Here is a 52,187-nt window from a genome sequence, read left to right as displayed (position 1 = left end):
TTTTCAGAAGTTTTCAAGGAAACCTTAACAACTTCAACCACTTGCGCTTCAGATCTCTCATCAGCGGGAGGCGAATTCTACAGCGTTACACGCTGCTGTCAACACCTCTTTTTCAACTCCTTGGCGCCTCGATAAACTGAAGCAACCTGCTGCCGAAAACTTCGTAACTCATTGTTTACCAAGGAGTTTTCCGTTTCGACCGCGTCGGAAGTGGGGCGAATTATAGGCTTCCAGAATCTGCCGTCAAGCATTGATTTGGTTTCCTGGCAAAAAGGTACTTGATACAGAAGTAGTCGCCCTTTCCTCTATATAGAAGAGCCCAAACCGGAAAGGATGGCCGGGTCCTGCCACATACATGAAAAAAGCCCTGCCAGATACGCGCCTGAGCAGGGCCTTTTTATGCCGGAAGCAGCCCATGTGCACCCGCCCGCACCCATAAAGGCCTGGAGCGAAATTCATGAACTGCTGAAGACTTGATTGAATGGTGTCCCAGGGCAGGTTCGAACTGCCAACCTTCCCCTTAGGAGGGGGATGCTCTATCCAATTGAGCTACTGAGACACAAGATGCCCGCGAAGAGACGCGTAGCGATAGACGGCGAGCATGTTAACGGGCGAACCTGCCTTTGTCATGTCATGCGTAGGCTTTTTAAGTGTAGGCAGATGTCACGCGAACGCTCGAAGGTTTGACGAGCGATCAGAAGCGAACCAGCGCCTGCGCCTCCAACGAAGCCCACCCCACGGAAAATCGACCTGCCACCCATCCCAAATGAGCCTCGTCATACGACAGACACTAGTAAATCGGCCATTTGCCACTATCCTGTACAGATAAGGAACAGTGATCGAATTCGCATGGGATGCCCCTCGGCTTTTTCAAGAGTTCTGCGGGCAAAGGACGCGGCCAGAGACACGGACCCGGTGCTGTTTTGAAAACCAGTCCGCATTTCTGACAATTGGTGCTGGCATAACGCCTTTAGTCAGCTCAATATTTGTCACAGAATTGACGCCAATGAACTGGCGAGTTTGAGGCATGATGCGTGCCTCTACCAATTCAGGTTGAACATTTGGCCAGAGCGCTTGTCCTATCTGACATCCTGCGGCCAATCCCGAGAACCGCTCCCCTGAACTAACCGGTTAAATATATGCGCCCATTGAAACAGGCAATTTATTCCAGCCGTACGGCTGACAAGTTCGTCGTACGTCTGCCAGACGGAATGCGTGAACGCATTGCCGAGGTGGCTCGCAATCATCATCGCAGCATGAACTCCGAGATCATTGCGCGTCTGGAGCAGAGTCTCATTCAGGAAGGCGCACTGGGCGAAGAGCTGAGCATGCGCCTGGACAGCCCGGAGCTGTCATTGCACGAGCGCGAACTGCTTCAGCGCTTCCGCCAACTCTCTCACCGCCAGCAAAATGCGCTTGTTTCACTGATCGCCCATGATGCCGAAATGACTGCAGACGCCTCCTGATTCATCCCCGCAAGTTCAAGCCAGCCTGATCGCTGGCTTTTTTTTGCCTGAAATTTGGCAAAAAAAAGCCCGCCGTAGGGCGGGCTTTGGAACAAGTACTTCAGAGCAGGAAAATCGTTGCCAACCCCAGGAAGATAAAGAAGCCACCACTATCGGTCATGGCGGTAATCATCACACTGGCCCCCATGGCAGGATCTCGCCCGAGTCGCGCCAGCGTCATCGGGATCAAGACCCCCATCAATGCAGCAAGCAACAGATTGAGGGTCATGGCAGCGGTCATCACCACCCCAAGCGACCAGCTGCCATACAACAGGTAGGCAACGACGCCAATGACCCCACCCCAGATCACGCCGTTGATCAAGGCAACCGCCAGCTCCTTGCGCATCAACCGCGACGTATTACCCGTACTCACCTGATCCAGCGCCATGGCGCGAACGATCATGGTGATGGTCTGGTTGCCGGAGTTACCTCCGATACCCGCAACGATCGGCATCAATGCAGCCAGCGCCACCAGCTTCTCAATGGAACCTTCGAACAAACCAATCACCCGGGAAGCAACAAATGCGGTGATCAGGTTTACTGCCAGCCAGGCCCAACGGTTGCGCAGGGACTTCCAGACCGACGCAAAAATATCCTCTTCTTCTCGCAGACCTGCCATGTTGAGAACTTCGTTTTCGCTCTCCTCACGAATCAGGTCGACCATTTCATCGATGGTCAGACGGCCGATCAGCTTGCCGTTCTTGTCGACGACGGGGGCCGAAATCAAGTCGTAACGCTCAAACGCCTGGGCAGCATCGTAGGCTTCTTCATCCGGATGGAAACTCACCGGATCGCTGGCCATGACCTCGGAAACCTGCTTATCCGGATCGTTGACCAGCAGGCGCTTGATCGGCAGCACGCCCTTGAGCACGCCGTCGTAGTCAACCACGAACAATTTGTCGGTATGACCTGGCAGCTCCTTGAGACGCCGCAGGTAGCGCAGGACCACTTCGAGACTGACATCCTCACGGATGGTGACCATCTCGAAGTCCATCAGCGCGCCGACCTGATCCTCATCATAGGACAACGCCGAGCGCACACGCTCGCGCTGCTGAGCATCGAGGGTCTCCATCAGCTCATGGACGACATCTCGTGGCAGCTCGGAAGCCAGGTCGGCCAGCTCGTCGGCATCCATGTCCTTGGCTGCAGCCAGGAGCTCGTGATCGTCCATGTCGGCGATCAGGGTTTCACGAACCGAATCGGATACTTCGAGCAGGATGTCGCCGTCGCGATCAGCCTTGACCAACTGCCAGAGCGTCAGGCGGTCATCCAGTGGCAGGGCTTCAAGAATATAGGCGACGTCGGCGGAGTGCAGGTCATCGAGCTTGCGTTGCAGCTCAACGAGATTTTGCCGATGAACCAGGTTTTCGACTCGATCCTGATTCGGACCTTCCTGGCGATGAGTCAGGTCTTCAACCACTCGCTGGCGCTGCAGCAGCTCAACAACTTGAGCCAGGCGGTCCTGCAAGCTTTCCTGCGTTTTCTTTACTTCTACTTCAGACATAGGCGAACTCCACTCCCAGCAGCGGGGTGCGCCGGAAGGATCAATCAGTCAATTCATGATTGGAAAATCGGGGTATTGAGTAACTACTGGGTAAGTCCATGGAGGTAATCCAAAAGCCCCGGCGGGGCTGACGGGCGCAATCATACACCGACTGACGGCTTAAAACGTTAAAAAATCGCGGCTGAAACAAGCGCTTGCGAAACAATCCTGAGTGCGCGCCTGATACATGAAAGTGCGACGACTCATCTCGAAAAAAAAACACACTGGCGATGAAACATGCAGGCGCTAGTCTTGATCGGTAGCCGTCACGGAGGACGCGCAATGCCATCGAGATTACCCCGCCTGGGGCTCGCCACCCTGCTCTACCTGCCGCTGGACGCACCCGGCGCAACGGTTAACCGCTGCGAAGCGCCTGACGGGCGCATCACCTTTACCACGACAAACTGCGCCATCGACGAAAGCCTTTCCTACCAGAGGGTGAGCCCCTACCGGCCCGGCACGATTATCCCACTTGCGCCGCAACAGCAGCGGCAAACATCGAACCTGAAAATCGATCACCGCGATCCATTGGTTGTCGGCCAGGCAGTAGACAAATGTGCAAACTTGATCAGCGCCAGCGAGCGCCGCGCAGCAATCATCAATCAGCGCGTGATCGCCGGCATGACCCAACAGGATGTTGAAAGCGCTCTGGGCAAGCCAGACAAGATCAGCATTCGAAACTCAAGCAGCCACTACCACTACCAGACCAAGCGAGGTCGAAGCGCCAGCATCGAGTTTGACGAAAGAGGATGTACGAAGGGAAAAGCCAAATCCCAGACGGCAAAAAGCCCGCTTTAAAGGCGGGCTTTTTGTTTGTATGGTGCACTCGACAGGATTCGAACCTGTGACCGCTCGGTTCGTAGCCGAGTACTCTATCCAGCTGAGCTACGAGTGCATTTGTGTTTTTAGACCAGATCACAACTGGTTGGAGCCAAGTTATTCACATCACTGCAAACAACTCTTAAATGGTGCACTCGACAGGATTCGAACCTGTGACCGCTCGGTTCGTAGCCGAGTACTCTATCCAGCTGAGCTACGAGTGCATTTGTTGCCGCGCATTATAGGCCGTCTAATCTCTATGTCAAGCACTTTTTCTAGTAATTTCAACAACTTACCGAAGAAGCCAGATTACAACGTACTACGCAAATAATGGCGGAGAACGGGGGATTCGAACCCCCGACACCCTTTTGAGGTGTACTCCCTTAGCAGGGGAGCGCCTTCGGCCACTCGGCCAGCTCTCCGCAACACGGGGCGTATCTTAACCAACCTTTTCCCCGTTTGCAAACATAAAAAACGATAAAAATTAATGGCTTGGTTCTTCGTCCTTCTCTTTCTTTATACGCAGGTAAATTTCCTCACGATGGACCGCAACCTCTTTCGGGGCGTTGACACCGATGCGCACTTGATTTCCTTTGACGCCGAGCACGGTCACGGTGATTTCGCCATCACCAATAATCAGGCTTTCTGCGCACCGACGAGTCAGAATCAGCATACCTTTCTCCTCACGCATTACATTTTCAGGGACAACAGTCTGCAAAAAAAAGGCACTCGACCTACAACCAAAGTGGTCGAAGGCCTACATGCCTGAGTATTGACCAGCGCGAGCAAAAGAACAGCCTTGGGGTCGCGCCTTGCAAAAAAACAAAGGGCGCGGTCAAACCGCGCCCTTTGGCAAACGCATCACTCGCCCTGGCGGACCGGTGCGTCCAGTTCGAAAGCCGTGTGCAAGGCGCGCACAGCCAGTTCCAGGTACTTCTCTTCGATCACCACGGAGACTTTGATCTCCGACGTCGAGATCATCTGGATGTTGATGGTTTCCTTGGCCAGCGCTTCGAACATGCGGCTTGCAACGCCTGCGTGGGAGCGCATGCCAACGCCGACGATCGACACCTTGGCGATCTTGGTGTCGCCGATGACTTCACGGGCACCCAGCTCGCCAGCGGTTTTCTCCAGCACGGTTTGCGCCGCCTGGTAGTCGTTGCGGTGCACGGTGAAGGTGAAGTCGGTGGTGTTATCGTGCGCGACGTTCTGCACGATCATGTCGACTTCAATGTTCGCGGCGCTGATAGGGCCGAGAATCTTGAAGGCAACGCCTGGGATGTCTGGCACGCCACGGATGGTCAGCTTGGCTTCATCGCGGTTGAAAGCGATACCGGAAATGATCGGCTGTTCCATGGTTTCCTCTTCATCAATAGTAATGAGGGTGCCCGGACCCTCCTTGAAGCTGTGCAATACGCGCAGCGGGACGTTGTACTTGCCGGCGAATTCCACCGCACGGATCTGCAGCACCTTGGAACCGAGGCTGGCCATTTCCAGCATCTCCTCGAAGGTGATCTTGTCCAGGCGCTGAGCCACGGACACCACGCGCGGGTCTGTGGTGTAGACGCCATCGACGTCGGTGTAGATCTGGCATTCGTCAGCCTTCAGGGCCGCTGCCAGGGCCACGCCGGTGGTGTCGGAACCACCACGACCGAGGGTGGTGATATTGCCGTGCTCGTCGACGCCCTGGAAACCGGCGACAACCACCACGCGACCGGCCTTAAGGTCACCACGAATCTTCTGGTCGTCAATCTGCAGGATACGCGCTTTATTGTGTGCGCTATCCGTCAGGATCCGTACCTGGTTGCCGGTGTAGGACACCGCCGGCACACCGCGCTTGATCAGCGCCATGGCCAACAGGGCAATCGTCACCTGCTCACCGGTGGAGACGATCACGTCCAGCTCGCGTGGAACCGGTTGATCGCCGCCACTGATTTGCTTGGCCAGATCGATCAGACGGTTGGTTTCGCCGCTCATTGCAGACAGCACAACCACCAGGTCATCGCCGGCATCGCGGAATTTCTTAACCTTGTCGGCAACCTGCTCGATTCTCTCGACGGTGCCGACCGAGGTGCCTCCAAATTTCTGTACGATCAAAGCCATTTCAAAGCCGCCTCTGCCCATGAAGGGCGCCCAAATAAACACTCAAACAGCGTTGCGGCCCGCCACTAGACTGCGGACCGCAGGCACTGCCTTATAAACCCTGCTCTACAAACGGTACGGTCAGCGCCAGTGCCGCATCCAGGGCGCCAGCGTCGGTACCGCCGCCTTGCGCCATGTCTGGACGACCACCGCCCTTCCCGCCCACTGCCGCAGCGGCCTGTTTCATCAAATCACCGGCTTTGAGTTGGCCAGTCAGGTCTTTGGTTACGCCTGCAACCAGAACGACCTTTTCCTCATGGACACTGCCGAGCAGGATCACTGCGCGGCCGAGTTTGTTTTTCAGTTGATCGACCAGCGCCAGCAGCGCCTTGCCATCTTGCCCGTCCAGACGCACGGCCAGCACTTTCACGCCCTTGACGTCCAAGGCTTGCGCCGACAGGTCGTCACCCGCCGCACTGGCGGCCTTGGCCTGCAACTGCTCGAGTTGCTTCTCCAGCAGACGGTTGCGCTCCAGCACAGCCGACAGTTTGTCGATCAGGTTATCGCGGCTGCCCTTGACCAGGCTGGCCGCTTCCTTGAGTTGCTCTTCCGCAGCGTTCAGGTAAGCCAGTGCTGCAGCGCCTGTCACTGCTTCGATACGGCGCACGCCAGCAGCCACACCGCCTTCGCTGATGATTTTCAGCAGGCCGATGTCGCCGGTACGGTTGGCGTGGATACCACCGCACAGCTCGACGGAGAAATTGCCCATGCTCAGCACGCGCACGTTGTCGCCGTATTTCTCGCCGAACAGCGCCATGGCGCCTTTCTGCTTGGCGGTTTCGATATCGGTTTCTTCGGTTTCAACTTCGGAGTTCTTGCGAATCTCGGCGTTGACGATGTCTTCCAGCGCTTTGAGCTGCTCAGGCTTGATGGCTTCGAAGTGGCTGAAGTCGAAGCGCAGGCGCTGACTGTCGACCAACGAGCCTTTCTGCTGAACATGATCACCCAGCACCTGACGCAATGCAGCGTGCAGCAAGTGAGTTGCCGAGTGGTTCAGCGAAGTGGCGTGACGCACTTCGGCATCGACATGAGCCTCGACCGGAGCACCGACGATCAGGCTACCCGAGTCCAGCACACCGTGGTGCAGGAACGCGCCGCCGGTCTTGGTGGTGTCGCGCACGTCGAAACGTGCAGCGCCCGCCTGGAGGAAGCCGCAATCACCGATCTGCCCGCCGGATTCGGCATAGAACGGCGTCTGGTTCAGAACCACCACGCCCTCGTCGCCTTCATTCAACACGTCGACCGATTGCCCGTCTTTATAGAGAGCAACGATTTTTGCCGAACCGCTGTGGGCGGTGTAGCCGGTGAACTCGGTGTCCACATCGACCTTGACCAGGCTGTTGTAGTCCATGCCGAAGGAGCTGGCCGAACGGGCACGGACGCGCTGGGCTTCCATCTCGCGCTCGAAGCCTGCTTCGTCGATGGTCAGGTTGCGCTCGCGAGCGATGTCGCCAGTCAGGTCCATCGGGAAACCGTAGGTGTCGTAGAGTTTGAACACTACGTCGCCTGGCACCACGTCGCCCTTCAATTCGGCCAGGTCCTGCTCGAGGATCTTCAGGCCCTGTTCCAGGGTCTTGGCGAATTGTTCTTCTTCGGCCTTGAGCACGCGCTCGATATGCGACTGCTGGGATTTCAATTCCGGGAAGGCTTCGCCCATCTCGGCGACCAGGGCCGCGACGATCTGGTAGAAGAAGCTGCCCTTGGCGCCCAGTTTGTTGCCGTGACGGCAAGCACGACGAATGATGCGCCGCAGCACATAACCGCGGCCTTCGTTGGACGGCAGCACGCCGTCGGCGATCAGGAAGCCGCAGGAACGAATGTGGTCAGCCACGACTTTCAGCGAAGCCTGGGCATCGTTGGTGCAACCGATGGCCTTGGCCGAAGCGCTCAACAGGCTCTGGAACAGGTCGATTTCATAGTTCGAGTGAACGTGCTGCAGCACGGCACTGATACGCTCCAGGCCCATGCCGGTGTCCACCGACGGCGCTGGCAGCGGGTGCAACACGCCATCGGCGGTGCGGTTGAACTGCATGAACACGTTGTTCCAGATTTCGATGTAGCGGTCGCCGTCTTCTTCCGGCGAGCCCGGTGGGCCACCCCAGATGTCGGCGCCGTGATCGTAGAAAATCTCGGTGCAAGGGCCGCACGGGCCGGTATCGCCCATGGTCCAGAAGTTGTCGGAGGCGTAAGGCGCGCCCTTGTTGTCGCCGATGCGAACCATGCGCTCGGCCGGAACCCCGATTTCCTTGGTCCAGATGTCATACGCCTCGTCATCGCTGGCGTAGACGGTGACCCAGAGCTTTTCCTTCGGCAGGTTCAGCCATTTGTCGGAGGTCAGGAAGTTCCAGGCGTAAGTGATGGCGTCACGCTTGAAGTAGTCACCGAAGCTGAAGTTACCCAGCATTTCGAAGAAGGTGTGGTGACGAGCGGTATAACCGACGTTTTCCAGGTCGTTGTGCTTGCCGCCGGCGCGCACGCATTTCTGGCTGCTGACGGCGCGGGTGTACGCGCGCTTTTCCTGGCCCAGGAAGCAGTCCTTGAACTGGTTCATCCCCGCGTTGGTGAACAGCAGGGTTGGGTCGTTGCCCGGAATCAAAGAGCTGGAGGCTACACGGGTGTGGCCTTGCTCTTCGAAGAAGCGAAGGAAGGCTTCACGGATTTCTGCGCTTTTCATTAGGTTCTTCCACGGAGGCTGCGGCCAAAGGCCTGTTCGAAACGTCAACAGACGAAGCGACGGCAAAGGGCCGCATTATATCGGCCCTGCGCGCGGGGTACAGCGTGTTTATACGATAGAAACGGTCAATTGGAGCGCTAACGCTATCACTTACTGGAAAAGTCGACGAATGTCGCGACGACCTGCTCGATTTGAGTAGCGCTGACATCCATGTGCGTGACCATGCGCAGACGAGCGGCAGCACTGAGCCTGATCCCGCGTTCGGCGGCGAATGACTTGAGTGCTTCGGCCCTGTCGCCCATGGCGACGTAAACCATGTTGGTCTGCACCGGCTCGACCTCAAAACCTGCTGCACGCAGGCCTTGTGCCAGCAATTGGGCGTTGGCGTGGTCGTCGGCCAGGCGCTGGACGTTGTGGTCCAGCGCGTACAGGCCCGCCGCTGCCAGGATCCCGGCCTGGCGCATGCCGCCACCGACCATCTTGCGCAGGCGCCGTGCCTTGTCGATCAGCGCTGCCGAACCGCACAACACCGAACCCACCGGTGCGCCCAGGCCTTTTGACAGGCACACCGAGACGGAATCGAAATGCCGGGTGATTTCCCGCGCATCGACACCCAGCTTGACCGCCGCGTTGTAGAGCCGCGCACCGTCCAGATGCAGTTGCAACCCGTGTTCGCCGGTAAAGTTGCGCGCCCGTGCCAGGTATTCGAGGGGCAGGACCTTGCCTTGCATGGTGTTTTCCAGCGCCAGCAAACGGGTGCGGGCAAAGTGGAAGTCGTCCGGCTTGATCGCCGCCGCGACCTGCGCAAGGTCCAGCGAGCCATCGGCCTGCACTTCCAGCGGTTGTGGCTGGATCGAGCCGAGTACCGCCGCCCCGCCACCTTCGTACTTATAAGTGTGAGCCTGCTGGCCGACGATGTATTCGTCACCGCGTTCGCAATGGGCCATCAAGCCCAGCAGGTTGCTCATGGTGCCCGTGGGGACGAACAGTGCCGCGGCAAAACCCAGGCGATTTGCCAGCTCGGCTTCCAGTCGATTGACCGTCGGATCCTCGCCATACACGTCGTCACCGGTGACGGCGGTGGCCATCGCGTCGAGCATGCCTGGGGTGGGTTGGGTGACGGTGTCGCTGCGAAGATCGATAACGCTCATGAATCTGGCCTCGGTTAGCAGGGGGAAATCCCTTTCAGACGGCAAGTTCTGCGGTCATGCCCTCGAATATTCAACCCTTGGGCGGCAAACGACTTGCTGGTTCGACGAAAAAGTCGATAGCAATCATCAAATAGCAGCCATGCACAGATGAGAAATATGTGATAAAAAAGCTGCGCCGCCAAACAATCTGGCGGCAAAACGTTCTCAGGGCGGGGTGCAACTCCCCACCGGCGGTAATTGCGTGCAACACGCATAGCCCGCGAGCGCTTGGTGACAGACACGGCCTTTGCCGTGCATGGCGACAAGGTCAGCAGACCCGGTGTGATTCCGGGGCCGACGGTCATAGTCCGGATGAAGAGAGAACGGGATTGGCGCCAAAGGGCCGTCCGCACTCATGCGAGTGTGCGTACCCTTAAATCCCATTCGATTCATAAGCCCTGTTTTTCACACAAACAGGAATCAGAACATGCAACCCACCGCAATCGACAGCAAAAGCAAACACCACCATGGCGAACGCGTTGCGTTCATCCAGGCCTGCTGGCACAAGGACATTGTCGACCAGAGCCGTAAAGGCTTCGTCGCTGAAATGATTGCCCAGGGTTATCAGGAGTCCGACATCGATTTCTTCGAAGTCGGCGGCGCCTTTGAAATGCCCCTGCACGCCAAGCTGCTGGCCAAGACCGGCCGTTATGCCGGCATCGTCGCGGCCGCCCTGGTGGTGGACGGCGGGATCTACCGTCACGAGTTCGTCGCCCAGTCGGTTGTCAGTGGCCTGATGCAGGTGCAACTGGAAACGGAAGTGCCTGTGTTCTCGGTATCGCTGACCCCGCACCACTTTCATGCGGGTGAAGAACTGCATCATAAGTTCTTCTTCGAGCATTTCGTGCATAAGGGTCAGGAAGCAGCGAAGACCTGCGCGGATACGCTGATGAAGATCCGTAGCCTGCGTCGCACTGAACCGCGCGCCGTAGCTGTCTAAACACTGAACCTTGTAGGAGCGAGCATGCTCGCGATGAAGCCTGGAACACCGCGGGGAGCCAGGCTTTGCGCGTTATCGTTGGCGACCATCGCGAGCATGCTCGCTCCTACAGAGGTTACATGCCGATGTCAGGCGAGGTTTTCGTCGGTGGTCGGCACGATCAGGATGCCGGCACGCAGGCCATTCTTCACCTTGGGGTTCGGGAAGATGATCCGGGCGCCCTCCTCCTCGATGATCCAGCGGGTATTGGCGATGTCTTCCGCCAGCAGGTAACCCACTTCCAACTCCGAAAAGTTCTCGATATCCACTGGCAGGTTCAGGCGGAAGTTGTCGCTGTGCTTGATAATTTCCCGTGCCACGCTGAACAGCTGCAAACCGTCCAACGCCTCTTCCGCCAACTCCGGCTCGGTGCCTTCGATGATCTGTTTGAGACGGTTTTCCAGCAAGGAAACGTTCACCCCGTCGTTCTGCCCGAACGGCCGCGCCTTGCCCAGCTCGAGGGTGAAGGACTCGGCTCCGAGCTTGTCGTAGGTATAGGAACTGAAGACGATGGACGGTTTGTTCTGCAACAGCACCGCCTCCATGCCGGCGGCGCGAAGCCGGGCCAGTTCCTGGCGTGAATGCTGGCGATCTTCCTTCCAGGGGTACAAGGCGAACTGTTCGATTTTCGAGCCGCGAATCGCCGTGTGCAAATCGTAGTGCAGTCGCTGACGATCCGGCAGGCTGAAGAAACTGGCCGCCAGACGCTCCAGCTCACAGGCGCGCAGCGCTTCGGAGCCACTGCTTTGTTCGTGACGGCCATTGAACAGCCGATTGACGTCCTGCTCGACGAAACGCTCGCCCTTGCGAATGGCTTCAGGATTACCGAACAGGAACAGAATGCGGGCGCGCGGCTTCAGGTCGCCGCGGGCGATGTCATGCAACAGGCGATCGAGCAGTTCGATCGGCGCTGTCTCGTTGCCGTGGATACCGGCCGATAAAAGCAGGTCCAGGCCATTATCACGGGCTTGCGGCGGTCGCACTTCCAGCGCACCTTCGCTCAACCAGCGCATGCGCACGCCTTCGACAGTCAGTTGAGTCTTCTCCGCCGGTTCGCGGCCGGCGAGGGTCAGTTCAAGCAGTTTGCCGAGGGCGAGCATAGAGCGGTTTCCTTAATGGTCGTGATTGCAATCCGGGCCGTGAACGTGTTCCTCGTCGTCGCCGAGGTCAGCCGGTTCCATTTCCAGTTGCAGACTTACCAGATTAGTCGCCAATGGGCGCAACAGCAGGTTGGCGTATTCGGCATCGCCTTCTTCGACGTCCACGCCGATCAGCAATTGGCCACGACCATCGTGCTGGATCCACAGCTCTTTGCCTTGCCACATGATCGCGACGCGGGTGCAGGACGTTTCCAGTTGCGTGCCGTCGGTGTCTTCAAGGATCAGCTGCAGTTTGTCGCTCATGTCTTTTACGCTCTCAGTGGAGATGAAGCGGCGCGCCGTCGTGCATGACAACGCACCGTCGATCAATTGATCTGGAATGGATAAACCGCGCCCAGTTTAAGGATTTGCGTCAGTTCATCCAGTGCCGTCCGGCACTCGAGCAGCAATTGCGGGTCCGCCAGATCGTTTTCGGTCATGCGGTCGCGGTAGTGCTTCTCGACCCATTCGGTCAGGGTGCCGTACAACGGTGCCGTCATGATAACCCCTGGGTTGACGGCCGCCAGCTCGGTTTCGTTGAGCGCAACACGCAACCTCAGGCAGGCAGGGCCTCCGCCGTTCTGCATGCTCTGCTTGAGATCGAAGACCTTCACTTCGCTGATCTGGCCGCCGGAGCTGGTCAGACCCTGCAGGTATTGCCATACGCGTTCGTTGCCACGGCATTCTTCCGGCACGATCAACAGCATGGAGCCGTCAGGACGCGACAGCAGTTGGCTATTGAACAGGTAGGACCGCACCGCGTCTTCGACGGTTACCGCGGAACGCGGAACACAGATCGATTGAAATTTCCCACCGACCTTGGCGAGTTTGCTCTGCAGTTCGGCGAGCATTTTCTCGGTCTCGAGGAAAGCGTCCTCGTGATAGAACAGCACTTCACCGTTACCGACCGCGATCACGTCATTGTGGAACACGCCCTGGTCGATCACCGACGGGTTCTGCTGCGCGTAGACCACGCCGTCATCGCTCAGGCCGTGCAGGCGAGCGACTGCCTGCGACGCTTCGAGAGTCTGGCGCGCCGGGTATTTCTGCGGTGCCGGGTAGCGGGTGTCGAAAGCACTGCGACCGAACACGAAGAATTCGACACCGGCTTCGCCGTATTCACGGCAGAAACGCGTGTGGTTGGCCGCGCCTTCGTCACCGAACTGCGCCACGGCCGGCAGCGCGGCGTGGTGGGCGAAGTGCTTCTGGTCGGCGAACATGGCACCCAACACGCGACTGGTGGTCGGGTGCTCGATGCTGCGATGGTACTTGCAGTTGAGGTTGGCGGCGGTGAAATGCACGCGGCCATCCGCGGTGTCGGCGCTCGGGCTCACTGTGGCAGCGTTGGCCACCCACATGCTCGATGCCGAGCAGCTGGCGACCAGCAATGGCATGGCTTCCTTGGCGGCGCGCTCGATGACTTGAGCGTCGGTGCCGCTGAAACCGAGGCGACGCAGGGCAGCCACGTCCGGGCGCTCCTGCGGGGCCAATACGCCTTGCTGGAAACCCATTTCCATCAGCGCTTTCATCTTCGCCAGGCCTTGCAGCGCGGCTTCCTTGGGGTTGGAAGACTGCTGGCTGTTGCTCTGGGACGCGACGTTACCGTAGGACAGGCCGCCGTAGTTATGGGTCGGCCCCACTAGACCGTCAAAATTGACTTCATAGGATTTCATCAGCGAGGCTCCACGAGAATCTGTTGTTATGGCTTCAAGTAACAAATCTTTTAGACCGAGTCGCGGCCTTCGCGAGCAGGCTCGCTCCCACATTGGAATGCATTTCCCTGTGGGAGCGAGCCTGCTCGCGAACGGCCGTCACACCATCTTCACGCCGGGCGTCAAAGCGGCGGGCAACACCAGGCTCGGGGTTTCCAGCGAGGCCACCGGGTATGCACAGTAATCCGCTGCGTAGTAGGCGCTGGCGCGGTGGTTGCCCGAGGCGCCGACGCCACCGAATGGCGCGCTGCTGGCCGCGCCGGTCAATTGCTTGTTCCAGTTGACGATACCGGCGCGGCTTTCCAGCCAGAACTGCTGGTAGCGCGCTTCGGAATCCGACAGCAGGCCGGCTGCCAGACCATATTCGGTGTCGTTGGCTTGCGCGATCGCCGCTTCAAAATCAGCGTAGCGGATCACTTGCAGCAACGGACCGAACAGCTCTTCGTCCGGGCGATCAGCTACCCCAGTGACGTCCAGAATGCCTGGGGTCAGCAAGGCGGCCTGCGCTTGCGGCTGAGTCATTTCCAGCAGCGCCACGGCGCCGTTGGCCAGCAAATGCTCCTGGGCATCCATCAACGCTTTAGCCGCGCCGAGGGAAATCACCGAGCCCATGAAAGGCGCCGGTTGCTGATCGAACGCGCCAACTTCAATCGTCGAGCTGACTGCCACCAGGCGCGCCAGCAATGTGTCGCCCCAGGCGCCCTGCGGTACCAGCAAGCGGCGGGCACAGGTGCAGCGCTGGCCGGCGGAGATGAACGCCGACTGGATAATGGTGTAGACAGCGGCATCGAGATCGGCGACCTGATCCACCACCAGCGGATTGTTACCCCCCATCTCCAGGGCAAGGATCTTGTCCGGACGACCGGCAAATTGCTGGTGCAGGTGATTGCCGGTACGGCTGGAACCCGTGAAGAACAGGCCGTCGATGCCCGGGTTCGCCGCCAGGGCAATACCGGTTTCGCGAGCGCCCTGCAGCAGGTTCAGCACGCCCGCCGGCAAACCGGCTTCGATCCAGCACTTGACCGTCAGTTCGGCGACTTTCGGCGTCAGCTCACTTGGCTTGAACAGCACACAGTTACCGGCCAGCAAGGCCGGCACGATGTGCCCGTTCGGCAAGTGCCCAGGGAAATTGTAGGGCCCGAACACCGCCACCACACCGTGCGGTTTGTGGCGCAGCACGGCGGTGGCGTCGCCCAGTGGGCCGCTCTTCTCGCCAGTACGCTCACGGTAGCTCTGCACCGAGATCGCAATCTTGTTGACCATGCTGGTGACTTCGGTGGCCGATTCCCACAAAGGTTTGCCGGTTTCTTCACCGATGGCATGCGCCAGTTCGTCCGCGTGATTTTTCAGCGCTGCGGCAAAGGCTTCCAATACCGAAATACGTTCTTGCAGGGTGCGACGGGCCCAGCCCGGGAACGCCTGACGCGCAGCCTGTACCGCCGATTCGACCTGATCCGCAGTGGCACCGTTGCCAGACCAAAGGACTTGCTGGGTCACCGGGTTCAGCGACTCAAAGGCTTCGCCCTGACCTGCCAGCCATTCACCTGCGATGTATAGCGATTTCATTATTTCGACTCCCGAGCAGCAGACAACGCCACGGCGCGCACTTGATCGCCTGCGTTGAGTTGAAGACGTTTGGCGGTCAGCGGATCGACCACTAGCGTGCCGGCGGCCAGACGTGCCGGAGCGGCAGTGATGCGGCAGTCTTCGCGCTTGCGGTTGTGAATGATGAACGGCGTGGCGTCGTCACCCGGCGTGCCGATAGCCAGCACCAGCGCCTGGCTGTCGCGCACGGCGCGGATCTTGCCGGTTTCGCACTCGATGGCCGGGCCCGCGTCGAAAATGTCGACGTAGCCCTGGTAGCTGAAACCTTCGCTCTTGAGCATGGCCAGCGCCGGTTCGGTGTCCGGGTGCACCTGGCCAATCACGTTGCGCGCATCGGGCGACAGGAAGCAGGTGTACAGCGGGAACTTCGGCATCAGCTCGGCAATAAAGGCCTTGTTGCCCACGCCGGTCAGATAGTCAGCCTGGCTGAATTCCATCTTGAAGAAGTGCCGCCCCAGGCTTTCCCAGAACGGTGAACGACCGGCTTCATCGGAAACCCCGCGCATCTCGGCAATAATCTTGTTGCCAAACAGTTGCGGGAACTCGGCGATGAACAGCATCCGCGCCTTGGACAGCATGCGGCCATTGAGGCCACTGCGGTAATCGGCATGCAGGAACAGCGAGCACAGCTCGGAATTGCCGGTCAGGTCGTTGGCCAGGAACAGCGTCGGGATTTCACGGTAGATGTTCAGCTCTTGCGAAGCACTGACCGTCAGGCCGACCCGGAAGTTGTACCAGGGCTCACGCAGGCCCACGGCGCCAGCGATGGCGGAAATGCCCACCACGCGGCCATTGTCGTCTTCGAGCACGAACAGGTAGTCCGCATCGGCTCGCCCGGCTTCGCCACGGAAGGTCTTCTCGGCCCAGCCGACCCGGTGGGCCAGACGCTCTTCGTTGGCCGGCAAGGTGGTCAGGCCGGTGCCGGTGCTGCGGGCCAGGTCGATCAGAGCGGGTAAATCGCTGCTGCGTACGGGACGAACGATCATGCTATCTCCTCAAACGGGCCGCTTGCGCCACCCGTGAAACTCGCTGCTTTTCAGGCATTTTTTTCAAGCAGGCGTTAAACCGCCACCAGGCGCACGCTCGCACCTTCACCGACACCCAGGGTCTCGGCCGCTTCCAGATCCAGGGTCACGGGCTTGCCCGGCGCGTAATCGAGCTCGAGCATGATTGCGCGGTAATCCTGTAACTGGGCATTGGCCACCAGGTATTGACGACCGGCACCCTTGACTGGCTCACCGATTTTCACCGGCACCACGCGGCTCTGGGCGATCGAACGGATCCCCGAAACACGCGCATGCAGGGTCGGGCCGCCATCGAAGATGTCGATGTAGTGATCGGTTTCGAAGCCTTCGCGCATCAAAATGTCGAAGGTGATCTGCGCCCGCGGGTGCACCTGGCCCATGGCTTCCTGAGCGGAGTCCGGCAGCAGCGGGACGTAGATCGGGTAGTGCGGCATCAGCTCGGCGAGGAAGGTCCGGCTCTTCAGACCGCACAGACGCTCGGCTTCGGCGTAGTTGAGATCGAAGAAGTTGCGGCCGATGGCATCCCAGAACGGCGAATCGCCATTTTCGTCGCTGTAGCCGACGATCTCGGTCACCACTGAATCGGCGAAGCGCTCCGGGTGGCTGGCCACGAACAGCAAGCGGCCACGTGAATTGAGCTCCGCCCACGGTGAACCCACCAGCTCACGTTGCACGTAGAAACTGGTCAACAGGCTATTGCCCGTGAGGTCGTGGCACTGCGAGAGCACGTGAATCTTGTTATGAATCTTCAGCTCGCGGGAGGCGTGCACGAAGGTTTCATTACGGAAACTGTAGAACGGCTCGGAATAACCCGCCGAGGCGACGATCGCCGAACAGCCCACCAACTTGCCGGTGGCCGTGTCTTCAAGTACGAAGAAATAGCTCTCTTCACCGTTGAAGCTGACTTCGGCAGCGAACGAGGCTTCGCTCGCGGCGATCTTGTCGCTCAGGCGTTCAACGTCATCCGGCAAGGAAGTGACACCAATCGGGCTGTCCGCAGCCAGACGCTGTACCTCGCCCAGATCAGCCATTTGCGCGGGGCGCATCACCAGCATGGTGTCACTCCTTTCTCATACTCTTGAGGAAAATAAGCCGGACCCTTGTGGGAGCGAGCCTGCTCGCGAAGGTATGTCAGCAACATCGATGTCGGCTGACACACCTTCGCGAGCAGGCTCGCTCCCACATAAAAAACGGGCCCGGCATAAAAATTGGGTTCGACGCCTGACTTGCAGGCGTCGAAGGATCTATCAGGCTTGCGTCAGTTTTGCCGCGGCACGTTCGAAACGGTCCAGACCTTCGTCGATGTCCGCGTCTTCGACCACCAGGCTTGGCGCGAAACGCACCACGTCCGGGCCGGCTTGCAGCACCATCAGGCCTTCTTTTTCAGCGGCGTTGAAGATGTCCTTGGCCTTGCCTTTCCAGGCATCGCTCAGTACGCAACCGATCAACAGGCCCAGGCCACGAACCTGGGTGAACAGACCGTACTTCTCGCCGATCTGCTCCAGGCGCGCCTTGAACTTGTCGTGCTTGGCGTTGACACCGGCCAGCACTTGGGGTGTGTTGATCACATCGATCACGGCTTCAGCGACTGCGCACGCCAGCGGGTTGCCGCCGTAGGTGGTGCCGTGGGTGCCGACGACCAGATGCTTGGCCAGGTCTTCGGTGGTCAGCATGGCCGCGATCGGGAAACCGCCGCCCAGGCTCTTGGCGCTGGTCAGAATGTCTGGAATCACGCCGTAATGCTGGTAGGCAAACAGATGACCGGTACGGCCCATGCCGGTTTGCACTTCGTCGAAGATCAACAGCGCGTTGTGCGCGGTGCAGAGTTCGCGGGCACCTTGCAGGTATTCGAGTTCCGCCGGGATCACGCCGCTCTCACCCTGGATCGGCTCCAGTACCACGGCGCAGGTCTTGTCGGAAATGGCAGCTTTCAGCGCGGCCAGGTCGTTGTACGGCACATGGGTGATACCGGTGATCTTCGGACCGAAGCCATCGGAGTACTTCGACTGGCCACCGACGTTCACGGTGAACAGGGTACGGCCGTGGAAGCTGTTGAGCGCGGCAATGATCTCGTACTTCTCGCTGCCGAAGCGGTCGAAACCGACACGACGGGCCAGCTTGAAGGCCGCTTCGTTGGCTTCGGCGCCAGAGTTGCAGAAGAAAGCACGCTCGGCAAAGGTGGCATCGACCAGCTTATGGGCCAGGCGCAGGGCCGGCTCATTGGTGAACACGTTGGACACGTGCCACAGCTTGTTGGCCTGCTCGGTCAAGGCACCGACCAGCGCCGGATGTGCGTGGCCCAATACGTTGACGGCGATCCCGCCGGCGAAGTCGACCAGTTCGCGACCGGACTGGTCCCAAACGCGGGAACCGGCGCCACGCACGGGAATGAAGGCGGCTGGCGCATAGTTGGGAACCATTACCTGGTCGAAATCGGCGCGTTCTACCGCAGCGTGCTCAACGGACATCGGAGTCTCCTGAAGAGAAAACACTCGCCTGAAACTGGCGAGCTTGGTGAGGATTGTAAGGACAGTTTTCAGCCCGGCCTTGCCGCCAAGCGACAACTTCTTATAGCGCCAAACCCGGTTTTGCCCGGGTTTATGGCAATGCGACAAATAGCGTCGCAAAGGCGCAGTTTAAACTGCTGGAGGGGTTAGAGGCAGCGTCGTCGGGATTTCAATTCAGACACTTGCGCCCCCCTTAATTATGTACCGCATCCTGAGGGAGGCTTTCTGTTTTGCTCGGCGCTCTCTTAACGCTAAAGGATTGGCAGGATGCACCCAACCGACGAACAACCCGTGACCGTTCCGGTTCAAGCGATACTTGCGCAACACCCGGACACCCACTATCTACCTCTTGGCGCCGCCATACCGCATTGGTTGGGCCAGGCTTCGTCCGCCAAGCGCCAGGCGTTGAAAAACACCCGACCTCGGCTCCCCGAACGACTCAAGGCAGCGCCAGCCAGGGATCACGAAACACTCAAGGCGCTCAACGCGGCCCACTGGACGGCGCAAAATGAAGTCGATCGAATGCTGGAACACTTGCGAGACGCGAGCGCCTTTGCCGAGCCCTTGCTCAAAGCGGCGCTGAAATCACGATTCGGCCTCGATCTGGACGTCAGGAAAACCTTCTTGCGCCTGTACATCCCCGCGACGATCCCGTGGTTCCCGATCAGGACCGGCGCGGCCCGCACCTGGACCATTTCGCTGCTGGACGCGGCCTTGCACAACTTTGAAGACAGGGAAACCGAAGACGGCGCCTATGAGCCTGACTCGACTTTCATAACCGAGCCCTCTGCGTCCGGACAATTCGATACCCTGCCCGATATCAAGCGCACCCTCTCCATCGCGGCGTTCACCAGTTTGTGCCGGGAGCTGGATATCGGCAGCCAATACACCACCCACCTCAAGGATGCCCTGGGCCTGTCCAACCCTGAGGTCGCGGCCACCCTGCAACCCAAAGTGGCGATCAGTCAAAAAGCGGCGCTCAAAGCGGCGCTGCAATTTGCCCGGATGAACGGAGACATCCAGGCGGATTACTTTCACCTGATTCAGGGCTTGCTCGATGGCCTGCAAGGCATGCGACTGGATGGACTGGCCTTGCGGTGTCACGACTTGACGATGATGTCCAGCAAACTCACCGGCATCGTGATTTTCGCCCCGGACCTTGAACAGGATCGAAAAGTGGTGCGGGTAGTGGCTTATGTCCCGGAAGACCCGGAGCACCCGATCAAGGAGTACAGCTCGCTCGCCGAAATGATCAAGGAACTGACCCGGCAGTTGCGCTCAAGCGATTACCAGCGCTTTTTCAGTCGGTTCGTGGCCCATGAGCAAAGAGGTTACTTCTTCGGCGACCTGAGTCATCGCCTGGCCAAAGTGACATGGCATCAACCCGTCAAAGGCAGCTCCCTGCCCACCTGGCGGGAGACGCCCATCGACGATCCCAATCTGCAATTCGCTGCCACCCCGTTGGACGACAATTTGTGGCAACACCTCTATCGGGAAAAACTGAACAAGATCCTCAATGACGCACGGGTCATTGCCGTTTCAACCGCCACCGCCGACCAGAACGCCCGCTGGGCATTGTGGGACTCCTTCTCAAAGGTGGCTTCCAGGATCCTTGAAATGGCAGCGTTCATTGTTGCGCCGCTCATCCCTTACCTGGGGGAGCTGATGATGGCCTATATGGCCTATCAACTGCTCGACGAAGCGTTCGAAGGCATCATCGATTGGGCACAGGATCGGACCACCGAAGCGTTCGAGCACCTCATGGGCGTGGCCGAATCGCTGGTCCAGCTGGGTGCCTTTGCAATTGGGGGCACCATCGTCGCTGGTGAGTACCGTGCCGTGCTTCCCGGCGAAATCGTGAAATTCATCGACCAGTTCAAACCGGTCAAGGCCCGCAACGGTAAAACCCTTTACTGGAAACCGGATCTGAGCCCCTACGAACAAAAAATGACTCTGGCGCAAGATTCCAGGCCCAACGACCTTGGCCTGCACCGGCACGAGGGTAAAAACATAGTGCCCATCGAGGGTGCGCACTACGCCGTGAGCGAGCACCCTGACAGCGGCCGGTACCACATCGAGCATCCGAGCCGACCCGACGCCTACAAGCCAATCGTGCGGCACAACGGTGATGGTGCGTGGTACACGGAACTGGAGCAACCACTGGAGTGGGACACAGCCACTGCATTGCGCCGTATCGGCCACCCTGTCGAATCGTTTTCTCCTGCCCGGCGCGCGCAGATCCTCAAGGTCAGCGGTTACTCGGAAAACGCCCTGCGCAAAATGCACGTCAACCAGGAGCCGTTACCGCCACTGCTGGCCGACACGATCGAGCGCTTCAAAATAGATGAGCAGTTGCAACTCTTTGCTGATCAGATCGCCAGCGACCTGCCTGAACAATACCTCGACGCCGATCCAAAATTTCAGCTGCAGACGCTTGAGGATGCCGGTTTATGGCCCGACAGCCAACGACTGTGCCTGCTCGATGAACAAGGACAGATCGCCTGGGCGTCTTCAACCAACGAGAACCTGCCCCTGACAGTGATTCGCCAAGGCAGGCTGAGCGACGGCGATGTGCTCAAGACACTCCTTCAAACTCTTGATGACACTGAAGTGAGAACGCTGCTGGGCCAAGAATTCAGCGGCCCGATCGTCACCCTCGAGACCCGCACCACCGCCCTGAGGACGAAATTGGCGCAGATTGCCAAGGAGCAAAGAGCGTCGCGCTTTGACGCCCTCTACAGTTCTCGCGGGCAAAACGAAGATCCACTGCTACAAACCATTGTCCAGGCTGAACCAGAGCTGCCTTCAAGCGTCGCGCGCGAACTGCTGAACGTTGCCACCGGCTCGGAACTGCAACACATCGGCCAGGGACAATTGCCTGAGCGACTGGTGACACTGGCCAACGCGGCCAAGCAGGAAGTGCGTGTCACTCACGCCTATGGAGGACTGGAACTGGCGTCCGTTGAAAGTCCGGATACCGACGTACTCGCCTTGCACACCCTGGAAACCCTGCCCGGCTGGTCCGCCGACGTGCGCATCGAGGTGCGCAATGACTCCTTCGCCGCAGAACTGCAGGACAGTATCGGCCGCGAGGATGCAGCCATACGCAAAGTCCTGGTCCGCCTGGAAAATGGTAGGTACCAGGCTTACGACAGCGAGGGACAGCAGCTCCATGGAGCGGCGGACTTCTACACCAGCATCCTGCAGGCATTGCCAGACGCCGAGCGCATCGCACTGGACACGCACATCGGCCAAGGGGAGAAGCTCAAACAGATGGTTCGCGACAAGCCTCTAGAGAGAAACGAGCTTCGCACGGCGCTGTCGCTCCAGCCCATCCATGAACCGGTCATCGACACACTGCGCCTGCTGGGCATGCAAGGGTATCCGCGCATGATGGGTGAGACTCCACGCACACTGGAAGAAAGGGTACGGGAGGTTTACCCCAGCCTTTCTGGCGAAGAGATCCAGTCCATGGTTCAGACGCTGCAAAGCCATCCTGCTGGCCCGCGCGCAGAACTCTCACGCTTGCGTAACGAATACTTTGAGTTGGTGAATGATCTGCATATCTGGGCAAACGATCCGCCGCGCTTGCACCCGCAAACCGGCGCCAGGCTCAGCGCGCAGGAGTCGACAGCCGCCAGACGAAATCGAAGACTGTTCAGGGAAGAAATACTGCGCTGCTGGCGCAGGGAAAGTGATCATTTTGATGATTCGGGCGCCAGCAGCGGCTATATCTTGCGCTTCTCCAACCCGATTCTCGGCGAGCTCCCCGCCCTGAGCGCCGACTTCAGCCATGTCACCGCCTTGTCGCTCAACAACAGCACCCATGCCAGCGGCGTTGATTCCTTTCTTGAGGGTTTCGCACAACTGCGTCGCCTGGAAATGCGTGACTTCGCCCTGGAAAACCTGCCGCAGGCCATCAGTGCCCTGGCAGATCTCGAAGAACTGGTGTTGAGTGACTGCAACCTGGTACTCAATCCGCAAAGCCAGGCCACGATTTCCTCGCTGAACAAGCTCTTGACCCTGGACCTGTACAACAACCCCCTGGGCCTGATCCCCGACCTGACAAACCTGGCGCAACTGACTTACCTCGACCTCTCCAATACGCATATTTCCAGGCTGCCCGCCGGACTCGAGAATCATCCGGCAATCAAAACGGCCATCCTCAGTGACAATCAGATCACCGAACTGCCGGCCTCCCTCTTCGAGATGCACGACAACATCGGCGAAGAATTCGATTTCGGCAATAACCCACTGTCCCCGGCTACCCGAGAACGCGTGAAGGCCTACTTCAACCAGACCGGGTATGACCTGGGGGTGTATGCCGAACAGGCTGATCTGGATCGCGCAAAAGCGCTCTATCCTGCGCTGGACGATGAAGAAGCGAGTGAATTCATCTATCGCTTGCCCGGCACGCTGGAGCAAGGACGAACCGTACTGTCACGCAAGGAGGCCGAACTCAGCGCCTTGATCAGCGACCTTGGCGTATGGATGACCGATATTCCCCAAGACCACCCCATCACCGGCAACCCACTCAATGCCGAGCAACTGCTTCAGGAGCAATACAAAAGAAGGGAATTTACGCAGAGCCTGGAACGGTGCTGGCGCCAGATACCGACAGAAAGCGTGACCATGAGCGAGTACGGGTTCGCGTCGACCTTGCCGATCATGGGAGAGTTACCGGTGCTGACAGCCGACTTCAGCCACGTGTCCGAAATGTTACTGACGAGTGCTGGCGAGATTGCCCCGAGGGCAAGCCGGTTCCTGGAGTACTTCCCGAATCTGGAAAGCCTTACCGTTCGCAACTATCAACTGGAAAACATCCCCGAAGCCATCTTCAGGATGGCAAGGTTGACGGCATTGAGCCTGCCTGAATGCCGTATCACCCTGACCCAGCAGACCCTGGATGGATTGGCAGGCATTGAGCACCTTGACCATCTGAATCTCAGGAACAATCCCCTTGGTCCAAGCCCTGACCTCAGCAATATGAGGGGTATTTCCACCCTGAACCTGAGTCATACCGGCATCACTGAACTGCCGGCAGGTTTGCTCAACATTGATACCTTGACCGACGTCGACCTGAGCCATAACGCAATCACCGAAATGCCAGCCGAGCTCATGGAAGTCCATCCGGATCGCAGTGACGGTTTTGATTTCAGTGGCAATCCATTCTCTGAAGAAAGCCTGCAACGCATTGCCGCTTACTTTCGCAAGACGGGCAACGATCTGAATATTGACGGGATAGCCAACAGGCCCGCGGCGCCGGATGAGGCTCCGGATATCGACATGGAAGACTGAGCGCCGCTCAGGTGCCAAGGGCGCGGGTGAGTCATCACTGCCCTTGGCCTGCGCCGAATAGCCCGACCTGCCTAGCCTCGCTCCGAAGGCACCGAGGACAATTCGAACGGGCTGCTGCTGCGCCGCTGGTTGCGATCTTCCCGCGGCGTGGCGCCGAAGAAATTGCGGTAGGCGCTGGAGAAATGCGGGCCCGAAGAGAAACCACAGGACAGGCCGATCTGGATGATCGACTTGCTGGTTTGCATCAACATCTGCCGCGCCTTGTTCAGGCGCAGCTCCAGGTAGTACTGGCTCGGCACGCGATTGAGGTATTGCTTGAAGATCCGTTCCAGTTGTCGACGGGACACGCACACATGCTGGGCGATTTCGTCTGTGGTCAGCGGCTCTTCGATGTTCGCTTCCATCAGCAGCACCGCCTGGGTGAGCTTTGGATGGCTGGAACCCAGACGGTTCTGCAATGGGATGCGTTGGCGCTCACCGCCCTCGCGAATACGCTCGACCACCAATTCTTCCGACACTGCGCCGGCCAGTTCGGCGCCGTGATCGCGAGCCAGTACCGCCAACAGCAGGTCGAGCACCGACATGCCGCCACAGGCGGTCAGGCGATCACGATCCCAATCAAACAGATGACTGGTGGCGATGACTTTCGGAAAACGTTCGGCGAAATCGTCCTGCCAGCGCCAGTGCACCGCGGCGCGGTAGCCGTCGAGCAAGCCCAGTTGCGCCAACGGATAAACACCGGCCGACAGCCCGCCGATCACACAACCGGCACGCACCAACTGCTTGAGCGCACTGCTCAGGGCCGGCGCGAGACTGGTCGGTGGCTCATCGGCGAGCAGGAACAGTTTCTGGAAGTTTTCGAGCTTGCCGGCCCAGGGTTCACCGGGCAATTGCCACTGACCTTCGCCCTGCGGTTCGGCTTGCAGGAACGACAGCTCATAAACCACGTCGGGATGCACACGCTGGGCAACCCGCAAGGCCTCCTCAGCCAGCGCCAGCGTCAGTGCTTTTGTGCTGGGCCATATCAGGAAACCTATTCGATGGGCAGTCATGGGCGAGCGATCCGAAGCGAAGAACAGTGATGAAGGCATGGGCCAATGCTAGCCCGTAAATGAACACAAATCTCAAAACCGACGGGTATCAATTGTAGGAGCCGGCTTGCTGGCGATGGGGTTGTGTCTGTGCCAGATGTTTAAACTGACTCACCGCTATCGCCAGCAAGCCGGCTCCTACAGGAGATCGGGAGCCAGCCTTGAGACTGCGAAGCATGCACTATAGCGGTGCACAACGGCAGCCTTGATTACTTCAGGCTGCCCGAAAGGAATTGCTGCAAACGTTCGGACTGTGGATTGACCAGCACCTCACGCGGGTTGCCGCTTTCTTCAACAACGCCTTTGTGCAGGAACACCAGCTGGTTCGATACTTCACGGGCGAAGCCCATTTCGTGGGTCACCACGACCATGGTCCGGCCTTCCTGGGCCAGGGCCTGCATGACCTTCAGCACGTCACCGACCAGTTCCGGGTCGAGGGCCGAAGTCGGTTCGTCGAACAGCATCACCTCTGGCTCCATCGCCAGCGCGCGGGCGATCGCCACACGCTGCTGTTCGCCACCGGACATATGGCCCGGGTAAGCATCTTTACGATGCGCTACACCGACCTTGTTCAGGTAGTGCTCGGCCTTTTCACGGGCCTCGGCCTTGGAAACACCGAGCACGTGAACCGGCGCTTCCATGATGTTTTCCAGTGCGGTCATGTGCGACCACAGGTTGAAATGCTGGAACACCATCGACAGGCGCGAACGCATGCGTTGCAGCTGTTTCGGGTCGGCGGCCTTCAGCGCGCCGTCCTTGTTCGCCACCAGCTTCAACTCTTCGTTGTTGAGCAGGATCTTGCCGGCATGCGGCTGCTCCAGCAGGTTGATGCAGCGCAGGAAGGTACTCTTGCCGGAGCCACTGGAGCCGATGATGCTGATCACATCGCCAGCCGCCGCTTTCAGGGACACGCCCTTGAGCACTTCGTGACTGCCATAGCGTTTATGCAGGTCTTGGACTTCAAGCTTGTACATGCGGTCGGTTCTCACAAAAACAGTCAGTCAGTCGTTGAGCAAGCGCCCGTGACGCAGCGCTTCGCGCCCCGCCACCTTGGCCAGCCAGAAACCGGGTTGGGCGTAACGCAGCCGTTCAATGGCAAACAGCACCCCGGACGTACCAGCACACACCGTGCTGACCCGATCCGCCAGCGGATCGATCACTTCGAAAATTTCATCGCCCGCCTCAACCCATTCACCGGGTTTGCGCAGGAAACTCACCACACCCGGATGCGGGGCGAACAGCAGTTCGGTGCCTTCGAACGGCAGGCCTTCGCAAGGTTCGTGCGCCGCGTTCGGCCACTCGCCACTGATCAGGCCTTGCTCGGCGAGGAACGCCAGGATGCCTTCGGCGTGAGCCTCGGATTGCGCGCGACCGGTGTCGGCCTGCCCCCCCAATTCAATCGTAGTCGCCAGGCACGCCAGCGGAATCTGCGCGTCCGGGAACAGACGCGACAGGCGCAGCCACGGCAGCGAACAGGCTTCATCGAAGGAGCTGCCGCCGGAATCTTCCGCCAGCAGGCCGACCTTCACATTCAGGTGCGCCGCCAGCGAACGCCACTGCGGCCAATGCTGTGGCAAGGCGTACATGTGCAGCGCCGCTTCGGCGTCGCAATGCAGGTCCAGCACCACATCGGCGGTGCAGGCGTGGCTGAGCAGAACACGCTGCATGCCTTGCAACTGACTGCTCGCCTCAGGCAATGCCGCCAGATGATCACTCATGGCCTGGCGGATCAAACGAATATTGGCGTGCGGATCATCACCCAGGTGCCCATCGAGTTGCGCAGCCACTGGCGCGCTCAACTCGACGAAATCCCGATTGAAATTCTTGCCGCTACCGGCCTCGAAACGCCCTTGATGATTGCCCTGAAGCAACTGACCGAGGCCCAGTGGATTGGCCACCGGCACCAGTTCGATCACACCGTTCAACAGACCTTGGGCTTCGAGTTCGGCCAGGCGCTTTTTCAGGGCCCAGGCCGTGCGCATGCCCGGCAATTCATCGGCGTGCAGGCTGGCCTGGATGTAGGCCTTGCGCTCGCCACCGCCGAAGCGGAACACCGAAATCCAGCGCTCACTGCCCAGGTGGCTCCACGGCAAAGCATGATCGATGCGTTCCATATCAGTGCTTCCGCGGGGCCAGGTAGCCCAGCCAGCGGCGCTCGGCCATCTTGAACAACTTCACCAGGATGAAGGTCAGGCACAGGTAGAACACGCCGGCGGTGATGTACGCCTCGAACGGCAGGTAGAACTGGGCGTTGACCGTGCGCGCGGCACCGGTGATGTCAATCAGGGTCACGATGGAGGCCAGGCTGGTGGTCTGCAGCATCATGATCACTTCGTTGCTGTACTGCGGCAGCGCTCGGCGCAGGGCCGACGGCAGCAGGATGCGCTTGTACATCTTGACCCGCGACATGCCCATGGCCTTGGCGGCTTCGATCTCGCCGTTCGGCGTAGCGCGCAGGCTGCCGGCGATGATTTCGGCGGTGTAGGCGCTGGTGTTGATGGCGAACGCCAGGCACGCGCAGAACGTTGCGCTGGACAGCCACGGCCACAAGAAGCTTTCGCGAACGGCTTCGAACTGTGCCAGGCCGTAGTAGATCAAGAACAGCTGCACCAGCATCGGCGTGCCGCGGATCACGTAGGTGTAGAGCCACGCCGTCATGTTGACTGCAGCGTTTTTCGAGACGCGCATCAAGCCCAGCGGCAATGCACAGAGCAGGCCGAAGAACAGCGACAGCGCGAGCAACTTGAGGGTGGTCACCAGGCCGCCGAAGTACAGCGGCAAGGCCTCCCAAATGACGTTGTAGTCGAAGATCATAGCTCAGCCGCCCTTACGCCTACCGAGTAGCGCTTCTCGAGGTGACGCAATGCCAGCAACGAGACACTGGTGATCACCAGGTACATCGCCGCCACTGCGAGGAAGAAGGTGAAAGGCTCACGGGTAGCGTCTGCCGCCTGCTTGGCCTTGAACATCATGTCTTGCAGGCCCACCACCGAAATCAGCGCGGTGGCCTTGGTCAGCACCAGCCAGTTGTTGGTGAAACCGGGAATCGCCAGGCGAATCATCTGCGGTACCAGCACCCGGAAGAACACCTGGAAACTGCTCATGCCGTAGGCCATGCCCGCTTCGGCCTGCCCCTTGGGGATCGCCATGAACGCGCCACGGAAGGTTTCCGACAGGTATGCACCAAAGATGAAGCCCAAGGTGCCGATACCGGCGGCCAAGGGGTTCAGGTCAATGTATTCGTCATAACCCAGCATCGGCGCGACGCGGTTGAGCAGGTCCTGGCCGCCGTAGAAAATCAGCAGGATCAGCACCAGGTCTGGAATGCCGCGAATCACCGTGGAATACAGGTCGCCCAGCCAGGCCAGCCAGCGCACTGGCGACAGGCGCAGCGCCACGCCAATCAGGCCCAGGACAATGGCCAGGGCCATGGACGACAAGGCGAGCTGAAGCGTCAGCCAAACGCCATCGAGGATGACAGCCCCGTAGCCTTTCAACATGATTCAGGTCCTCGAAAGTTGGGATGAAAAAATGGCGCAAACCTCAGAGATCCTGTTGCTTGCGCCATTTCGGACTTGTCGTTGCGACGTACTTACTTACCGTAAATGTCGAAATCGAAGTACTTGTCCTGGATTTGCTTGTACTTGCCGTTCTCGCGAATGGCAGCGATCGCGGTGTTGATCTTGTCTTTGAGCGCGTCGCCCTTGCGAACGGCGATACCCACGCCGTCGCCGAAGTATTTGACGTCAGTGAAGGCAGGCCCCACGAAGGCGAAACCCTTACCTGCGTCGGTTTTCAGGAAGCCGTCATTCAACAGGGTAGCGTCTGCCACGGTGCCGTCGAGGCGGCCGGCGGCCACGTCGAGATAAATTTCGTTCTGCGAACCGTAAGGCTTGATTTCGGCACCCAGCGGGGCCAGCACTTCACGGGCGAAACGCTCGTGGATCGAACCACGTTGCACGCCGATGTTCTTGCCCTTGAGCTCAGCCAGGTTGTCACCCACCTGAGTGCCGGCCTTCATGACCAGGCGCGCCGGGGTGTTGTAGTACTTGTTGGTGAAGTCCACGGACTTCTTGCGGTCTTCAGTGATCGACATGGACGACAGGATCGCGTCGATCTTGCGCACCTTCAGCGCAGGGATCAGACCGTCGAACTCTTGTTCGACCCACACGCACTTGACCTTCATCTCTTCACACAGGGCATTACCGATGTCGTAGTCGAAACCCACGATGCTGCCGTCCGGCGCTTTGGAAGCGAACGGAGGGTAAGCCGCTTCGATACCGATCTTCAGAGGTTTTTCATCGGCGAAGGATGGCAGGGACAGCAAGGCGGACATAGCCAGGGCGCCAAGCAGCACGAGTTTCTTCATCTTGGGACTCCATCGGTAAAGGGCTAAAACGGCAGAGTGAGCGATAGCCCAATATGCGAATGAGTGGAACCGGAAAGCGTTGCTGCGTTCTGGGATGCGGGTGTTGAAATTCAACACAGGCAACGACGAGCAAGTGATCGGCATTCTAACGACAGGCCCGAAGCCGATATTTCTTCAATGCGACAACTAATTACAGAAGCACCGAGAAAGCCGCCCGGGCACGTTGACAGCCTTGCAGAATCATGCAAGAGCAAAAGACAGTGAACCGATCAATATTGCAAGTTGCGGGCCTATTATTGGCAAACCCTTCTAATCCGGCAAGCGCAGCGTGGATTCTTATTGCTTGTGGAGGCCCCCAACAGGGCGTGGCGTTTCCCAACGCCCCGAATCGGCGCAGCGCGGTTACACATTCAGTTACTTGAAAGCTCGCGGGTAACAGTAGGAAACCTCCCACAGGGGAAGCCGATAATTATTGGCTGTTGTTTATGCGGTGACTGTTCTGTCCCCTTCGCGGGCAAGCCCGCTCCCACAGGATTGCGTGCACGCCGAAAATCCCTGTGGGAGCGGGCCTGCCCGCGAAGAGGCCAGCCCACACAACACAAAACCCTCAGTCAATAAAAAAGCCCCACCAGGCTCACACCTGGCAGGGCTTCGATGGACGCTGAAGGCTACTTACGCCACATTCATCGTCTTGTGCGTATCAATCAAATGCTGCACCACCCCCGGATCGGCCAGGGTGGAGATATCGCCCAGGCCATCGTATTCAGCGGTCGCAATCTTGCGCAGGATGCGCCGCATGATCTTGCCCGAGCGGGTCTTCGGCAGCCCCGGCGCCCACTGGATCACATCCGGCGAAGCAATCGGGCCGATCTCCTTGCGCACCCAGTTCTTCAGTTCCAGGCGCAATTGCTCGCTGGTCTCTTCACCAGCGTTCAGGGTGACGTAGACATAAATGCCCTGGCCCTTGATGTCGTGCGGCACACCGACCACCGCCGCTTCGGCGACTTTCGGGTGGGCGACCATCGCGCTTTCGATCTCGGCGGTGCCCATGCGGTGGCCGGACACGTTGAGCACGTCGTCGACGCGACCGGTGATCCAGTAGTAACCATCGGCATCGCGACGGGCGCCGTCACCGGTGAAGTACATGCCACGGAAGGTCTTGAAGTAAGTGTCGACGAAACGGTCGTGATCGCCATACAGCGTACGCGCCTGGCCTGGCCACGAATCGAGAATCACCAGGTTGCCTTCGGCCTCGCCCTCGATGATGTTGCCCAGGTTGTCCACCAAAGCCGGCACCACACCGAAGAACGGACGCGCCGCGGAACCCGGCTTCAAGCCGTGGGCGCCGGGCAGCGGGCTCATCAGGGTGGCGCCGGTCTCGGTCTGCCACCAGGTGTCGACGATCGGGCAACGGGATTGGCCGACGTTCTTGTAATACCAGTCCCAGGCCTCGGGGTTGATCGGCTCACCCACCGAACCCAACAGGCGCAGGCTGCTGCCATCGGCGCCTTCGACGGCGGCCGTGCCCGCCGCCATCATCGCGCGGATCGCGGTCGGCGCGGTGTAGAGGATGTTGACCTTATGCTTGTCGACGATCTTCGCCACCCGGGTGATGTCCGGGTAGTTCGGCACGCCTTCGAACAGCAGTGTGGTTGCGCCGTTGGCCAGCGGGCCGTAGACAATGTAGGTGTGGCCGGTGACCCAGCCGACGTCGGCGGTGCACCAGTAGATTTCACCCGGGCGGTAGTCGAACACGCGCTCGTGGGTCATGGCCGCGTACAACAGGTAGCCGCCGGTGGTGTGCTGCACGCCCTTGGGCTTGCCGGTGGAGCCGGAGGTGTAGAGGATGAACAGCGCTTCCTCGGCGCCCATCTCTTTCGGCGCGCACACGGTGCCCGCCACTTTCATCAGGTCTTCGTACCAGATGTCGCGGTGCTGGTTCCACTTGATGTCGCCACCGGTGCGCTGGCACACGATGACTTTCTGGATGCTGCTGGTTTCCGGGTTGGTCAGGGCGTCGTCGACGTTGGCCTTGAGCGGGATCTTCTTGCCGGCACGGATGCCTTCGTCGGCGGTGATCACCACCTTGGATTTGCAGTCGATGATGCGACCGGCCAGGGCCTCCGGCGAGAAACCGCCGAACACCACCGAGTGAATCGCGCCGATCCGGGTACAAGCCAGCATGGCGACCACGGCTTCGGGGATCATCGGCATGTAGATAGTCACCACGTCGCCGCGGTGCACGTCCTGGCCACGCAGGGCGTTGGCGAACTTGCAGACTTGTTCGTGCAGTTCGCGGTAGGTGATGTTGCGGCTTTCGGAAGGGTCATCGCCTTCCCAGATGATCGCGACCTGGTCACCGCGTTCGGCCAGGTGACGATCGAGGCAGTTGTAGGAAACGTTGAGGGTGCCGTCGGCGAACCACTTGATGTCGACATGGTGATCGTCGAAGGACGTCTGCTTCACCGTGGTGAAAGGCTTGATCCAGTCGAGGCGCTTGGCTTGCTCGCGCCAGAAGCCGTCCGGGTTGACGACTGACTGCTGGTACATGGCCTTGTAGGTCGCCTCGTCGGTCAGGGTGTTGGCCAGAACCTCGGGACGAACGGGATACAGGGAAGCCGCACTCATCTTTCTTACCTCGGTGGAATAGTTGTTTTTGTATGACCCTGTTTTATCCGGGCGGCGCCTATAGAACCATTCGACGATGGTAGTAACAAGCCCACACAAAACGTCATGATAACCAAACAAACATCCGAAATTTCACGCTCCCCCCCCCAGTAGGAGCGAGCATGCTCGCGAAAAGCCTGAGAACACCCCGGGGAGTCAGGCATGGTGCGTTATCGTTAAAGCTCATCGCGAGCATGCTCGCTCCTACAGGGGATTGTTACAAAATCCGTCAAAGGTGTTTATCAAAACCACGCCTATATGAATGCCACCCTCGCGCCTAAAATTCGCTCCGCCAACCCGGCAAACTGAGTTAACCAAGTTACAGCCCCCACGAAGGCAGTTAACCCAAATCCAAGTAGTGCAGTTCCACACGCAACCTCAAAAAGGTTGCGTGACCCCCTTCGCCCTTAGAAAGGTAAATATTAAATGAAAGCTTTATTGGTACTGGCCCTCAGCAGTCTGTGCGCAACCGCCATGGCAGACGAGGTCCAGACTGATGTCGCGCAGCAACAACCCGCAATTGAGGACTACACCTACTCAATGGACCTGGACATCGCCAAAGTTATTTCAATGAGCGAAGTCCCCAATGTGTGTGAAGTTGTCCCGATGAAAATGGAATATGACGACTCCAAAGGCCAGCGCCATATCCTGCGTTACAGCATCATGGGTAACGGCTGCTCCAGCGGCTGATCTGACTGCGCCGAATCCGGCCTGCCCAGCCACTGGCTGAAGGTCGATTCCAGCCCGGCTAACGTCGGGCTCAGTTGTGTCTGGACTGGTCAAAAAACGCCCACAAACACAAGATGTAGTAAAAAAGGCCACTTTCTGCTTACTTTTTGAACAAAACCGATACCTCGCCATTTTTACGAAAAAAAATCTTCACCCGCCAAAGCCCTGTAAACCCTCGCTCCGACCGAAAAACCCGCCCTCTCGACCGTGCCATGCGCGGATTCGCCCCACCACGACCGTGAAAATTTCCATATAATGCGGCCTTAAACGGGCCTGCAATATCCCCTTACAGGGATGAATAGCCAGTCTGAAGCCCCGCAACGGCATTCGATGCTGATTTGCGCCCATCAGTGGCTCTCGGAACCCCGTACAAAATTATGTTTATTTGCCTGCGTAGCACCGCTGCAAAAAACGATATCCAACGCGGCCAGCACCGCCGTGTGAAAAAACCAACCCTTCAATTTTCACACGGGCACACTGGCCCTCACGCAGGAGACGACACGTCATGCTGAGCTGGGACGAATTCGACAAAGAAGACACGGAAGTAGTAGCCAAGAGCGCCAACGCCGGCCACGCCACCGAAGCCAACATGGACCGTCTCGACAGCGCCGGCGGTGCCGCCGCCCTGGAAGCTCGCGCCGTGACCGCGTCTGACTCCGCCGCCGTTGCCCGCGCCAAGGCTGCCCTGGATTCCCTCGACGTCGCCGAAGGCCTCGCCGAACTCGAAGGCGCCTCCGCCCGTGTCGCTGTCGATGAAAAGCGCATGATCAACTGCCGTGCCGACCTCAACCAGCTCGTACCCTTCAAGTACGACTGGGCCTGGCAGAAGTACCTGGACGGCTGCGCAAACCACTGGATGCCGCAAGAAGTCAACATGACCGCCGACATCGCCCTCTGGAAAAACCCGGAAGGCCTGACCGACGACGAGCGCCGCATCGTGATGCGCAACCTCGGCTTCTTCTCCACCGCCGACTCCCTGGTTGCCAACAACCTGGTCCTGGCCGTGTACCGCCTGATCACCAACCCGGAATGCCGCCAGTACATCCTGCGCCAGGCCTTCGAAGAGGCGATCCACACCCACGCCTACCAATACTGCATCGAATCGCTGGCCATGGATGAAGGCGAAATCTTCAACATGTACCACGAGATCCCATCGGTCGCGAAAAAAGCCACCTGGGGCCTGAAATACACCCGTTCGATCTCCGATCCGAAGTTCGAAACCGGCACCGTCGAAACCGACAAAGAGCTGCTGCGCAACCTGATCGCCTACTACTGCGTCCTGGAAGGCATCTTCTTCTACTGCGGCTTCACCCAGATCCTCTCCATGGGCCGCCGCAACAAAATGACCGGCGTCGCCGAGCAGTTCCAATACATCCTGCGCGACGAATCCATGCACCTGAACTTCGGCATCGACGTGATCAACCAGATCAAAATCGAAAACCCACACCTGTGGGACGCCGAAATGAAGGAAGAAGCTTCGCAGATGATCCTGCAAGGCACCCAACTGGAAATCGAATACGCCCGCGACACCATGCCTCGCGGCGTGCTGGGCATGAACGCGGCGATGATGGAGGACTACCTCAAGTTCATCGCTAACCGTCGCCTGTCGCAGATCGGTCTGAAGGAAGAGTACCCAGGGACGACCAACCCGTTCCCTTGGATGAGCGAGATCATGGACTTGAAGAAGGAGAAGAACTTCTTTGAGACTCGCGTAATCGAGTACCAAACTGGTGGGGCGCTTAGCTGGGATTGATTCCAGAGCTAGCCGCGATTTGACGACTTGAATCGGCAAATCGAACATCTGAAAGCCCCCGACTTGTTCGGGGGCTTTTTTATGGGTTAGGAAAACTCCATTCGATGGGCTAGATAATGCGCCGGTAGGATCTTCTGTAAGAAGCGCCGTTAATTCCTGTAGGAAAATTCGTAGACAGCCGTAGCGGCCACTCAGTATCGTCCGAGGGTTTTCAACTCTCGGCGATTCTATGAGCGAAACGATAAAAGACAGCGACTGGAGCGTTTCAGAGATCAGGGCCGCAGTGGATGCCTATCTAAAAATGCTCGCGCTAGAGCTAAGCGGCCAAAAATTCGTGAAGACTGTAGAAAATCTTGCTCTACGCGAAGCGGCCTTACCCACCCGCACCAAAGGCTCCGTCGAATTCCGGATGCAGAACATCTCTACGGTACTGATGAAGATGGATCGAGAATTCATCAAGGGGTATAAGCCTGCCAAGAACGTTGGCTCGAATGTTGAGCAGTTAATTCGAGCAGCGCTCACCGAACGAGGCGTTCAGCCCGGCGACCCCACCGCTCCGACAGCTGATGAACAAACGCTAGAGCGTCGTGCTGCTGCGCTTCAAAAGCAAAAGATCAAGGAGCCGCCAAAAGGTATTAAAAAACCGAAACGGGCGGCAAGCTCTGGCACAGTGTATGTGCGTGATCCCGAAGTGCGAGCGTGGGTGCGAAATGAAGCCGAAGGTCATTGCGATGGCTGTGGCGAACCTGCTCCGTTTCAAAAACTTGGGTTGCCTTATCTGGAAGTCCACCACGTTAAGCCCCTCGCCGACAAAGGCTCGGATCAAGTCACCAACGCCGTAGCACTGTGCCCGAACTGCCATCGTCGTTGTCATCATTCGAGCGACAGTGAGGAATTCACCGCTTCGCTTTACAAGAAGGTCGCACGGTTGATTCCCGAGTAATCGACCTCTGTAGCAAGGTAACTTGCTGCCTCGCTATGTTGAGAGGTGTTGCTGCAGTGTCGATGCAAGGATCAACCCTCAGTCCGTGTCTGCATTACTGCAACGGCTCAAGCTCTTGCCGAAGTCGATCCTCCAGCGCCCATATCTCCCGCTTCACTTCCATGCGCCGCTCACGGGCGGCTTGAATGCGAGACTCATCGATTCCTCCGTAACGACGTAACCAGTGAACGATCATTTCCTCATCCGGGTAGTAATAGTCCTTGTGGCCTTTACTACTTCTCGGAGTGTCATTCATATCACAGTCAAAGCGGCCAGCCGCGAATTCATCCGGGGGCAACGTGCCCCATTCGGCGGCGCAATCCTCGAATACCCAGGAAATCTCATTGAGGTGTCTTTGCGCACCGCGATGCCCGCGTTTGTAAAACACCTGCTCGCGGCAACTCTCCAGGAAACGCTCCATCATCGGCTCGTCATCGACCCATTGAAGGATGTCGTGCTGGCCCGCATGGCGGACCAGGCCGTTTATCCAACGCTCGGCAAAACGATCGACAAAGCCTTCCACATCCGCTTTTTTCGCGTGCGTGAAAATCATGCAGTACCGGGTTTGCACATGGATGACGAACAGCACGTGCTTGCGTTGAACGGTAATCGCGTGGACCAGCCACTGTTCGGCTGACGCATCAGGCGCATCGTCCTCAATAATGGGCGATGGTGGTTTACCCACCGGGGAGATTTTCTTGCCCTTGTGCACACGACTGAAAAAGTTGCTGGCGGCTTCGGTGCAATTGAAGATCAACATCCTGGTTCTCTGGTAGAAGGCGGGTGATAGCGGTTGTCAGTCCCGCTGCACGATCTCATCAGCCCATTCAATCTCATAGGGCTGGCGAACCACGTCAGCAATCTCTTCCCGCGCCGCTTCGCTGAGGATCGACAGCTCTGCATCGGTCAGCAAGTCGTGCCTGACCATCATTCTCAAAGCCATCAGTGCGCTATAGCGACTGTAAGGATCGAAAGTCCGGACGATGTCATTATCCCGGTCGCGCATCAGCCGATAAAGCATCCCATACCTGGCTTGAGCCGAAAGCGCGTCATGTTGAGTGATGGTCTGAGCATCGGACAAAACACCCTGGCAGAAACGATCGAGCGCCAGCTTGTGCAGTTCCTTGAATTTCTTCCAGTCGCTTTCGATGATGGACATGAGCATTACCCGTGCGAAGGATCATTGACGAAGTAAAACTCATTCTTGCTGAAAAATCCTGTCGCATTCAGATCAACACTCTCCATCCCGGAGAACACCATGGCCTCTCGAGTGATGAAAATCACCTTGAAGCGTATCGCCCTTTTCCAATTCTCCCCGGCTCACTGCGCCCAAGCCGAGCGATTGGGGCAGAAAGTGGCATCCAACATGACACTCAGATAGAGCTGAACCCTGAGCAGCTTCAGACGCTGGCGATCGGGCTTCCCTGGCAGTGCCTTTGGTCTGACAGAGCGATCCGTATGCATATAGAGAAATGGATGACATACATCGATCAGCAGATCGGGCAGAGTCATCGCCATGATTCCTACTCCCCCTGAAAGACGTCCTCACTCGCCTGCCCACACTGCGGGCGGGTGAAATTTAGGGGCTGCTACCACACCTTTGGCAACAGGCTTATTTATGCAAGACCAGATGCCTGGCCGCTTAGGGAGTCATAGCATTCTGGCTTAGACAAACTTGAGGGTTACCTTTGATCGCATCCCATCTTGAGTTCATTTACTACATATCATGGACAGTTGTATTTATCCTCGCATTACTCAGTGAGGCAGTGTTTTTATTTGTTGCCTATTTTCGGCTTGATCAGATGGAGAATCACTTCATTGTTTCGCATCTTGTAGGTATCAATCGAAAAACAGTGGGAAATACTCCACGGGGAAGGATGAAAAGGGTAAAGCTGATAGGAGAATTAACTGGCCATTACGCACTTTTCACGATGCTGGACCCGTATGCATTCATGGAGGCTGAAATTTTACCGGAACACTTGAAGAAATGGTTGAAAGTACCGGGATACATCATGCGGATCGCGCTGACTGGAGCAGTCCTACTCCTACTTTGGTACGGATTCGAGTGGCTGCGCGCTACCGCTTCGAAACCGATGACCGACCCAAAAATGCTCTGCGTCGCCATATTGATAACGTGTTTGATCCTGGCGCTGCTGGCTTGCCTCGCACGGGTCTGCATCAGTTTTTTCAAACTGGATGAGATTGAGTCGCTCCTCGAGAACTCCTACTTCGTCGATCGCAACCGACGAGTGATGGGTAACAGCCTGTATGGCCGCTATTGTCGCTTGTCACACCTATCGACCATGCTTTTGTTAGACGTTGATTTTTTATCGAAGTGTGATCCATTTGCAATGGATGAACTCGCTCGCTTTCCCCTCTCCCTACGACGATTACTCACTATTCCCAATCGGATGCTAGCCTATTCGATCGTTGGTTTTGGCGTGTTCTTGCTCTGCGGAAATCTCCTTGGAATAATTGCTTAGAATACGGATGCGGCGAGCTGTAGAAGATGGTCTGTTACTGGCAAAACGCGGTGTCATTGAGTGCATCGCGAGCAAGCTCGCTCCTATGTACGATCACCTTCATATCCTCCACTATCACGATCACTCGATTACTACTGCTTGAAAGCAGGTGTCCGCCGTGAAAGCTTGCTCATAACAATACGCCAAAGCCAGAAGCCCGGCGTCGCTCCTGCGAGATCCGTAGAAGTAAACCAACGTACTCACAAGGGGACGTACTACTGTCTGTGCCCCGGCGCACCAGCCTTGTTCCAGCGATGAGCAGACTGTGACCGGAATAGTCAGCTGCTGTCTTTAGCTTGGAGTTTTTGCCCGTCTGTTACTTGAATGTCACCAAGAGGTAGGCAATCGCCATCCCAGTTAGAGTGACGTTCACACCCGCAACATAAATGACCAGAAGACGTTTCAGGTGAGGTGGAAAGTTTTCGATATCCTCAGAGTCCACTTTGCCATAGCGGATGTACGCTTTCGGCCACACCACCATGCCGGCAATTGTAGTGACCAGTACATACCCTCCAAACCAGCCTTGGCTGCGCCAACCTGGCCCCCAAATGAAAATGAAGCGACTGTTTTTCAAGGCTTCCATCATGGCATCCAGATGCCGGCGGCTAAGGTACAAGCAGTAAGCGGTGTTCACAGCACCCAGCAGAATTGGGCCGCCGGCAACAGTAATTGCAATCCACGGAGACCAAGTGTCGATGCTGGTCATTGCTGTTTTATTTCAAATATTTTCTCACCTACGTATTCGCCCGCTATTCCACCACTTTCTGCCCCCTCCATGCACCACCCCCTACCAACGCGGCATAGCAAACAACGCCCCCACTGCATGCCGAAAACCAATAATGTTGATACACAGAAATATCTTGTGCGCGACACTCACGTTCATTTCAGGGCCTCGTAAATTATTTCGCCAGTTTTTTCCGTCTTAAGCATCATCTAGCCACTACACATCAACATACCTAAGTTTCAGAGCTTGCAGTTTGGCTCTCGGGAACTGGCTAGCCTTAAGACAGCCAGCTACCGAGCACACACAACATAAATCCACAGCCACATCACTTGAGCACTCCTGACTCCCATAATGATACTAGGAATACCAAAGTGGCGAGCAACCCTATTACACTCCATTGCAAAACAATTAATTTTCGCCTGCATGGATGTGGAAATCTTTCTATATCTTCAGCACTGACCAGACCACGCTTCACAAAAAATCGAGGGAACGTGACAACACTGGCAATACCGCCGATCAACTGAAGTTTCCCAAAAGGTCCTGTATGCTTGTGCGTATCGACAGTAATCAGCGACGAGCTGTTTTTGAAGTACGCCGATAACTCTTCACCCTTTGTGTACCCAAGGTATAGTGCAATCCCAATCCAAATATAGATACCAAGGAGCACCACCCCACAGAAACCACCTACAATTAATTCGGCCGTCGTCATCTCGCATACTCGTATATAACCTCCCCGATTATCTCACCGCCCTTTCCGCCATATACGCCGCCTGCATAAGAACCGACGCCAACCACGACGATACTGCATGCCAATGTACCTAGCCCGCCTGTAGGCACCCCCAACCCAATGCAGAGTGCACCGACAACGGGGGCCGACAATATCGCGCCTGCAGCTACACCACCGCCGATACCCCCGGCAAAAGCCCCTGTTTCAGTAAACCTGACTCGTTCGCAAGCCTCGGTATTTCCAGCCGCACACACATCCTGCACCTTCATGGCCGATGCTCCACCGCCGACGGCAGTACCCAACCAACCACCGTATTTGACGTATTTAGAAGCCTTCGCCACACCTTCAAGATGGGTGGCATGACCCGGTATTTGCCCCCCGGGACTGGCATTGGTCCAGTGGTGGACCAAGCTTTGGCTGGAAATACCCAACATTTTTTTCAAGTTGATATGGTCAGGGAATCCAATGCCCTTGCGGGTCAGTGCCGTCATATGGCTGTTTAGTTGTGCGAGCAGACGCTGGCGCTCTGCGAAGAACGTTGGCGAGCGCAGGTGCCCATCTCTTTGCAGCGTATTCGTTTGCAACGCTTCAATATCCCTCAAGGCATTGCCTACATTGTCCAGGTTGTTCTTGAAAACGCTCGCGCCAATACCAATAGCGTTCGAGCCATAGGTCAGGAAAGCCTGGATGACATCACGGTGTTGCACCATGAAATCCGCTTCTTCAGGGCTAAGCGTTTCAATGATCTGGTTGGTCTTGGCTGCCACGTCCATGAGCAGGGCTTCTTCACGGGTGCATTGGTAGTTGCTCGGGTCGCTCAGCACGATCATCGAGCCGGCTTTGACGTCGTTCAAGTTGGGGTTGAGCAGCTTGAATTTTCCCATCACCGCCGGGTCACGCAGGGTGAACAAGGAGGCTTCGAACTGTTCGCGGGTGGTGCTCTTGGGCACGATGTAGAAGCCTGGCTCCTGGGCTGCTGAACTGCCTAAGAACACTGGCTTGGGAGTGCTCGACGCAGACGTGAAACCGGCTGAGCGTGGCGCTGCCGGATTGCCGGCCAGAGGTGTGGTCGGTTGGGGATCAGTCCTTGTGGTCTGGGGCGCAGCGCTGCTGCGCGACTCATAAGTGGCGGTAAACACCGACGGGATTAACCTGGCTCTGCACGGGCAGGTGCTGTAGCTGTCCAGCGAGCCCGCCACGATCCTGCCATGACTGTTGATGTAGGAGACGCCTCCCACGATGGTGTAGGTTTCGTCGTTTTTGCCGCAGGAAACGCGGTCGCCTTCACGAGCATGGGCGATGCCAAACATCATGACTCGGGTGTCGGCCTCTAAAACCTGGCCACCGCAAGTGGTCTTGTCACCCAGGCGAATGAAATGTCCTTGTGCCATTGCTGATCTCCCTCTCTAAGTGCGCCCCAGTCATGAAAAGCGCGCCACTGTTAACGATCGATAAGCCGACTCGGGGTGAGTGGCTTAACGCAAAGTACGTGGACAGAGGGGAAACTCAAGACGGTCTAGAAAATCAGGAAAGATCCCACAAGCCATGCAGAAAAAGGCGACAAAAATGGAGATGAGAAAATACCCATTCGTGCCGGGTTCGTAAAAATTCAAAAAATGGACATTCAAAACAGAACATCCTTTGTCCCATCATCTCCTCGGTGGCAAACCATCCTGGCTGATTCAGCATGTGTGTTGGATGGGCTGGCGCTTTCGCGGGCAAGCCCGCTCCCACAGGGGTTGCGGTGGGCTGCCGGGCATTGTTCGGCCCCGGTGTGTGAGTGAGGTTGTGGTGCATTTTCGGCATTTAGGGTGATTGGGATTTGGGCCGACAGCTCGCTCAATCCGCGCGACTCAGTGAGGTCCACAACAACTGCGCCGCATACCCCCGATACGGCCGCCACCCCTCAGCCCTCTCCAGCAACTGACGAGCCGTCACCGCCCCACCCTCCAATGCCGCCAACGCATTGATCAACCCCACATCCCCATTCGGCAACCCATCCATTTCCCGCAACTGCCGCAACGCAATGTACTGCGCCGTCCAGTCGCCGATGCCATACAACGCCAGCAACCGCGCCACCCCGCCCGGCCGACCGGGTTCAAACAACAGGGGATCATCGATCACCGCCTGGGCCACGCCAGACAGCGTACGGCCTCGGCTTTTCGGCATCCCCAATGTCGCAAGGTCCGCCGCCGCCAGCACCGCCGCTTCGGGAAACACATGGGTCAAGCCACCGCGCGGCGAGCTCAAGGGTGTGCCGTATTGCGCCACCAGTTTTCCCGCCAGTTTGATAGCCGCGCCCACGGTTATCTGCTGCCCCAGCACCGCGCGGATCGCCAGTTCCAGTCCGTCCCACGTCCCCGGTACGCGCAGCCCTGGGCGGTCTGTAATCAGCCGTGCCAGCAGTGGGTCAGCCGACAGATGCCGTTGCATGGTGACCAGTTCGGCATCCAGATCAAACATCCGCCGCAGCCTGGCGACAATCTCAGGCACTGCGCCGGCATCGGGAAAGTCCAGCGTCAGTTCCAGTGAGTCCGCCGTCGCAGGCCGGATAGCGAGCGTGCCGTGGACCCCGTTCAAGCCGATGCTGCGTGAGTAGACCTCGCCGACAACTTCTTCCATTCCGGCGATCGCCCGCGCCGACAGGAACCCCAGCATCGCGGGCCAGTCGTAGGGCGGCTGGAACGCCAGCAGTAACTTCACAGGCTGAGCACTCCGCTGTACAGCGCATACGCCGCCAGTCCGGCAGCGCTGATGACACAGGTAAATATGCCCTTCTCGAGGGTGGTGAACACCGGTTTGCCCTGTTCATGCCTGGCTTTGGCGAACAGGATCACGCCGGGCGCGTAGAGCAAGGCCGAGAGCAGCAGGTACTTCACGCCGCCGGCATACAGCAACCACACGGCGTAGCTCAGGGCGATGCCGCCGATCAGCAGGTCCTTGGTGCGTTCGGCGGAAGCGTGCTCATAGGTCTCACCGCGCCCGCTCAGCAGCACCGCATAAGCCGCCGACCACAGATAGGGCACCAGTATCATTGATGACGCGAGGTAGATCAGACTGGTGTAGGTGCCGGCGGAAAACAGGGTGATCAGCAGAAACAGCTGAATCATCATGTTGGTCAGCCACAGCGCATTGACCGGCACATGGTTGGCGTTTTCCTTGGTCAGGAATGCCGGCATGGTCTTGTCCTTGGCCGTGGCGAACAGGATCTCCGCACACAGCAACGCCCAGGACAGCAACGCGCCCAGCAGTGAGATCCCCAGGCCGATGCTTATCAGCAACGCGCCCCACGGGCCGACGATATGCTCCAGCACCGAGGCCAACGACGGGTTCTGCAAGGTGGCCAGTTCCGGTTGACTGAGGATCCCCAGCGACAGCACGTTGACCAATACCAGCAGCGCCAGCACCCCGAGAAAACCGATGACCGTGGCCCGGCCCACATCCGAACGTTTCTCCGCCCGTGCCGAGTAGACACTGGCACCCTCGATACCGATGAACACGAACACCGTGACCAGCATCATGTTGCGCACCTGGTCCATCACGCTGCCGAAACTCGGGTTGCTGCGTCCCCAGATGTCCCGGGTGAAGATGTCCGCCTTGAACGCCACGGCGGCGATCACGATGAACATGATCAGCGGCACGATCTTGGCCACGGTCGTCAGCAGGTTGATGAAAGCGGCTTCTTTGATCCCGCGCATCACTATGAAATGCACCGTCCACAGCAGCAAAGACGCACAGGCGATGGCGGTCGGGGTGTTGCCTTCGCCGAACACCGGAAAGAAAAACCCCAGGGTGCTGAACAGCAGCACGAAATAGCCGACGTTGCCCAACCAGGCACTGATCCAGTAACCCCAGGCCGACGAGAACCCCATGTAGTCGCCGAAACCGGCCTTGGCGTAGGCGTACACCCCCGAGTCCAGTTCCGGCTTGCGGTTGGCCAGGGTCTGGAACACGAAGGCCAGGGTCAGCATGCCAACGGCCGTAATGGCCCAGCCAATCAGGATCGCCCCCGCATCGGCCTTGGCCGCCATGTTTTGCGGCAGGGAAAAGATCCCGCCGCCAATCATCGATCCGACGACCAGGGCGATCAGTGCGCTCAGGCGAAGCTTTTGCGTCGATTGCGACATGGCGGCGTCTCCAGTTGCCAGGGGCGGTCATTGCCGCAAGAGCGTCACATAACCTGCGTTAACTAAATGGATGAAGCGTAATGACGTTTATTGGATAACGCCAACAAACGCCCATCCAAGTGCCAGATAAAACCCAATAGGCATCGATATATTCTTTTGCTTTATACAACTTTATTGATAAGCCAATTCCGTTCTGACAACCCTGCGCGAAAATTTGCGGAATGGCAAAAAAGGGCTAGCTTCATAAGGCGCAAGGAATGCGAGAAAGTTTCAACAAAAATTCAACGAAGCCTCTGGGACAAGCATTACAGGCATTAGCTTTGTATGAGCGATTTTTCGGTTATTCACAATGGAATGTCGACCTGCACTGATCTAAGTCAGCCCACTCAATGGCGGGCGCACTTAGTCTGTTGCCTCTCTTCTCCTGCAATGGAGTCATGCAATGTCTGAAACTCCCGGAAAGCTGAAACTCGGCGCGTTGATTGCCCTGGTCGTCGGTTCGATGATTGGTGGCGGCATCTTTTCCCTGCCGCAAAACATGGCGGCCAGTGCCGATGTCGGCGCCATTCTGATTGGCTGGGCGATCACCGCCGTCGGCATGCTCACCCTGGCCTTTGTCTTCCAGACCCTGGCCAATCGCAAGCCCGACCTGGACGGCGGGGTCTACGCCTACGCCAAGGCCGGGTTCGGCGACTACATGGGTTTCTCTTCGGCCTGGGGTTACTGGATCAGTGCCTGGCTGGGCAACGTTGGTTACTTCGTCCTGTTATTCAGCACCCTGGGTTACTTCTTCCCGGTGTTCGGCGAGGGCAATACCGTCGCCGCCGTGGTCGGCGCGTCCGTGTTGCTGTGGGCCGTGCATTGGCTGGTACTGCGGGGGATCAAGGAAGCGGCATTCATCAACCTGGTGACGACGGTCGCCAAGATCGTACCGCTGATACTGTTTGTGCTGATTACGATTTTCGCCTTCAAACTGGAGATCTTCACCGCCGACATCTGGGGCTTGAAGAATCCGGACCTTGGCAGCGTGATGAACCAGGTGCGCAACATGATGCTGGTCACCGTGTGGGTGTTCATCGGCATCGAGGGCGCGAGCATTTTCTCGGCCCGGGCGGAAAAACGCAGTGATGTGGGTAAGGCCACGGTGATCGGGTTTATCACTGTGCTGCTGATCCTGGTACTGGTGAACGTGCTGTCGCTGGGCATCCTGACCCAACCGGAACTGGCCAAGCTGCAGAACCCGTCGATGGCCGCCGTGCTGGAACACGTGGTGGGTCCTTGGGGGGCGGTGTTGATCAGCGTCGGCCTGATCATCTCGTTGCTCGGAGCCCTGCTGTCGTGGGTGCTGCTGTGTGCAGAGATCATGTTCGCCGCGGCCAAGGACCACACCATGCCGGCGTTCCTGCGCAAGGAGAACGCCAACCAGGTACCGGTCAACGCCCTGTGGCTGACCAATGCCATGGTTCAGATATTCCTGGTCATCACGTTGTTTTCGGCCAGCACCTACTTGTCGCTGATCTACCTCGCCACGTCGATGATCCTGGTGCCTTACCTGTGGTCGGCGGCGTACGCCCTGTTGTTGGCGGTACGCGGCGAAACCTACGAAGGCGCGGCGGGCGAGCGTCAGAAGGACCTGTTCATTGGTGCCGTGGCCCTGATCTATGCAGTCTGGCTGCTGTACGCCGGTGGCATGAAATACCTGCTGCTCTCGGCCCTGCTCTATGCACCCGGCGCGATCCTGTTCGCCAAGGCCAAGCTGGAACTCAAGAAACCGGTTTTCACCAACGTCGAGAAGCTGATTTTCGCCGCGGTGGTCGTCGGCGCCCTGGTGGCGGCCTACGGTCTCTACGACGGCTTCCTGACCCTGTAACACGATTGATTTGCCATCTGGAGGTTCACTGAAATGACCACGGAAAAAGTTAAGTACGGCGTCCATTCCGAAGCCGGCAAACTGCGCAAAGTCATGGTTTGCTCCCCAGGGCTTGCCCATCAGCGCCTGACCCCGAACAACTGCGACGAACTGCTGTTCGATGATGTGCTGTGGGTGGCACAGGCCAAGCGCGACCATTTCGATTTCGTCACCAAAATGCGTGAACGCAATGTCGATGTACTGGAGATGCACAACCTGCTGACCGACATCGTCGCCATCCCCGAAGCGCTGGACTGGATTCTCGAGCGCAAGATCACCGCCGATTCGGTGGGCCTGGGCCTGATCAATGAAACCGGCTCGTGGCTGCGCAGCCTGGAACCGCGCAAGATCGCCGAGTTCCTGATCGGTGGAGTCTCGGCCGATGACCTGCCGGACAGTTTTGGCGGCAAGACCATTCAGATGTTCCGCGAATTCCTCGGTCACTCCAGCTTCATCCTGCCGCCGCTACCCAATACCCAGTTCACCCGCGATACCACGTGCTGGATCTACGGTGGCGTCACGCTCAACCCGATGTACTGGCCGGCACGTCGCCAGGAAACCCTGCTGACCACCGCCATCTACAAATTCCATCCGCAATTCACCAACGCTGAATTCCAGATCTGGTACGGCGACCCGGACAAGGACCATGGCAGTTCCACGCTGGAAGGCGGCGATGTGATGCCGATCGGCAATGGCGTGGTACTGATCGGCATGGGCGAACGCTCGTCCCGCCAGGCCATCGGCCAACTGGCGGTCAGTCTGTTCAAGCACAAGGCCGTGGAAAAAGTCATTGTCGCCGGCCTGCCGAAATCCCGCGCGGCGATGCACCTGGACACCGTGTTCAGCTTCTGCGACCGCGATGTGGTGACCATCTTCCCGGAAGTGGTGAACCAGATTGTGGCCTTCACCCTGCGCCCCGATGAAAGCAAGCCGGGCGGCATCGATATCCGCCGCGAAGAAACCAACTTCCTCGACACCGTGGCCAAGGCCCTCAACCTCAAGGCCCTGCGCGTCGTAGAAACCGGCGGCAACAGTTTCGCCGCCGAACGCGAGCAATGGGACGACGGCAACAACGTGGTCGCCGTGGAGCCCGGTGTGGTCATCGGCTACGACCGCAACACTTACACCAACACCCTGCTGCGCAAGGCAGGTGTGGAAGTCATCACCATCAGCGCAGGCGAACTGGGACGCGGTCGCGGCGGCGGCCATTGCATGACCTGCCCGATCATCCGTGATCCGATCGACTACTAACCTATCAGCCTTGGCCCGCACTGACCGAGCGCGGGCCAACGGGATAACCGACACCTTAGGAGATCCAAAATGGCGTTCAATATCCATAACCGCAATCTGCTGAGCCTGGAACATCACACCCCTCGCGAATTGCGTTACCTGCTCGACCTGTCCCGCGACCTCAAGCGGGCCAAATACACCGGCACCGAACAACAACACCTCAAGGGCAACAACATTGCGCTGATCTTCGAGAAAACCTCGACCCGCACCCGCTGTGCGTTCGAAGTCGCCGCCTATGACCAGGGTGCCAATGTCACTTACATCGACCCGAACTCTTCGCAAATCGGCCACAAGGAAAGCATGAAGGACACCGCCCGCGTGCTCGGGCGCATGTATGACGCCATCGAGTACCGTGGCTTCAAACAGGAAATCGTCGAGGAGCTGGCCAAGTTTGCCGGCGTGCCTGTATTCAACGGCCTGACCGATGAATATCACCCGACACAAATGATCGCCGACGTGCTGACCATGCGTGAACACGCCGACAAGCCGATTCACGAAATCAGCTACGCCTACCTTGGGGATGCGCGTAACAACATGGGTAATTCGCTGCTGCTGATCGGCGCCAAGCTGGGCATGGACGTGCGCATCTGCGCGCCGAAAGCCCTGTGGCCGGCGGACGATCTGGTGGCACGCTGCAAAAAATACGGTGAAGAAAGCGGTGCGCGCATCACCCTCACCGAAGACCCGAAAGCGGCGGTCAAGGGTGTGGACTTCATCCACACCGACGTCTGGGTCTCCATGGGCGAACCGGTCGAAGCCTGGGCCGAACGCATCCAGCAGTTGCTGCCGTATCAGGTCAATGCCGAGTTGATGAAGGCCACCGGCAACCCGCGCACCAAGTTCATGCACTGCCTGCCGGCCTTCCACAACAGCGATACCAAGGTCGGCAAGCAGATTGCCGAGCAGTACCCGCACCTGAAGAACGGCATCGAAGTGACCGATGACGTGTTCGAGTCGCCGGCCTGCATCGCCTTCGAGCAGGCGGAAAATCGCATGCACACGATCAAGGCGATTCTGGTGTCGACGCTGGCGGATCTCTAACGGCCGACGCGGCTCCCACACTGGCCCGATTCCAACCGGAAGACCGAGTTACTTGTGGCTTCTCTTTTTGAAAGGACATGCACCATGCGTATCGTCGTTGCTCTGGGCGGTAACGCCCTGCTCCGCCGGGGTGAACCCATGACCGCGGACAACCAGCGCGCCAATATCCGGATCGCCACCGAGCAGATCGCCAAGATCCATCCCGGCAACCAACTGGTCATCGCCCACGGCAATGGCCCGCAAGTCGGCCTGCTATCGCTGCAAGCGGCCGCCTACACCTCGGTGTCGCCTTACCCGCTGGACGTCCTCGGCGCCGAAACCGAAGGCATGATCGGCTATATCATCGAACAGGAGCTGGGCAACCTGCTGGACTTCGAGGTGCCCTTCGCCACCTTGCTGACCCAGGTCGAAGTCGATGCCAACGACCCGGCCTTCCAGAAACCCAGCAAACCCATCGGCCCGGTGTACGCCAAGGCCGAGGCAGAAAAACTGGCTGCCGAAAAAGGCTGGGCCATCGCCCCCGACGGCGACAAATTCCGCCGCGTGGTCGCCAGCCCCAAACCCAAACGCATCTTCGAAATCCGCCCGATCAAATGGCTGCTGGAAAAAGGCAGCATCGTGATCTGTGCCGGCGGTGGCGGCATCCCTACCATGTACACCGCACCCGGCAAACTTGAGGGCGTGGAAGCTGTGATCGACAAAGACCTGTGCTCGGCGCTGTTGGCCGAACAGCTGGAAGCCGATCTGCTGGTGATTGCCACCGACGTCAACGCCGCCTTTATCGATTTCGGCAAACCGACGCAGAAAGCCATCGCCCAGGCGCACCCCGACGAAATGGAAAAGCTCGGCTTCGCCGCTGGCTCCATGGGACCGAAGGTGCAAGCAGCCTGCGAGTTCGCACGCCATACTGGAAAAGTCGCGGTGATCGGATCACTCGCCGACATCGAAGCGATCGTCCAGGGCAAGGCCGGCACACGCATCAGCACGGCGACACCTGGCATTACTTACTTGTAAGGAGAGACGCCCATGGCACAGTTTCAGCCAGGTCACTTGCACATCGAGCGTCATGCGCTGACACCGGACGATGTCAGTTACAACGTGCACCTCGACTATAAGGTCGCCACCAATGACAAAGGTGAAAAAGGTATCCAGTTCACCATGCATGGCAACATTCAAGGCAAGGACATGTCAGAGCCCTTCTTCCTGCCCAAGGAGGAAGCCTACAACTTCGCCAGGGATGTGACGAGAATTGCCGAGAAGTACGGGATTCCTAAGACACACAGCCAGATCGGTTCGATCCACAAGCATTACGACTTGATGTTCGAAGACATCCGGCAGCAGTTGAACATGAAATCCGGCGACCCGGTAAACCCCGAACACTTCGAGTAACCCGAACACACATTCTGTGCTCAACCCAACCCTACTGTGGGAGCGGGCTTGCTCGCGAATGCGGTGCATCAGTCGACTAATCGATTGACTGACACTACGCTTTCGCGAGCAAGCCCGCTCCCACAGGGGTTGTCGTTGCCCGCAAATGCTGCGCAGGATTTCACCATTAGCCCGCCCCAAGGCATACTTGCCACCCTCCGCACGCCAGAACCCGAAACCGCACCATGCGCATCCACGTCAGCTTCATCGATCGCGTCGGCATTACCCAGGAAGTCCTGGCCTTGCTCGGTGGACGTAACCTCAACCTGGATGCGGTGGAAATGGTTCCACCCAACGTCTACATCGACGCGCCGACCCTGAGCCCCGAAGTGCTGGAAGAGTTGCGCGATGCGTTGCTGAGCGTGCGGGGCGTGCAAGCCATGACCGTGGTCGACATTCTTCCCGGCCAGCGTCGGCACCTGCAGCTCGATGCGCTGCTCGCGGCGATGACCGACCCGGTGCTGGCGTTGGACAGCGCTGGCAAGGTGTTGCTGGCCAACCCGGCGTTGATTGCCCTGTACGGTCGCGAGCCGGCCGGAGAAAGTGTCGCCGACCTGTTTGCCGACCCGGCGCTGCTCGATGCGTTGCTCGAACACGGTTTTCGCCTGCCGTTGCGAGAGATCACCGTCAACGGCCAGACCTTGTTGCTCGACGCCACGCCGATCACCGACGCTGGCGCCCTGTTGACCCTGTATCAACCCAATCGCATCGGTGAGCGCCTCTCGGCCCTGCACCATGATCACGCCGAAGGCTTCGATGCACTGCTCGGCGAGTCTCCGGTGATTCGCACGCTCAAGGTTCGCGCGCAGCGGGTGGCGGCACTCGATGCGCCGCTGTTAATCCAGGGCGAAACCGGCACCGGCAAAGAACTGGTGGCGCGGGCTTGCCATGCCATCAGCGCCCGCCACAACGCACCGTTCCTGGCACTGAATTGCGCGGCATTGCCGGAGAACCTCGCCGAAAGCGAACTGTTCGGCTACGCCCCCGGCGCCTTTACCGGGGCACAACGGGGCGGCAAGCCGGGCTTGATGGAACTGGCCAACCAGGGCACGGTGTTTCTCGACGAAATCGGCGAGATGTCGCCGTACCTGCAAGCCAAGCTGCTGCGATTCCTCAACGATGGCAGCTTCCGGCGGGTGGGCGGCGACCGCGAGGTCAAGGTCAACGTGCGGATCCTCAGCGCGACTCACCGCGACCTGGAAAAAATGGTCAGCGAAGGCTTGTTCCGCGAAGACCTGTTTTACCGGCTCAACGTACTCAATGTCGAAGTCCCGCCCCTGCGCGAACGCGGGCAGGACATCCTGCTCCTGGCCCGCTATTTCATGCAGCAGGCTTGCGCACAGATCCAGCGCCCGGTCTGTCGCCTGGCGCCGGGTACTTACCCGGCGCTGCTCGGCAACCGCTGGCCGGGCAACGTGCGGCAACTGCAAAACGTGATCTTCCGGGCAGCGGCCATTTGTGAAAGCAGCCTGGTGGACATTGGCGACCTCGACATCGCTGGCACCTCGGTGGCACGCCAGAGCGATCAGGATATCGACAGCCTGGAGCAGGCCATGGATGAATTCGAGAAAACCCTGCTGGAAAAACTCTACGTCAGCTACCCCTCGACCCGCCAACTGGCCAGCCGCCTGCAAACCTCTCACACCGCCATCGCTCATCGATTGCGCAAGTACGGCATCCCCAACAAGCCGTAAGTCCTACTCGGTCAAAATGTGGGAGCGGGCTTGCTCCGGGCGGCGTTCCGACGAAGGCAGTGGGTCATCCAACAGATGAGGTGACTGATATACCGCTTTCGCGAGCAAGCCGCTCCCACAGGGGGTTTGTGTTCGGCCTGAAAAATATATCTGAAAACGACCTCCACCTGTACTGAAAGCGCTACAGCGGAACGATTTCGCTACACCCCTCTGCAACCAGCCCTGCGCAAGGCTTTGATCCCCTTCAGCTTTTCTCTTCCGTCGCAGCTGTAGCGATTTCGCTACAGGCTGTCGATTTCACTGGATCGATGATCAGCGTAACTATTTGATTTACAACAATAAAATAACATTGGCCGTGTTCTTGCTTAGTAACCTCTCATAAACCAGGGCATTGCCCAAGCATTCAATCGCGTCCACCAGACGAGTCTGGCCCCCCTTAGGAGTTTCCATGAGCGAGTTGCGTTTTACTGAAGATCACGAATGGCTGCGCACCGAAGCTGACGGCACTGTCACAGTCGGCATCACCGCTTTCGCGCAGAACGCTCTGGGCGACGTGGTTTTCGTACAACTGCCAGAGTTGCAGTCCTACGACAAAGGCGCTGAAGCAGCCACCGTGGAATCGGTAAAAGCCGCCAGCGGCGTGTACATGCCACTGGACGGAGAAGTGCTGGAAGTGAACCCGGCGCTGGACGCCAGCCCTGAGCTGGTCAACGAAGACCCGCTGGGCGAAGGCTGGTTCTTCCGTTTCCAGCCCGCTGACGCTGCCGCTGTCGGCCAACTGCTGGATCAGGACGCCTACGACCGTCTGATCAAAGCCCAAGCCGAAGCCTGAGGAGCCCGCCATGACTATCAATCTCAGCACCGCCAATGAATTCATCGCCCGCCACATCGGCCCCCGCGCCGGTGACGAGCAAGCCATGCTCAACACCCTCGGCTTCGACTCCCTCGAAGCCCTGAGCGCCAGCGTCATTCCCGACAGCATCAAGGGCACCAGCG

At 58.4% G+C, this 52,187-nt stretch carries 43 protein-coding genes, 4 tRNA genes, 1 pseudogene and 1 riboswitch; of the genes and pseudogenes, 17 read left to right on the top strand and 31 right to left on the bottom strand.

Annotated elements, in window-relative coordinates; genetic code table 11:
* Positions 1-482 precede the first annotated feature (482 nt).
* Positions 483-559: transfer RNA gene (locus CGA21_RS27490), tRNA-Arg, on the bottom strand.
* A gap of 580 nt (positions 560-1,139) precedes the next feature.
* Between CGA21_RS27490 and CGA21_RS27485 the strand changes: the two genes are divergently transcribed.
* Positions 1,140-1,466 (top strand): Arc family DNA-binding protein, encoded by a 327-nt coding sequence (locus tag CGA21_RS27485; RefSeq protein ID WP_008066583.1) that lies wholly within the window; start codon positions 1,140-1,142, stop codon positions 1,464-1,466.
* Positions 1,467-1,566: 100 nt separating this feature from the next.
* On the opposite strand, the gene mgtE is transcribed toward CGA21_RS27485, so the two are convergent.
* Positions 1,567-3,009, bottom strand: coding sequence for a magnesium transporter (mgtE, locus tag CGA21_RS27480; RefSeq protein ID WP_020800785.1), 1,443 nt, complete (start codon positions 3,007-3,009; stop codon positions 1,567-1,569).
* A gap of 321 nt (positions 3,010-3,330) precedes the next feature.
* Here mgtE and CGA21_RS27475 point away from each other — a divergent pair, with 321 nt between their 5' ends.
* Positions 3,331-3,846: a cell envelope protein SmpA gene (locus tag CGA21_RS27475; protein WP_110755163.1), complete on the top strand. Its 516-nt coding sequence runs from the start codon at positions 3,331-3,333 to the stop codon at positions 3,844-3,846.
* 20 nt (positions 3,847-3,866) lie between these two features.
* On the opposite strand, the gene CGA21_RS27470 is transcribed toward CGA21_RS27475, so the two are convergent.
* From CGA21_RS27470 to ltaE, 7 genes are all read right to left on the bottom strand, one after another.
* Positions 3,867-3,943 (bottom strand) — tRNA-Arg (locus CGA21_RS27470).
* 71 nt (positions 3,944-4,014) lie between these two features.
* Positions 4,015-4,091 (bottom strand) — tRNA-Arg (locus tag CGA21_RS27465).
* A gap of 107 nt (positions 4,092-4,198) precedes the next feature.
* A tRNA-Ser gene (locus CGA21_RS27460) sits at positions 4,199-4,289 on the bottom strand.
* A 62-nt stretch (positions 4,290-4,351) separates the two neighbouring features.
* Positions 4,352-4,540: a carbon storage regulator CsrA gene (csrA, locus tag CGA21_RS27455; protein WP_002554426.1), complete on the bottom strand. Its 189-nt coding sequence runs from the start codon at positions 4,538-4,540 to the stop codon at positions 4,352-4,354.
* A 188-nt stretch (positions 4,541-4,728) separates the two neighbouring features.
* A complete protein-coding gene (locus CGA21_RS27450) occupies positions 4,729-5,970 on the bottom strand; it encodes an aspartate kinase (protein WP_110755162.1) in 1,242 nt (413 codons plus the stop codon).
* A 91-nt stretch (positions 5,971-6,061) separates the two neighbouring features.
* On the bottom strand, positions 6,062-8,683 hold the full coding sequence (gene alaS, locus CGA21_RS27445; protein ID WP_188265474.1) for an alanine--tRNA ligase: 2,622 nt from the start codon (positions 8,681-8,683) through the stop codon (positions 6,062-6,064).
* A 146-nt stretch (positions 8,684-8,829) separates the two neighbouring features.
* Positions 8,830-9,834, bottom strand: a complete 1,005-nt coding sequence (ltaE, locus tag CGA21_RS27440) for a low-specificity L-threonine aldolase (protein ID WP_110755160.1) — start codon at positions 9,832-9,834, stop codon at positions 8,830-8,832.
* Positions 9,835-10,030: 196 nt separating this feature from the next.
* Positions 10,031-10,202, top strand: a riboswitch (FMN riboswitch).
* Between the two features lie 98 nt (positions 10,203-10,300).
* On the opposite strand from ltaE, the gene CGA21_RS27435 reads away from it, so the two are divergent.
* Positions 10,301-10,813 (top strand): 6,7-dimethyl-8-ribityllumazine synthase, encoded by a 513-nt coding sequence (locus CGA21_RS27435; protein WP_020800781.1) that lies wholly within the window; start codon positions 10,301-10,303, stop codon positions 10,811-10,813.
* 128 nt (positions 10,814-10,941) lie between these two features.
* Here CGA21_RS27435 and astE read toward each other — a convergent pair whose 3' ends face one another.
* From astE to CGA21_RS27400, 7 genes are all read right to left on the bottom strand, one after another.
* On the bottom strand, positions 10,942-11,952 hold the full coding sequence (gene astE, locus CGA21_RS27430; RefSeq protein ID WP_020800780.1) for a succinylglutamate desuccinylase: 1,011 nt from the start codon (positions 11,950-11,952) through the stop codon (positions 10,942-10,944).
* A gap of 12 nt (positions 11,953-11,964) precedes the next feature.
* Positions 11,965-12,255 (bottom strand): topoisomerase II, encoded by a 291-nt coding sequence (locus tag CGA21_RS27425; RefSeq protein WP_188265473.1) that lies wholly within the window; start codon positions 12,253-12,255, stop codon positions 11,965-11,967.
* Positions 12,256-12,317: 62 nt separating this feature from the next.
* Positions 12,318-13,664 (bottom strand): N-succinylarginine dihydrolase, encoded by a 1,347-nt coding sequence (astB, locus tag CGA21_RS27420; protein WP_110755158.1) that lies wholly within the window; start codon positions 13,662-13,664, stop codon positions 12,318-12,320.
* 138 nt (positions 13,665-13,802) lie between these two features.
* Entirely contained in the window at positions 13,803-15,272 is a 1,470-nt protein-coding gene (gene astD, locus CGA21_RS27415; protein WP_188265476.1) for a succinylglutamate-semialdehyde dehydrogenase, read from the bottom strand.
* Positions 15,269-16,294, bottom strand: coding sequence for an arginine N-succinyltransferase (gene astA / locus CGA21_RS27410; RefSeq protein ID WP_020800777.1), 1,026 nt, complete (start codon positions 16,292-16,294; stop codon positions 15,269-15,271). The genes astD and astA overlap by 4 nt, the downstream gene beginning before the upstream one ends.
* 74 nt (positions 16,295-16,368) lie before the next feature.
* Positions 16,369-17,388 carry an arginine/ornithine succinyltransferase subunit alpha gene (gene aruF / locus CGA21_RS27405; protein ID WP_020800776.1) on the bottom strand — a complete coding sequence of 340 codons (1,020 nt, stop codon included), beginning with the start codon at positions 17,386-17,388 and terminating at the stop codon, positions 16,369-16,371.
* 192 nt (positions 17,389-17,580) lie between these two features.
* Positions 17,581-18,801 carry an aspartate aminotransferase family protein gene (locus CGA21_RS27400; RefSeq protein WP_020800774.1) on the bottom strand — a complete coding sequence of 407 codons (1,221 nt, stop codon included), beginning with the start codon at positions 18,799-18,801 and terminating at the stop codon, positions 17,581-17,583.
* A gap of 306 nt (positions 18,802-19,107) precedes the next feature.
* Here CGA21_RS27400 and CGA21_RS27395 point away from each other — a divergent pair, with 306 nt between their 5' ends.
* Positions 19,108-24,138 carry a leucine-rich repeat domain-containing protein gene (locus CGA21_RS27395; protein ID WP_188265472.1) on the top strand — a complete coding sequence of 1,677 codons (5,031 nt, stop codon included), beginning with the start codon at positions 19,108-19,110 and terminating at the stop codon, positions 24,136-24,138.
* A 71-nt stretch (positions 24,139-24,209) separates the two neighbouring features.
* Here CGA21_RS27395 and argR read toward each other — a convergent pair whose 3' ends face one another.
* The 7 genes from argR to acs all read right to left on the bottom strand — a co-directional run bounded on the left by argR (position 24,210) and on the right by acs (position 32,226).
* The gene (gene argR, locus CGA21_RS27390) at positions 24,210-25,190 is read right to left on the bottom strand and encodes a transcriptional regulator ArgR (protein WP_033043292.1); all 981 of its coding nucleotides are present in this window, start codon (positions 25,188-25,190) and stop codon (positions 24,210-24,212) included.
* Positions 25,191-25,438: 248 nt separating this feature from the next.
* Positions 25,439-26,203: an ABC transporter ATP-binding protein gene (locus CGA21_RS27385; protein ID WP_007971015.1), complete on the bottom strand. Its 765-nt coding sequence runs from the start codon at positions 26,201-26,203 to the stop codon at positions 25,439-25,441.
* Between the two features lie 27 nt (positions 26,204-26,230).
* Complete coding sequence (locus tag CGA21_RS27380) at positions 26,231-27,343, bottom strand: M14 family metallopeptidase (RefSeq protein WP_188265471.1); 1,113 nt, start codon at positions 27,341-27,343, stop codon at positions 26,231-26,233.
* 1 nt (position 27,344) lies between these two features.
* Positions 27,345-28,043: an ABC transporter permease gene (locus CGA21_RS27375; RefSeq protein WP_188265470.1), complete on the bottom strand. Its 699-nt coding sequence runs from the start codon at positions 28,041-28,043 to the stop codon at positions 27,345-27,347.
* Complete coding sequence (locus CGA21_RS27370; RefSeq protein ID WP_008058010.1) at positions 28,040-28,729, bottom strand: ABC transporter permease; 690 nt, start codon at positions 28,727-28,729, stop codon at positions 28,040-28,042. Before CGA21_RS27370 ends, CGA21_RS27375 begins: the two co-directional genes overlap by 4 nt.
* A gap of 92 nt (positions 28,730-28,821) precedes the next feature.
* Positions 28,822-29,598, bottom strand: a complete 777-nt coding sequence (locus tag CGA21_RS27365) for an ABC transporter substrate-binding protein (RefSeq protein ID WP_110755154.1) — start codon at positions 29,596-29,598, stop codon at positions 28,822-28,824.
* Between the two features lie 672 nt (positions 29,599-30,270).
* Positions 30,271-32,226 (bottom strand): acetate--CoA ligase, encoded by a 1,956-nt coding sequence (gene acs, locus CGA21_RS27360; RefSeq protein ID WP_188265469.1) that lies wholly within the window; start codon positions 32,224-32,226, stop codon positions 30,271-30,273.
* A gap of 465 nt (positions 32,227-32,691) precedes the next feature.
* On the opposite strand from acs, the gene CGA21_RS27355 reads away from it, so the two are divergent.
* The 3 genes from CGA21_RS27355 (at position 32,692) to CGA21_RS27345 (ending at position 35,690) form a co-directional block, all read left to right on the top strand.
* Positions 32,692-32,955, top strand: a complete 264-nt coding sequence (locus CGA21_RS27355; RefSeq protein ID WP_188265468.1) for a DUF2790 domain-containing protein — start codon at positions 32,692-32,694, stop codon at positions 32,953-32,955.
* Positions 32,956-33,499: 544 nt separating this feature from the next.
* A complete protein-coding gene (locus CGA21_RS27350) occupies positions 33,500-34,747 on the top strand; it encodes a ribonucleotide-diphosphate reductase subunit beta (protein ID WP_020800276.1) in 1,248 nt (415 codons plus the stop codon).
* 229 nt (positions 34,748-34,976) lie between these two features.
* Positions 34,977-35,690 (top strand): HNH endonuclease signature motif containing protein, encoded by a 714-nt coding sequence (locus CGA21_RS27345; protein WP_188265467.1) that lies wholly within the window; start codon positions 34,977-34,979, stop codon positions 35,688-35,690.
* 94 nt (positions 35,691-35,784) lie between these two features.
* Here the strand turns inward: CGA21_RS27345 and CGA21_RS27340 are convergent, their stop codons facing one another.
* Together CGA21_RS27340 and CGA21_RS27335 are read right to left on the bottom strand one after the other, a co-directional pair.
* Positions 35,785-36,489 (bottom strand): DUF6933 domain-containing protein, encoded by a 705-nt coding sequence (locus CGA21_RS27340; RefSeq protein WP_188265466.1) that lies wholly within the window; start codon positions 36,487-36,489, stop codon positions 35,785-35,787.
* A 36-nt stretch (positions 36,490-36,525) separates the two neighbouring features.
* On the bottom strand, positions 36,526-36,888 hold the full coding sequence (locus CGA21_RS27335; protein WP_188265465.1) for a hypothetical protein: 363 nt from the start codon (positions 36,886-36,888) through the stop codon (positions 36,526-36,528).
* Between the two features lie 99 nt (positions 36,889-36,987).
* Between CGA21_RS27335 and CGA21_RS27330 the strand changes: the two are divergent.
* A pseudogene (locus CGA21_RS27330) lies at positions 36,988-37,074 on the top strand (XRE family transcriptional regulator); the annotation flags it as partial.
* Here CGA21_RS27330 and CGA21_RS27325 read toward each other — a convergent pair.
* Positions 37,050-37,247, bottom strand: coding sequence for a hypothetical protein (locus CGA21_RS27325; protein WP_188265477.1), 198 nt, complete (start codon positions 37,245-37,247; stop codon positions 37,050-37,052). The pseudogene CGA21_RS27330 and the gene CGA21_RS27325 overlap by 25 nt on opposite strands.
* A gap of 170 nt (positions 37,248-37,417) precedes the next feature.
* On the opposite strand from CGA21_RS27325, the gene CGA21_RS27320 reads away from it, so the two are divergent.
* A complete protein-coding gene (locus CGA21_RS27320; protein ID WP_223194278.1) occupies positions 37,418-38,212 on the top strand; it encodes a hypothetical protein in 795 nt (264 codons plus the stop codon).
* 355 nt (positions 38,213-38,567) lie between these two features.
* Here the strand turns inward: CGA21_RS27320 and CGA21_RS27315 are convergent, their stop codons facing one another.
* From CGA21_RS27315 to arcD (CGA21_RS27295), 5 genes are all read right to left on the bottom strand, one after another.
* Complete coding sequence (locus CGA21_RS27315; RefSeq protein WP_188265464.1) at positions 38,568-38,957, bottom strand: hypothetical protein; 390 nt, start codon at positions 38,955-38,957, stop codon at positions 38,568-38,570.
* A 343-nt stretch (positions 38,958-39,300) separates the two neighbouring features.
* Positions 39,301-39,684 carry a hypothetical protein gene (locus CGA21_RS27310; RefSeq protein WP_083349673.1) on the bottom strand — a complete coding sequence of 128 codons (384 nt, stop codon included), beginning with the start codon at positions 39,682-39,684 and terminating at the stop codon, positions 39,301-39,303.
* Positions 39,681-41,093 (bottom strand): PAAR domain-containing protein, encoded by a 1,413-nt coding sequence (locus tag CGA21_RS27305; RefSeq protein ID WP_188265463.1) that lies wholly within the window; start codon positions 41,091-41,093, stop codon positions 39,681-39,683. The genes CGA21_RS27310 and CGA21_RS27305 overlap by 4 nt, the downstream gene beginning before the upstream one ends.
* Positions 41,094-41,541: 448 nt before the next feature.
* A complete protein-coding gene (locus CGA21_RS27300) occupies positions 41,542-42,405 on the bottom strand; it encodes a DNA-3-methyladenine glycosylase family protein (protein WP_188265462.1) in 864 nt (287 codons plus the stop codon).
* Positions 42,402-43,829 carry an arginine-ornithine antiporter gene (arcD, locus tag CGA21_RS27295; protein ID WP_188265461.1) on the bottom strand — a complete coding sequence of 476 codons (1,428 nt, stop codon included), beginning with the start codon at positions 43,827-43,829 and terminating at the stop codon, positions 42,402-42,404. The genes CGA21_RS27300 and arcD (CGA21_RS27295) overlap by 4 nt, the downstream gene beginning before the upstream one ends.
* 442 nt (positions 43,830-44,271) lie before the next feature.
* Here arcD (CGA21_RS27295) and arcD (CGA21_RS27290) point away from each other — a divergent pair, with 442 nt between their 5' ends.
* From arcD (CGA21_RS27290) to CGA21_RS27255, 8 genes are all read left to right on the top strand, one after another.
* The gene (arcD, locus tag CGA21_RS27290) at positions 44,272-45,699 is read left to right on the top strand and encodes an arginine-ornithine antiporter (protein WP_188265460.1); all 1,428 of its coding nucleotides are present in this window, start codon (positions 44,272-44,274) and stop codon (positions 45,697-45,699) included.
* Between the two features lie 33 nt (positions 45,700-45,732).
* Complete coding sequence (arcA, locus tag CGA21_RS27285; RefSeq protein WP_020800265.1) at positions 45,733-46,989, top strand: arginine deiminase; 1,257 nt, start codon at positions 45,733-45,735, stop codon at positions 46,987-46,989.
* A gap of 69 nt (positions 46,990-47,058) precedes the next feature.
* On the top strand, positions 47,059-48,069 hold the full coding sequence (locus CGA21_RS27280; RefSeq protein ID WP_020800264.1) for an ornithine carbamoyltransferase: 1,011 nt from the start codon (positions 47,059-47,061) through the stop codon (positions 48,067-48,069).
* A gap of 84 nt (positions 48,070-48,153) precedes the next feature.
* On the top strand, positions 48,154-49,083 hold the full coding sequence (gene arcC / locus CGA21_RS27275; protein ID WP_110755287.1) for a carbamate kinase: 930 nt from the start codon (positions 48,154-48,156) through the stop codon (positions 49,081-49,083).
* Positions 49,084-49,095: 12 nt separating this feature from the next.
* Positions 49,096-49,458 carry a DUF5064 family protein gene (locus CGA21_RS27270; RefSeq protein ID WP_188265459.1) on the top strand — a complete coding sequence of 121 codons (363 nt, stop codon included), beginning with the start codon at positions 49,096-49,098 and terminating at the stop codon, positions 49,456-49,458.
* 224 nt (positions 49,459-49,682) lie between these two features.
* Positions 49,683-51,191, top strand: a complete 1,509-nt coding sequence (locus tag CGA21_RS27265; RefSeq protein WP_110755285.1) for a sigma-54-dependent transcriptional regulator — start codon at positions 49,683-49,685, stop codon at positions 51,189-51,191.
* A gap of 448 nt (positions 51,192-51,639) precedes the next feature.
* Positions 51,640-52,023, top strand: coding sequence for a glycine cleavage system protein GcvH (gcvH, locus tag CGA21_RS27260; protein ID WP_110755284.1), 384 nt, complete (start codon positions 51,640-51,642; stop codon positions 52,021-52,023).
* Between the two features lie 10 nt (positions 52,024-52,033).
* Positions 52,034-52,187: hypothetical protein (locus CGA21_RS27255; RefSeq protein ID WP_188265458.1), on the top strand; the 154-nt coding region annotated here is incomplete at its 3' end.

Origin of the sequence: Pseudomonas sp. PSB11 (assembly GCF_014596605.1) — a bacterium.
Classification (GTDB): Bacteria; Pseudomonadota; Gammaproteobacteria; order Pseudomonadales; family Pseudomonadaceae; genus Aquipseudomonas; species Aquipseudomonas umsongensis.
Note: the sequence above shows the minus strand (reverse complement) of the source record. Positions and strands in the feature narration are given on the sequence as shown.

Excerpts from the sequence above, each read along its gene's own strand:
- arcC (WP_110755287.1), top strand. The coding sequence starts at position 48,154 with ATGCGTATCGTCGTTGCTCTGGGCGGTAACGCCCTGCTCCGCCGGGGT.
- arcD (WP_188265461.1), bottom strand. The coding sequence starts at position 43,829 with ATGTCGCAATCGACGCAAAAGCTTCGCCTGAGCGCACTGATCGCCCTG.
- CGA21_RS27385 (WP_007971015.1), bottom strand. The coding sequence starts at position 26,203 with ATGTACAAGCTTGAAGTCCAAGACCTGCATAAACGCTATGGCAGTCAC.
- CGA21_RS27435 (WP_020800781.1), top strand. The coding sequence starts at position 10,301 with ATGCAACCCACCGCAATCGACAGCAAAAGCAAACACCACCATGGCGAA.
- CGA21_RS27310 (WP_083349673.1), bottom strand. The coding sequence starts at position 39,684 with ATGACGACGGCCGAATTAATTGTAGGTGGTTTCTGTGGGGTGGTGCTC.
- CGA21_RS27375 (WP_188265470.1), bottom strand. The coding sequence starts at position 28,043 with ATGATCTTCGACTACAACGTCATTTGGGAGGCCTTGCCGCTGTACTTC.
- csrA (WP_002554426.1), bottom strand. The coding sequence starts at position 4,540 with ATGCTGATTCTGACTCGTCGGTGCGCAGAAAGCCTGATTATTGGTGAT.
- CGA21_RS27345 (WP_188265467.1), top strand. The coding sequence starts at position 34,977 with ATGAGCGAAACGATAAAAGACAGCGACTGGAGCGTTTCAGAGATCAGG.
- arcD (WP_188265460.1), top strand. The coding sequence starts at position 44,272 with ATGTCTGAAACTCCCGGAAAGCTGAAACTCGGCGCGTTGATTGCCCTG.
- CGA21_RS27395 (WP_188265472.1), top strand. The coding sequence starts at position 19,108 with ATGCACCCAACCGACGAACAACCCGTGACCGTTCCGGTTCAAGCGATA.
- CGA21_RS27340 (WP_188265466.1), bottom strand. The coding sequence starts at position 36,489 with ATGTTGATCTTCAATTGCACCGAAGCCGCCAGCAACTTTTTCAGTCGT.
- CGA21_RS27270 (WP_188265459.1), top strand. The coding sequence starts at position 49,096 with ATGGCACAGTTTCAGCCAGGTCACTTGCACATCGAGCGTCATGCGCTG.
- arcA (WP_020800265.1), top strand. The coding sequence starts at position 45,733 with ATGACCACGGAAAAAGTTAAGTACGGCGTCCATTCCGAAGCCGGCAAA.
- CGA21_RS27450 (WP_110755162.1), bottom strand. The coding sequence starts at position 5,970 with ATGGCTTTGATCGTACAGAAATTTGGAGGCACCTCGGTCGGCACCGTC.
- CGA21_RS27365 (WP_110755154.1), bottom strand. The coding sequence starts at position 29,598 with ATGAAGAAACTCGTGCTGCTTGGCGCCCTGGCTATGTCCGCCTTGCTG.
- aruF (WP_020800776.1), bottom strand. The coding sequence starts at position 17,388 with ATGCTGGTGATGCGCCCCGCGCAAATGGCTGATCTGGGCGAGGTACAG.
- astB (WP_110755158.1), bottom strand. The coding sequence starts at position 13,664 with ATGAAATCCTATGAAGTCAATTTTGACGGTCTAGTGGGGCCGACCCAT.
- CGA21_RS27400 (WP_020800774.1), bottom strand. The coding sequence starts at position 18,801 with ATGTCCGTTGAGCACGCTGCGGTAGAACGCGCCGATTTCGACCAGGTA.
- CGA21_RS27325 (WP_188265477.1), bottom strand. The coding sequence starts at position 37,247 with ATGGCGATGACTCTGCCCGATCTGCTGATCGATGTATGTCATCCATTT.
- CGA21_RS27380 (WP_188265471.1), bottom strand. The coding sequence starts at position 27,343 with ATGGAACGCATCGATCATGCTTTGCCGTGGAGCCACCTGGGCAGTGAG.
- CGA21_RS27425 (WP_188265473.1), bottom strand. The coding sequence starts at position 12,255 with ATGAGCGACAAACTGCAGCTGATCCTTGAAGACACCGACGGCACGCAA.
- mgtE (WP_020800785.1), bottom strand. The coding sequence starts at position 3,009 with ATGTCTGAAGTAGAAGTAAAGAAAACGCAGGAAAGCTTGCAGGACCGC.
- CGA21_RS27355 (WP_188265468.1), top strand. The coding sequence starts at position 32,692 with ATGAAAGCTTTATTGGTACTGGCCCTCAGCAGTCTGTGCGCAACCGCC.
- CGA21_RS27350 (WP_020800276.1), top strand. The coding sequence starts at position 33,500 with ATGCTGAGCTGGGACGAATTCGACAAAGAAGACACGGAAGTAGTAGCC.
- alaS (WP_188265474.1), bottom strand. The coding sequence starts at position 8,683 with ATGAAAAGCGCAGAAATCCGTGAAGCCTTCCTTCGCTTCTTCGAAGAG.
- CGA21_RS27265 (WP_110755285.1), top strand. The coding sequence starts at position 49,683 with ATGCGCATCCACGTCAGCTTCATCGATCGCGTCGGCATTACCCAGGAA.
- CGA21_RS27335 (WP_188265465.1), bottom strand. The coding sequence starts at position 36,888 with ATGTCCATCATCGAAAGCGACTGGAAGAAATTCAAGGAACTGCACAAG.
- CGA21_RS27315 (WP_188265464.1), bottom strand. The coding sequence starts at position 38,957 with ATGACCAGCATCGACACTTGGTCTCCGTGGATTGCAATTACTGTTGCC.
- argR (WP_033043292.1), bottom strand. The coding sequence starts at position 25,190 with ATGACTGCCCATCGAATAGGTTTCCTGATATGGCCCAGCACAAAAGCA.
- CGA21_RS27370 (WP_008058010.1), bottom strand. The coding sequence starts at position 28,729 with ATGTTGAAAGGCTACGGGGCTGTCATCCTCGATGGCGTTTGGCTGACG.
- CGA21_RS27485 (WP_008066583.1), top strand. The coding sequence starts at position 1,140 with ATGCGCCCATTGAAACAGGCAATTTATTCCAGCCGTACGGCTGACAAG.
- ltaE (WP_110755160.1), bottom strand. The coding sequence starts at position 9,834 with ATGAGCGTTATCGATCTTCGCAGCGACACCGTCACCCAACCCACCCCA.
- astA (WP_020800777.1), bottom strand. The coding sequence starts at position 16,294 with ATGATCGTTCGTCCCGTACGCAGCAGCGATTTACCCGCTCTGATCGAC.
- CGA21_RS27475 (WP_110755163.1), top strand. The coding sequence starts at position 3,331 with ATGCCATCGAGATTACCCCGCCTGGGGCTCGCCACCCTGCTCTACCTG.
- CGA21_RS27280 (WP_020800264.1), top strand. The coding sequence starts at position 47,059 with ATGGCGTTCAATATCCATAACCGCAATCTGCTGAGCCTGGAACATCAC.
- acs (WP_188265469.1), bottom strand. The coding sequence starts at position 32,226 with ATGAGTGCGGCTTCCCTGTATCCCGTTCGTCCCGAGGTTCTGGCCAAC.
- astE (WP_020800780.1), bottom strand. The coding sequence starts at position 11,952 with ATGCTCGCCCTCGGCAAACTGCTTGAACTGACCCTCGCCGGCCGCGAA.
- gcvH (WP_110755284.1), top strand. The coding sequence starts at position 51,640 with ATGAGCGAGTTGCGTTTTACTGAAGATCACGAATGGCTGCGCACCGAA.
- CGA21_RS27305 (WP_188265463.1), bottom strand. The coding sequence starts at position 41,093 with ATGGCACAAGGACATTTCATTCGCCTGGGTGACAAGACCACTTGCGGT.